This is a genomic window from Sphingobacterium sp. IITKGP-BTPF85 (assembly GCF_001006065.1).
Lineage (GTDB): Bacteria > Bacteroidota > Bacteroidia > Sphingobacteriales > Sphingobacteriaceae > Sphingobacterium > Sphingobacterium anhuiense.
Map to the genome: position 1 here is coordinate 1 of NZ_ASZT02000015.1, position 57,671 is coordinate 57,671.

57 protein-coding genes, 6 pseudogenes and 2 riboswitches are annotated in these 57,671 nt (G+C 33.7%); of the genes and pseudogenes, 17 read left to right on the forward strand and 46 right to left on the reverse strand.

Features of this window, described 5'->3' with window-relative positions:
* Nucleotides 1-15: 15 nt before the first annotated feature.
* From L950_RS27570 to L950_RS04840, 6 genes and pseudogenes are all read right to left on the reverse strand, one after another.
* Nucleotides 16-251, reverse strand: a pseudogene (locus L950_RS27570) (gamma-glutamyltransferase); the annotation flags it as partial.
* Nucleotides 252-297: 46 nt separating this feature from the next.
* On the reverse strand, nucleotides 298-705 hold the full coding sequence (locus L950_RS04820; RefSeq protein ID WP_021192351.1) for a hypothetical protein: 408 nt from the start codon (nucleotides 703-705) through the stop codon (nucleotides 298-300).
* Between the two features lie 218 nt (nucleotides 706-923).
* Nucleotides 924-1,358 (reverse strand): hypothetical protein, encoded by a 435-nt coding sequence (locus L950_RS04825; RefSeq protein ID WP_021192352.1) that lies wholly within the window; start codon nucleotides 1,356-1,358, stop codon nucleotides 924-926.
* Nucleotides 1,359-1,508: 150 nt separating this feature from the next.
* The gene (locus L950_RS04830; RefSeq protein WP_021192353.1) at nucleotides 1,509-1,835 is read right to left on the reverse strand and encodes a nucleotide pyrophosphohydrolase; all 327 of its coding nucleotides are present in this window, start codon (nucleotides 1,833-1,835) and stop codon (nucleotides 1,509-1,511) included.
* A 4-nt stretch (nucleotides 1,836-1,839) separates the two neighbouring features.
* Entirely contained in the window at nucleotides 1,840-2,298 is a 459-nt protein-coding gene (gene dtd / locus L950_RS04835; RefSeq protein ID WP_021192354.1) for a D-aminoacyl-tRNA deacylase, read from the reverse strand.
* A gap of 130 nt (nucleotides 2,299-2,428) precedes the next feature.
* Complete coding sequence (locus L950_RS04840) at nucleotides 2,429-4,849, reverse strand: TonB-dependent receptor (protein ID WP_021192355.1); 2,421 nt, start codon at nucleotides 4,847-4,849, stop codon at nucleotides 2,429-2,431.
* A 60-nt stretch (nucleotides 4,850-4,909) separates the two neighbouring features.
* A riboswitch (TPP riboswitch) is annotated at nucleotides 4,910-5,035 on the reverse strand.
* Between the two features lie 631 nt (nucleotides 5,036-5,666).
* Here L950_RS04840 and L950_RS31930 point away from each other — a divergent pair.
* Genes L950_RS31930 through L950_RS36260 form a run of 5 tightly spaced genes read left to right on the forward strand, consistent with a single transcriptional unit; the run spans nucleotide 5,667 to nucleotide 8,541 of the window.
* On the forward strand, nucleotides 5,667-5,927 hold the full coding sequence (locus L950_RS31930; RefSeq protein ID WP_231576863.1) for a hypothetical protein: 261 nt from the start codon (nucleotides 5,667-5,669) through the stop codon (nucleotides 5,925-5,927).
* A complete protein-coding gene (locus L950_RS04845; RefSeq protein ID WP_231576864.1) occupies nucleotides 5,924-6,835 on the forward strand; it encodes an amidohydrolase family protein in 912 nt (303 codons plus the stop codon). The genes L950_RS31930 and L950_RS04845 overlap by 4 nt, the downstream gene beginning before the upstream one ends.
* Nucleotides 6,836-6,869: 34 nt before the next feature.
* A complete protein-coding gene (locus L950_RS04850) occupies nucleotides 6,870-7,151 on the forward strand; it encodes an acylphosphatase (protein ID WP_021192356.1) in 282 nt (93 codons plus the stop codon).
* Nucleotides 7,152-7,162: 11 nt separating this feature from the next.
* Nucleotides 7,163-7,789, forward strand: coding sequence for a lipopolysaccharide biosynthesis protein (locus tag L950_RS36255; RefSeq protein WP_316930536.1), 627 nt, complete (start codon nucleotides 7,163-7,165; stop codon nucleotides 7,787-7,789).
* Nucleotides 7,768-8,541 carry a lipopolysaccharide biosynthesis protein gene (locus L950_RS36260; protein ID WP_316930537.1) on the forward strand — a complete coding sequence of 258 codons (774 nt, stop codon included), beginning with the start codon at nucleotides 7,768-7,770 and terminating at the stop codon, nucleotides 8,539-8,541. The genes L950_RS36255 and L950_RS36260 overlap by 22 nt, the downstream gene beginning before the upstream one ends.
* Before the next feature lie 143 nt (nucleotides 8,542-8,684).
* On the opposite strand, the gene dusB is transcribed toward L950_RS36260, so the two are convergent.
* From dusB to trmD, 17 genes and pseudogenes are all read right to left on the reverse strand, one after another.
* A complete protein-coding gene (gene dusB / locus L950_RS04860) occupies nucleotides 8,685-9,683 on the reverse strand; it encodes a tRNA dihydrouridine synthase DusB (protein WP_021192357.1) in 999 nt (332 codons plus the stop codon).
* A gap of 307 nt (nucleotides 9,684-9,990) precedes the next feature.
* Nucleotides 9,991-11,468, reverse strand: a pseudogene (locus L950_RS37080) (outer membrane beta-barrel family protein).
* A gap of 119 nt (nucleotides 11,469-11,587) precedes the next feature.
* Nucleotides 11,588-12,181 (reverse strand): hypothetical protein, encoded by a 594-nt coding sequence (locus L950_RS25865; RefSeq protein ID WP_021192360.1) that lies wholly within the window; start codon nucleotides 12,179-12,181, stop codon nucleotides 11,588-11,590.
* The gene (locus L950_RS25870; protein ID WP_021192361.1) at nucleotides 12,178-12,429 is read right to left on the reverse strand and encodes a carboxypeptidase-like regulatory domain-containing protein; all 252 of its coding nucleotides are present in this window, start codon (nucleotides 12,427-12,429) and stop codon (nucleotides 12,178-12,180) included. Before L950_RS25870 ends, L950_RS25865 begins: the two co-directional genes overlap by 4 nt.
* A 10-nt stretch (nucleotides 12,430-12,439) precedes the next feature.
* Complete coding sequence (locus L950_RS04870; protein WP_021192362.1) at nucleotides 12,440-13,573, reverse strand: PepSY-associated TM helix domain-containing protein; 1,134 nt, start codon at nucleotides 13,571-13,573, stop codon at nucleotides 12,440-12,442.
* A gap of 82 nt (nucleotides 13,574-13,655) precedes the next feature.
* Nucleotides 13,656-14,873, reverse strand: coding sequence for a DUF4374 domain-containing protein (locus L950_RS04875; RefSeq protein WP_031289831.1), 1,218 nt, complete (start codon nucleotides 14,871-14,873; stop codon nucleotides 13,656-13,658).
* A gap of 461 nt (nucleotides 14,874-15,334) precedes the next feature.
* Nucleotides 15,335-16,291: a TonB-dependent receptor gene (locus L950_RS25875; protein WP_084825377.1), complete on the reverse strand. Its 957-nt coding sequence runs from the start codon at nucleotides 16,289-16,291 to the stop codon at nucleotides 15,335-15,337.
* A complete protein-coding gene (locus L950_RS25880) occupies nucleotides 16,210-17,325 on the reverse strand; it encodes a carboxypeptidase-like regulatory domain-containing protein (RefSeq protein ID WP_052764312.1) in 1,116 nt (371 codons plus the stop codon). The genes L950_RS25875 and L950_RS25880 overlap by 82 nt, the downstream gene beginning before the upstream one ends.
* Nucleotides 17,326-17,734: 409 nt before the next feature.
* Entirely contained in the window at nucleotides 17,735-18,823 is a 1,089-nt protein-coding gene (locus tag L950_RS04885; protein WP_021192363.1) for a DUF4374 domain-containing protein, read from the reverse strand.
* A gap of 142 nt (nucleotides 18,824-18,965) precedes the next feature.
* Entirely contained in the window at nucleotides 18,966-19,604 is a 639-nt protein-coding gene (locus L950_RS04890) for a hypothetical protein (RefSeq protein ID WP_021192364.1), read from the reverse strand.
* 44 nt (nucleotides 19,605-19,648) lie between these two features.
* Nucleotides 19,649-20,164 carry an RNA polymerase sigma-70 factor gene (locus tag L950_RS04895; RefSeq protein WP_021192365.1) on the reverse strand — a complete coding sequence of 172 codons (516 nt, stop codon included), beginning with the start codon at nucleotides 20,162-20,164 and terminating at the stop codon, nucleotides 19,649-19,651.
* A 74-nt stretch (nucleotides 20,165-20,238) separates the two neighbouring features.
* A complete protein-coding gene (locus L950_RS34960) occupies nucleotides 20,239-20,745 on the reverse strand; it encodes an indole-3-glycerol phosphate synthase TrpC (protein WP_262506992.1) in 507 nt (168 codons plus the stop codon).
* Nucleotides 20,720-21,019: a hypothetical protein gene (locus L950_RS34965; protein ID WP_021192366.1), complete on the reverse strand. Its 300-nt coding sequence runs from the start codon at nucleotides 21,017-21,019 to the stop codon at nucleotides 20,720-20,722. The genes L950_RS34960 and L950_RS34965 overlap by 26 nt, the downstream gene beginning before the upstream one ends.
* Nucleotides 21,020-21,021: 2 nt before the next feature.
* Complete coding sequence (locus L950_RS04905; protein ID WP_021192367.1) at nucleotides 21,022-21,597, reverse strand: anthranilate synthase component II; 576 nt, start codon at nucleotides 21,595-21,597, stop codon at nucleotides 21,022-21,024.
* Nucleotides 21,584-21,883 (reverse strand): chorismate mutase, encoded by a 300-nt coding sequence (locus L950_RS04910; RefSeq protein ID WP_021192368.1) that lies wholly within the window; start codon nucleotides 21,881-21,883, stop codon nucleotides 21,584-21,586. The genes L950_RS04905 and L950_RS04910 overlap by 14 nt, the downstream gene beginning before the upstream one ends.
* Nucleotides 21,880-23,283: an anthranilate synthase component I family protein gene (locus L950_RS04915; protein WP_021192369.1), complete on the reverse strand. Its 1,404-nt coding sequence runs from the start codon at nucleotides 23,281-23,283 to the stop codon at nucleotides 21,880-21,882. Before L950_RS04915 ends, L950_RS04910 begins: the two co-directional genes overlap by 4 nt.
* A gap of 242 nt (nucleotides 23,284-23,525) precedes the next feature.
* Nucleotides 23,526-24,203, reverse strand: coding sequence for a tRNA (guanosine(37)-N1)-methyltransferase TrmD (trmD, locus tag L950_RS04920; protein WP_021192370.1), 678 nt, complete (start codon nucleotides 24,201-24,203; stop codon nucleotides 23,526-23,528).
* Nucleotides 24,204-24,414: 211 nt separating this feature from the next.
* Here trmD and L950_RS04925 point away from each other — a divergent pair.
* From L950_RS04925 to L950_RS04935, 4 genes and pseudogenes are all read left to right on the forward strand, one after another.
* Nucleotides 24,415-26,045: pseudogene (locus L950_RS04925) on the forward strand (ABC-F family ATP-binding cassette domain-containing protein).
* 158 nt (nucleotides 26,046-26,203) lie between these two features.
* Nucleotides 26,204-26,908 (forward strand): TPM domain-containing protein, encoded by a 705-nt coding sequence (locus L950_RS25885; RefSeq protein ID WP_021192372.1) that lies wholly within the window; start codon nucleotides 26,204-26,206, stop codon nucleotides 26,906-26,908.
* Between the two features lie 140 nt (nucleotides 26,909-27,048).
* Nucleotides 27,049-27,684 (forward strand): hypothetical protein, encoded by a 636-nt coding sequence (locus tag L950_RS29450; protein WP_197086249.1) that lies wholly within the window; start codon nucleotides 27,049-27,051, stop codon nucleotides 27,682-27,684.
* Between the two features lie 269 nt (nucleotides 27,685-27,953).
* Nucleotides 27,954-28,361: a hypothetical protein gene (locus tag L950_RS04935; RefSeq protein WP_021192374.1), complete on the forward strand. Its 408-nt coding sequence runs from the start codon at nucleotides 27,954-27,956 to the stop codon at nucleotides 28,359-28,361.
* Nucleotides 28,362-28,460: 99 nt separating this feature from the next.
* On the opposite strand, the gene L950_RS29455 is transcribed toward L950_RS04935, so the two are convergent.
* The 8 genes and pseudogenes from L950_RS29455 to L950_RS04960 form a co-directional block, all read right to left on the reverse strand.
* Nucleotides 28,461-30,224, reverse strand: a complete 1,764-nt coding sequence (locus L950_RS29455) for an AAA family ATPase (RefSeq protein ID WP_197086250.1) — start codon at nucleotides 30,222-30,224, stop codon at nucleotides 28,461-28,463.
* A gap of 77 nt (nucleotides 30,225-30,301) precedes the next feature.
* Nucleotides 30,302-33,291 (reverse strand): annotated as a pseudogene (locus L950_RS29460) (DNA repair ATPase).
* Between the two features lie 238 nt (nucleotides 33,292-33,529).
* On the reverse strand, nucleotides 33,530-35,173 hold the full coding sequence (locus tag L950_RS04945; RefSeq protein WP_231576865.1) for a flotillin family protein: 1,644 nt from the start codon (nucleotides 35,171-35,173) through the stop codon (nucleotides 33,530-33,532).
* A gap of 94 nt (nucleotides 35,174-35,267) precedes the next feature.
* On the reverse strand, nucleotides 35,268-35,711 hold the full coding sequence (locus L950_RS36265) for an SPFH domain-containing protein (protein WP_316930538.1): 444 nt from the start codon (nucleotides 35,709-35,711) through the stop codon (nucleotides 35,268-35,270).
* Between the two features lie 46 nt (nucleotides 35,712-35,757).
* Complete coding sequence (locus L950_RS04950; protein ID WP_021192375.1) at nucleotides 35,758-36,357, reverse strand: OB-fold-containig protein; 600 nt, start codon at nucleotides 36,355-36,357, stop codon at nucleotides 35,758-35,760.
* A 46-nt stretch (nucleotides 36,358-36,403) separates the two neighbouring features.
* On the reverse strand, nucleotides 36,404-36,568 hold the full coding sequence (locus L950_RS27575; RefSeq protein WP_197086253.1) for a DUF4177 domain-containing protein: 165 nt from the start codon (nucleotides 36,566-36,568) through the stop codon (nucleotides 36,404-36,406).
* Entirely contained in the window at nucleotides 36,552-37,259 is a 708-nt protein-coding gene (locus L950_RS04955; protein WP_021192377.1) for a PspA/IM30 family protein, read from the reverse strand. Before L950_RS04955 ends, L950_RS27575 begins: the two co-directional genes overlap by 17 nt.
* Before the next feature lie 5 nt (nucleotides 37,260-37,264).
* Nucleotides 37,265-37,654 (reverse strand): YbjN domain-containing protein, encoded by a 390-nt coding sequence (locus L950_RS04960; protein ID WP_021192378.1) that lies wholly within the window; start codon nucleotides 37,652-37,654, stop codon nucleotides 37,265-37,267.
* Nucleotides 37,655-37,743: 89 nt separating this feature from the next.
* Here L950_RS04960 and L950_RS04965 point away from each other — a divergent pair, with 89 nt between their 5' ends.
* Complete coding sequence (locus tag L950_RS04965) at nucleotides 37,744-38,403, forward strand: helix-turn-helix domain-containing protein (protein WP_021192379.1); 660 nt, start codon at nucleotides 37,744-37,746, stop codon at nucleotides 38,401-38,403.
* A gap of 78 nt (nucleotides 38,404-38,481) precedes the next feature.
* On the opposite strand, the gene L950_RS31940 is transcribed toward L950_RS04965, so the two are convergent.
* Both L950_RS31940 and L950_RS04970 read right to left on the reverse strand, forming a co-directional pair.
* Nucleotides 38,482-38,661: a hypothetical protein gene (locus tag L950_RS31940; protein WP_084825378.1), complete on the reverse strand. Its 180-nt coding sequence runs from the start codon at nucleotides 38,659-38,661 to the stop codon at nucleotides 38,482-38,484.
* Between the two features lie 65 nt (nucleotides 38,662-38,726).
* Nucleotides 38,727-39,125: a single-stranded DNA-binding protein gene (locus L950_RS04970; RefSeq protein ID WP_021192381.1), complete on the reverse strand. Its 399-nt coding sequence runs from the start codon at nucleotides 39,123-39,125 to the stop codon at nucleotides 38,727-38,729.
* A 175-nt stretch (nucleotides 39,126-39,300) separates the two neighbouring features.
* Here L950_RS04970 and L950_RS04975 point away from each other — a divergent pair, with 175 nt between their 5' ends.
* Nucleotides 39,301-39,672 carry a hypothetical protein gene (locus L950_RS04975; protein WP_021192382.1) on the forward strand — a complete coding sequence of 124 codons (372 nt, stop codon included), beginning with the start codon at nucleotides 39,301-39,303 and terminating at the stop codon, nucleotides 39,670-39,672.
* Nucleotides 39,673-40,006: 334 nt separating this feature from the next.
* Nucleotides 40,007-40,495 (forward strand): hypothetical protein, encoded by a 489-nt coding sequence (locus L950_RS04980; RefSeq protein WP_021192383.1) that lies wholly within the window; start codon nucleotides 40,007-40,009, stop codon nucleotides 40,493-40,495.
* Between the two features lie 250 nt (nucleotides 40,496-40,745).
* On the opposite strand, the gene L950_RS04985 is transcribed toward L950_RS04980, so the two are convergent.
* The 6 genes and pseudogenes from L950_RS04985 to L950_RS05005 form a co-directional block, all read right to left on the reverse strand.
* Nucleotides 40,746-41,273 (reverse strand): DUF4833 domain-containing protein, encoded by a 528-nt coding sequence (locus L950_RS04985; RefSeq protein WP_021192384.1) that lies wholly within the window; start codon nucleotides 41,271-41,273, stop codon nucleotides 40,746-40,748.
* A 141-nt stretch (nucleotides 41,274-41,414) separates the two neighbouring features.
* Nucleotides 41,415-43,726, reverse strand: a pseudogene (metE, locus tag L950_RS04990) (5-methyltetrahydropteroyltriglutamate--homocysteine S-methyltransferase).
* A gap of 155 nt (nucleotides 43,727-43,881) precedes the next feature.
* Nucleotides 43,882-43,986, reverse strand: a riboswitch (SAM riboswitch).
* Between the two features lie 137 nt (nucleotides 43,987-44,123).
* Nucleotides 44,124-44,786 (reverse strand): phosphatase PAP2 family protein, encoded by a 663-nt coding sequence (locus tag L950_RS04995; RefSeq protein ID WP_021192385.1) that lies wholly within the window; start codon nucleotides 44,784-44,786, stop codon nucleotides 44,124-44,126.
* Between the two features lie 102 nt (nucleotides 44,787-44,888).
* Nucleotides 44,889-45,578 (reverse strand): response regulator transcription factor, encoded by a 690-nt coding sequence (locus L950_RS05000; protein WP_021192386.1) that lies wholly within the window; start codon nucleotides 45,576-45,578, stop codon nucleotides 44,889-44,891.
* A 59-nt stretch (nucleotides 45,579-45,637) separates the two neighbouring features.
* Nucleotides 45,638-46,261, reverse strand: a complete 624-nt coding sequence (locus L950_RS31945) for a sensor histidine kinase (protein ID WP_231576866.1) — start codon at nucleotides 46,259-46,261, stop codon at nucleotides 45,638-45,640.
* Nucleotides 46,258-47,469 carry a hypothetical protein gene (locus tag L950_RS05005; RefSeq protein ID WP_231576867.1) on the reverse strand — a complete coding sequence of 404 codons (1,212 nt, stop codon included), beginning with the start codon at nucleotides 47,467-47,469 and terminating at the stop codon, nucleotides 46,258-46,260. Before L950_RS05005 ends, L950_RS31945 begins: the two co-directional genes overlap by 4 nt.
* Before the next feature lie 123 nt (nucleotides 47,470-47,592).
* Here L950_RS05005 and L950_RS05010 point away from each other — a divergent pair, with 123 nt between their 5' ends.
* Complete coding sequence (locus L950_RS05010) at nucleotides 47,593-48,084, forward strand: hypothetical protein (RefSeq protein WP_156169527.1); 492 nt, start codon at nucleotides 47,593-47,595, stop codon at nucleotides 48,082-48,084.
* Between the two features lie 426 nt (nucleotides 48,085-48,510).
* Here the strand turns inward: L950_RS05010 and L950_RS31950 are convergent, their stop codons facing one another.
* The 7 genes from L950_RS31950 to L950_RS05030 form a co-directional block, all read right to left on the reverse strand.
* Complete coding sequence (locus L950_RS31950) at nucleotides 48,511-48,810, reverse strand: hypothetical protein (protein ID WP_021192388.1); 300 nt, start codon at nucleotides 48,808-48,810, stop codon at nucleotides 48,511-48,513.
* Between the two features lie 8 nt (nucleotides 48,811-48,818).
* Nucleotides 48,819-49,034 carry a hypothetical protein gene (locus L950_RS37085; RefSeq protein ID WP_410528093.1) on the reverse strand — a complete coding sequence of 72 codons (216 nt, stop codon included), beginning with the start codon at nucleotides 49,032-49,034 and terminating at the stop codon, nucleotides 48,819-48,821.
* Nucleotides 49,004-49,144: a hypothetical protein gene (locus L950_RS31955; protein ID WP_021192389.1), complete on the reverse strand. Its 141-nt coding sequence runs from the start codon at nucleotides 49,142-49,144 to the stop codon at nucleotides 49,004-49,006. Before L950_RS31955 ends, L950_RS37085 begins: the two co-directional genes overlap by 31 nt.
* Nucleotides 49,145-49,242: 98 nt before the next feature.
* A complete protein-coding gene (locus L950_RS34970) occupies nucleotides 49,243-49,680 on the reverse strand; it encodes an aminotransferase class I/II-fold pyridoxal phosphate-dependent enzyme (protein ID WP_262506993.1) in 438 nt (145 codons plus the stop codon).
* 61 nt (nucleotides 49,681-49,741) lie between these two features.
* Nucleotides 49,742-50,521 carry an aminotransferase class I/II-fold pyridoxal phosphate-dependent enzyme gene (locus L950_RS34975; protein WP_262506994.1) on the reverse strand — a complete coding sequence of 260 codons (780 nt, stop codon included), beginning with the start codon at nucleotides 50,519-50,521 and terminating at the stop codon, nucleotides 49,742-49,744.
* 970 nt (nucleotides 50,522-51,491) lie between these two features.
* Complete coding sequence (gene pyk / locus L950_RS05025) at nucleotides 51,492-52,919, reverse strand: pyruvate kinase (protein ID WP_021192390.1); 1,428 nt, start codon at nucleotides 52,917-52,919, stop codon at nucleotides 51,492-51,494.
* 132 nt (nucleotides 52,920-53,051) lie between these two features.
* A complete protein-coding gene (locus L950_RS05030; RefSeq protein WP_021192391.1) occupies nucleotides 53,052-53,546 on the reverse strand; it encodes an IPExxxVDY family protein in 495 nt (164 codons plus the stop codon).
* A 271-nt stretch (nucleotides 53,547-53,817) separates the two neighbouring features.
* On the opposite strand from L950_RS05030, the gene L950_RS05035 reads away from it, so the two are divergent.
* From L950_RS05035 to hisS, 4 genes and pseudogenes are all read left to right on the forward strand, one after another.
* Entirely contained in the window at nucleotides 53,818-54,054 is a 237-nt protein-coding gene (locus tag L950_RS05035) for an acyl carrier protein (protein ID WP_021192392.1), read from the forward strand.
* 27 nt (nucleotides 54,055-54,081) lie between these two features.
* Nucleotides 54,082-55,335 (forward strand): beta-ketoacyl-ACP synthase II, encoded by a 1,254-nt coding sequence (gene fabF / locus L950_RS05040; RefSeq protein WP_021192393.1) that lies wholly within the window; start codon nucleotides 54,082-54,084, stop codon nucleotides 55,333-55,335.
* Between the two features lie 77 nt (nucleotides 55,336-55,412).
* The gene (gene rnc / locus L950_RS05045) at nucleotides 55,413-56,153 is read left to right on the forward strand and encodes a ribonuclease III (protein WP_021192394.1); all 741 of its coding nucleotides are present in this window, start codon (nucleotides 55,413-55,415) and stop codon (nucleotides 56,151-56,153) included.
* Nucleotides 56,154-56,205: 52 nt separating this feature from the next.
* Nucleotides 56,206-57,587 (forward strand): annotated as a pseudogene (gene hisS / locus L950_RS05050) (histidine--tRNA ligase).
* Nucleotides 57,588-57,671 lie beyond the last annotated feature (84 nt).

Sequence of the window (57,671 nt, forward strand, 5' to 3'; positions counted from 1 at the left end):
TAAGCATTGATTTCAGCCTTTACTACTTCTGTAGACCATAAACCCACCACCACCTATGTTTCCAGCATTAGGGTAAACTACTGCTAATGCAAATTGTACTGCGACAGCGGCATCAATGGCGTTGCCCCCCATTTTTAGATATCTACACCAACTTTGTAAGCTAAGGGATGCGCGGTAACAACCGCCGCCTTATTGAAGGTCTTGGCTTTTTTATCAAGTTCTAACGAAACTGTGCACGATTGTACTGACAGCGCCGCCGTAATAATAAACAAATAGAATTTGCTTTTTTTCATAATCTTAATTAGGTAGTCGTTCTATTTTTTCAAAATTTCCATCTAAATGGTCAATTTTTATTTTGTATCGCTTAATGTTTGAAGGTGCTGATCCCACTCCAATTCCAATCATTCCACCTCCATATCCAAAACCTGATCCTATGCCTGCTGATATCGAGAAGCTCGTACTGTTTTCTTCTGCTAAACCATAGAAATAGTATTCGTCATTTTCCATTACAAGTGGATAATATCCAAAACTTGTGGAGACATAGGTTTCGTCATTATCTACCACGGCATATATCTGTGAATCTTTTAATTTTACTTTTTTCCCTTTATCATTGGTGTAATAATAGTATTTGATTTTGCCTTTTTTATCTTTCTCATCAACTAGCGGATAATCTGGTTTTTGGTTTTTTAGAGTTTCATAGCTCATATAAATCCCGTCCACGAGATGTTCTGCGGCATATAATGGTAATTTCTCTTTTTCCTTGTAATCAATGTTTTGGATATCCTGTAAGGTTAATGATTCGGACGATATGTCTTTTACTATTAAATTTTTACGAATGAATGAATCTACAATGAGGCTTCCTTTTTTTAATAATTTGTTGGAGACATCGATTCCTGAAACTTGAAAGCTACTGTCGATATGATTTAATGGGAAATAATTGTTCCCTTTTTTTGATATAGATTTGCTCTGAAATCAAAAAAGCCCTTTTCTTTGATTCCACCACCAATTTCAGAAAATGATAATCTTCGAATTTGCAAAAGCAATGTATCTCTCTGCGTATTTCCATTACTGATTGTTTCTAGATATTTCTGCAATTGATCTTCAAGAGCTGGATTTGCAACTACAGTAGCGGATTTTCCTAAGAAACCTTTTTGTATGATTCCGTAATGAGTTGTATCTTTTCTTGAATCCAGGATCTGGATCTTTTGGTATTGGCTACCATTAACGATTTCCTGAGCGTCATATTGAAAGGTAAATTCTTTATTTCTATCTTGTGCTGAAGCGTGTGTTAATCCTGTAAGTAAGATTGCTAAAAGCACATGGTGTTTTAATGTATGGACGTAATGTGTTAAATTCATTTCCAGAGGGAATTAATGATCTGCATTAAAGATAAAGAAATTAAAAGGCTGTATCAAGTTTCTTGATACAGCCCTTCAGCAGTTTGCATGCAAACTGTATTAAAATTAATTTGATATTTATATAACGAACTAAATTATAGTAATGTTGTATTACTTTAATTTTTCATTGTTTTTATGTCGATCGGCGTCACGGATTGATTTTTTCTCTAAATTTTTTTCTAGCGCATCTGTTAAATCAATACCGGTTTGATTGGCCAGGCACATTAATACAAAGAGAACATCGGCCATTTCATCCGCTAAATTTACTTCTTTATCAGATTTTTTAAATGATTGTTCGCCATACTGTCTTGCCATAATTCTAGCAACTTCTCCAACTTCTTCCATTAGCATTGCTGTGTTTGTTAATTCATTAAAATAGCGAATACCTGTTGTATTGATCCATTTATCAATGGTCTCCTGTGCTTCTTTTATTGTCATAGTATTAGAAATTATCTTTATCCTGTGTATTCATTATGATGGTAACGGGCCCATCATTTAATAAATCAATTTTCATATCTGCACCAAATATTCCCATTTGCACTTCGCTGTTTATTAAAGTGCTAAGATAGTGGGCCATTTGTATGTACATTGGCTGTGCTTTATCTGGTTTGGCTGCACGGATAAAAGAGGGGCGATTTCCTTTTTTTGTTTGTGCGAATAATGTGAATTGGGATATAAGTAATATTTCACCACGTATGTCTAGCACCGATCTATTCATTAAACCGTTTTCATCATTAAATATTCGAAGATTAACGAATTTTTGTGCCATCCATTTCATATCTTCAATTGTATCTTCCTCTTCGATCCCAATAAGGATTAGTAAGCCGTCTTTAATCTGACCTGTTATTTTGCTATCGACCGAACAGCTCGCCTTGGAAACTCGTTGTATTACTGCACGCATAGGACAATATTAAGAAAAAAATGCCAACTATTGAGTTTGATCTGATTAAGTATTGTTGACGTCATGGATCTTGAAAATGCTGTAAAACAACTTGCGCCTTAAATTAATGTTGAAGGCGCAAGTTGTTTTATTAGAATTTTACGTTTAGGCTTAACATAAAATTTGTTGTAGCCTGTGGATAGTAAAAATTAAAATATTTTCGAGATGTACCGTCCATATAACCCCAAGTATATCCGTTGGTTTGATATTTTTCATTTAGGATATTGTTGACAGTAAGTCCAAGGTCTATATTTTTCAAACCTAATATGGAGAAATTATAAATAGCTCTAATATTGTTTACAAATGAAGGGTCTATACTTCTTACTTTGGCTGAACTATTGTCCAGATATTGTCTTGAAATATATTTTGATAATAGTGCAATTTCTACTGAACGAAGAGGGCGATAAGTGAACTCGCTTGATAAAATAGTTGCCGGAGAAAGTGCAATATCTGTTTTTTTAATGAATTCTCCACTCGTTTCATCCGTGTAATTTTTGATTTTGTTCTGACTTAGTCCCGCTGTTGCTTTCCAACCAAAATACGCTGAAATTTTCCATGCGGCATCTACTTCTAAGCCTATTCTATAGCTATTTGGGATATTCATTCTCAATGGAGAACCTACATTATTAAGTGCTCCGGTCGGAATAAGTTGATCTTTATAGAACATACCATAAAAGTTCGTACCGATGTTAAATGTTTCATTATTGAAGCGGTAGCCAGCTTCGATATCTTGCATTTTCTCTGGTTTGGGATTGTTTCCTTTTAGATCAACAAAGTCATTTCTGACAGGTTCTTTACTAGCATAGGCATATGAGGCGTATAAATTTGAATTTTCATTGATGAGGTAAGTAATTCCTAATTTTGGATTTACAAAATTGAATTTTCTTTTAAAATCCATTCCTTTGATTTTATCGTCATCACCTTTTACTTGGTAATTAATATTACGATACTGTATATCCGCAAATAATAACCATTTTTCGAATGTAAAGTCTGCTTTCAGAAATGTACTGATGTCATCTTTTTTAGCATCATTGAGATAGTATTTATCCCCTAAATTGCTGGCGGAAGCATATTTTGCCCAGATTATTTCACCGTAATGATCTCCCTTATATTGATTTGCAGCTCCACCCCATGTCAATTTTATTGTCTGTGAAGGATTATAGTTGAAGGAAAAGGTAGTCCCATAGAAGTAATTATCTAACCATCTTCTCCTTACCAAATCGGTTTGTTTGATGGTATCGGTTCCTGAAATGACTGGTGGTAAATTGTATTTTGAAAAGTCGTCTTCAGGTCGGAATTCTTCGTAATAGCCTGCACCTCTGGTGTAATGTAGTGCCGCATTAAAAATTAGTTTTTCATTGATAAAATTGGTGTAATGTAACTGGTGATGTGTTTGCGTGTAGTTGTCTGTTTGGTTTTTATATAGGTATTTGTTGTAAGTGCGACCAGAATTTAATAGATTTTCTGTTTCTAGCTGTGTATAGCCATCATTGACGGCATAATCTTTCATCCCCTCTATATCATTGTTTAATCTTGGCTCTGGTGTTCCGTACCAAGATTGATATGTTTTTTCCTTGCCAGAGAATACAATGGCCTTTAAAATATGTTTGTCACTATAATAACCTCCATCTACATAAAAAGACTTTAAATCGGAAGATGCTCGGTCGATATAGCCATCGCTCAAAATACGTGAGAGACGAACATTAAAGGCAAATTTATTATTTAGTAGTCCTGAACCTACTTTCAAAGTATTTTTCCAAGAATTATAGGAGCCGAAAGAGTTGTTGAATTCTACGTACGGCTCTTTTTCGAGTGTATTGGATTGTATGTTTAGTGATGCCCCGAATGATCCCGCCCCGTTTGTAGAAGTTCCAATTCCTCTTTGAATCTGGATACTCTCGGTTGAGGATGCAAAATCGGGAAGATTGACGAAGAATGAGCCCATACTTTCCGCGTCATTCAACGGAATTCCATTCAATGTTACATTTATGCGGGCATTATCAGATCCTCTTATTTTCATATTTGTATATCCTATACCTGCTCCTGCGTCCGATCCTATGACGACAGATGGTGTTTGATCTAGTAGATATGGAATATCTTGTCCGAAATTGTTTTTAGCGATATCTTGTTTGCTAATATTTTTATAGGTTGTAGAAGAGTTGTTTTTGGCACGTGTTGCCATGACCAGGACTTCTTCTGTTTTTATAGCACGTGGTTTTAGAAAGATTTCAAGATCAGTATTTTGTACCAGATCAATCTGCTTCTTTTCTGTACTATAGCCTATGTAAGAGATTGTTATGGCGTATTGTCCATCAGGTAATCCTGAAAACTTTGAAGTGCCATTTCGATCAGTTGTTAAATTCTTACTCTGATTTTTTGTCAGAACGATACTTGCGCCCTGTAACGATTTTTTTGTTTCATTGTCTAAGACTTTGATGGATAAAGCGTTTTGAGCTGATACGGATAATGTTATTCCTAGAAATAGCACTGTGCTGATTAAATTTTTAATCATGTTTTTTAATTGAATTTTGAGTTAAACAAACTATTGCTAGGGGTTACAACAGTTTTTCACTTATTTAACTAACCTTTTCCCTCCGCCAGCATTATCTGGATCAGGTGCACAACACATAAATGTATTGTTGGGTATAATCTCAGCCTTTATTCGTGTTCGTAGAACAAGGCACCCCTTATTGATAATGCGAAGGTATTAAATAAAATCTGTACTAAAAATATAATGTAAAAATGGATGTTGAGGAATTGAGTTTTGGAATATCAATTTGTTTTGCTCGTAAAAATAAGTGGAATAGATTTTCGTTTATAGGATTGTATTATGATGAATGTTGTGTTGCTTTATCTTTAGCTTCTTTCGGATTTTAAAGTAGCTGTATTGATCCGGTTTCTTTTTTTTTATAACTAAAAGGATGTCCATTTATAATTCCATGATTTATTGATGCTTCACTGACATAACGTCATTGAATCGCTACAAAAATGAATAAAATTGTGGTTTTTAGATAATATATTGGCTGAATTTAAACTTATTCCCTACCTTCAAAAAATATGCTAAAATTCAAACTTTTAGCTCATGTTAATTGTTTTTAGCAACAAGGGAGTTTTTATTAAGGTTTAAATTTATGTTACATTCTTATAAGTTAATTTATCTAAAAGTCTTTGATTTTTATCACGATTAAATAATTAAACTAATTGTGTAAATTTGTTTTTTTTAATGGTAATATTTTTTTTACTAAATTTTGGCACGAATTTTAACGTTAATAACCACAGTTCCTTTGCGTTGACCTGAATGCTAAGTAACTATTAAAGTTTTTATAATAATGAAATATTTTAGCGCTACCTATATCTTACCAATTACATCTTTACCTATTAAAGATGGAGTGGTAAAAGTTAATGATGATGGTGAAATCCTTGGGATTTATGAAAGTAAAGACGTAGAATTGAGCGGCCAGCATATTGAAAAATTTGAAGGAGTTATTGTTCCTGGATTTATTAATGCGCATTGTCACTTAGAATTGTCCCATATGAAGGGTACGATTCCGCAAAAACTGGATTACCAGCTTTTCTTTCTTCGGTTATGACAAGTCGTGGCACTTCTTTAAAAGTGATTGATAAAGCGATGGCTGCTGCTGATGAAGAAATGTACAATAATGGTATTGTGGCAGTTGGAGATCACGTGAATTCTGATAACACATCTAACATTAAGGAGTCTAGTAAGATTCTTTACCACACTTTTGTTGAAGTCTTCGGAATAGAGCCGGATGAAGCTGATGGTCGATTGCAGGAGGCTAAGGATTTGATTCATGAATTTGATCCAGCACATTCTTCAATTACACCACATGCTCCTTATTCTTGTTCGAAAATACTTCTGAAGAAATTTAAAAAAGCAGTTTCTGATGTTAATATTATCAGTATTCATAATCAAGAGAGTGATGAAGAAAATAGATTGTTTCGTTATAAAACGGGAGGATTTATCGATTTCTTTAAAGTAATAGGGAAAAATCCTGATTTGTTTAAAGCTCAGGCTAGAAATTCAATTCAGTCATATTTACCATATTTACCTCATCCTAATAAGTTGATCTTGGTTCACAATACGTATACGTCATTGAAAGACCTTGATTTTGTGGACCGAATGGGCCGTGATATCGTATGGTGTTTATGTCCGAAGGCGAATCTTTATATTGAAGGTCAATTGCCAAAAGTAATGAACTTTGTAAACGATAATCAAAAAATTGTAATCGGTACAGATAGTTTAGCATCCAATGATAAGCTTTCAATTTTAGATGAATTAAAAGTGTTACATAAACATTTTGATAATTTAGATTTTCAGCAATCTATCCAGTGGGCTACTATTAATGGGGCACAGGCTTTAAATATCGATGATAAATTTGGTTCAATTGAAGTTGGTAAAAAACCAGGTCTTGTTCTATTAAAAAATATGGAACATTTTAGATTATCTGATAAAGTTACGGTGCAAAGATTAGCATAGTAAAATACTCAAAATCTTCTGTACTTTTGTTGATATGAAACATGTTAATATTTCTATCAAAGGAAAAGTACAGGGGGTTTATTTTAGGTTATCTACCAAAGCAGTTGCCGACCAATTGGGTATTAAAGGGTTTGTTAGAAATTTAGCGGATGGTTCTGTTTATATTGAGGCAGAGGGTGATGATTTTGCTCTAGATTGTTTAAAAGAATTCTGTGAAGAGGGACCTGAGCGCGCAGTAGTGGAAGAAGTGATTTGTGAAGAGGGCGTCTGGGAAGATTTTAAGAATTTTGAAGTACTAAAAAAATCGTCTAAATAAATCTTAATATTTTGTCTGTTTTTAAGAAATTTGCTGGTCAAACCTTGATCTACGGTCTCAGTACTATCATCTCTAGATTACTGAATTTTGTTTTAACGCCAATTTTCGTTCGTAAATTTGAAGCTTCCACCTATGGAATATTTACGAATATGTATTCTTGGGCAGCTATGATCAATGCATTCCTAGCTTTTGGGATGGAAACAACCTATTTTAGATATTTACAGAAAGTTGAGGAGAAGGATAAATCTAAAGTATTCAATAATAGCTTTGTTGTCACCATTTTTACTTCTTTAATTTTTCTATTAACTATTCTTATTTTTTCTAATGACATTGCGCATTGGTTTGCAAAAGAAAATATTGACTCTGTAGGTCAATATAAAAGCTATATTTACTTTGTTGGACTTACTTTAGTCGTTGATGCACTTGCTGTTGTTCCTTTTGCCAAAGTTCGTGCTAATGGTCGGCCATTGCGCTACGGCGTATTGAAGTTAGTCAATATCATCACATTTGTTATTTTAAACTTGACATTCATTGTCTTCATACCTTATTTACTTCAACATTTTCCGGATACTGAACCATATTTTTCTAGCTGGTATATAACTCATGGTTGGGTTATGTGTTTATTTCTAATTTTGTAGCGAGTGCAGTGACATTGTTGATGCTGTTGCCCGAGATTAGAACATTTAATTTTAAAATTGATCGGGTGTTATTAGGTGATATGTTTCGATATAGCTTTCCTATTTTGATCGCTAATATTTCATTTATCATAAACGAAAACCTAGATAAGATTTTAATGCCTGAATTATTACCGAAAAGTATTGCTGACCGAGATGTTGGTATATATGGTGCTATTGCAAAGATTGCTGTTTTCTTAAGCATTTTCGTGCAGGCATTTCGTTTAGGAGCCGAACCTTTTTTCTTCTCCTATGCCAAAAATGATAATTCGAAAAAGGTTTATGCAATGATCATGGAATATTTTGTGATTGCTATGATGGTTGTCATGATCGGATTGTCTGTCAATATTGAATGGCTTAAGTATTTTATTCAAGGAGGATCTGCTTCAGAGAGTGCAGAATATTGGTCGGGTCTATTTATTATTCCTGTTATTTTATTCAACTATGTGATGCTTGGGATATATATGAACCTTTCTGTGTGGTATAAACTTTCTGATCAAACACGATACGGTCTCTATATTTCAGGTATTGGGGCTTTAATTACAATTATATTGTGTTATATCCTGATTCCGCGCTACAGCTATGTCGGTGCAATTTATGTGACGACCATAACTTATGGTGTAATGGTATTTTTATCCTATTTTGGGGACAAAAGAATTATCCAATTCCTTATAAGATCTTTAAAATTGGGGCTTATATGTTGGTTGGTACTATGATCGTTTATATCCATTACATAGTATTTGACCGGAATTTTTGGATTGGCAATATGATGTTGATTGCTTACTTATTGGGAACCGTTTTTGTCGAGAGGAAAACGGTAATGAAGATGTTGAAGTCTAAAAGTTAGAAGAAGCTATTTTTAATAAATAGCTTCTTCTGCAAAGTTATGTTGTATTTCGTCTAACACTTCTTGGATCTCTTCGAATGTCTGAAGACTGACTAATCGCATTCTGTATTCTTTAAAGTCTGGTATACCTTTAAAGTAGTTTGAATAATGACGACGCATTTCGAAAATACCTGTTTTAGGACCTTTCCATTCAATTGATTTAATCAAATGTGTTCTGCACACATCTACACGTTCAGCAATTGTTGGACCGGCTAAACGTTCTCCTGTGTTGAAAAAGTGTTTTATTTCTCTAAATATCCAAGGATATCCAATTGAGGCGCGACCAATCATAATACCATCAACTTCATATTCCTGGCGCCATGCAATTGCTTTTTCTAAAGAATCTACATCGCCGTTTCCAAAAATTGGAATTTTAATGCGTGGATTACGCTTAATATCACGAATCATAGACCAATCTGCTTGCCCTTTATACATTTGTGCGCGTGTACGTCCATGTATTGATAAAGCTTTAATACCGATATCCTGTAAACGTTCTGCCACTTCATAAACATTTTTGGTATCATCGTCCCAGCCAAGGCGGGTCTTCACAGTAACTGGTAGATGTGTTCCTTCCACGACTGCTTTTGTCATTGCGACCATACGATCGATATCTTGCAATAAACTAGCACCTGCTCCACGGCAAGCAACGTTTTTAACTGGACAACCGTAATTAATATCGATTAGATCTGGATTTGCTAATGTGCAGATTTCGGATGACTGTCTCATGTGTTCGATTTCGGAACCGAAGATTTGTATACCTATTGGTCTTTCATACTCGAAGATATCTAACTTTTTACGTGATTTTGCTGCGTCTCGAATTAATCCTTCTGAAGAGATAAATTCCGTATACATCATATCTACCCCATTTTGCTTACAAACAAAACGGAATGGCGGATCACTTACATCCTCCATTGGAGCTAGCAATAATGGAAAGTCTCCTAAATCTATATTTTCGCCAATCTTAACAGACATATTTGATTTTTTTACAAAGATAACAATTTTGAGATAGTTCTATTTATGGTGTTTTTGATATGAATGTCATATGATGATTTAGGAAATTCATGTTTTATTGTTTATTAATATGCAGGGCAGGTTTCTTGCTAAAATGTGCTTCTTCGTAAAGAGATTAATTAGTAAGGATATATGTTCTGAAGTTTTCAAAGTTGTTCGTATTTACAACGCTCGAATAAGTATAAATAGAAAACAGCTATCAATTTCTTTTGATAGCTGTTTTCTATTTATACTGGTGTGGAATATCACCTTTGCATCGTGTTGATTTTTATAATCTATTTTTGATATCTTCCGAACCTGTTGAGCGTTCTTTTGCTCTGTGATCTGAACCTCCAAATCGGTAATTGAATGATAAAATTGCTGTTCTGCTATCTGGATTTGATTTTCCTATTAATCTCACTGCATTGGATACTGTTTCATATCGACGGTTATTGGTATGAAATATGTCGTTAACGACCAGCTTAATCGTTGCTTTTTTACTTAAAATGCTCTTTTGTATTCCACTGTAAATAAGTCCGTAACTTTTGATATTCGTTAAACCAATGGTCAGACCAGAGTTATAATTTCCTCCAATCTCTACAGACCAATCTTTGGGTAGTTTGAAAGTATTTTGTGTATTTAATGATAACGTATTGCCTGATCTTTTGATTAGTTCATTTTCTTGTGGAATCTCATATTCGTTTCTGTAATAGTTTGCAAAATGTGTAGCTGTCCACCAGGAAAATAATTGTGTAGGAGCCATGAATGATACGCCAAAATTTTTGAATGAACCGATATTTTCGGGTCTTTCAAAGTGATTTGTTTGTTTGTAGGATCTAATCCTATGATATCATTTACGACATTAGATCTGTCTGCATAATTTAACGTAAATATATATTTGTTAGCTAGTGTATAGTTAGCTTCATAAGCGTGCTCGTAAGCAGGATCTAGTTTTGAATTTCCTTCTGAATAGGAGAAGGGGTCTGTATAGACGCGGAATGGGTTTAGACTCCAGAAGGATGGACGCTCGATGCGATAGCTATAGCTTAGTTGTACTTTATGATTGTTATTGATGCTATAAGATAAAAATGCTGATGGGAAAAACTTTAAATAATCTTTAGAGAACTGTTCATTTAAAGTTATTTGATTACCATCGGTAGATGTGTGCTCTGCTCGTAATCCTACTTGTGTTGAAAATTTGCTCCAAGTTTTTGATAGATTCACATAACCTGCTTGTATCGTTTCTTTATAAATGAAGTGATTACTTGTCGATAGATCTGGAACATAACTCTCATTTAGCAATGTATCATACCGCAAATCGTTTTCTGTCCGGATATGACTTGCTTTCCAACCAGTTTCTAGCTTAAAAGTTTCATTAAAAGGGAGGGTATAATCAATTTTTGCAACATAAACCTTACTGTCTGAGGGAATATCGCCAGTGCGTGATGATAAGGGGCGTATATTATTTTGATTTTCATTACTGTATTTAGTATTTAGTGTTTGATCCATTTTGGAATAATGGTCAATCATATCAAAATCCACTTTTAGTTCATGTCCATTTTCGTTGAACTTCAGGTTATAATTGATGTTATATAACATGTCTTCCCATCTTTCTTTTCCTTCGGTTATGGTTGAAGCCGACCAGATAAGATCTTTTGTCGCATAGTTTCTAAAATGATTGGTGGTTGGTTCATATTTTGGATATTTACCAAAGCCTCCATTTACTAGAAATCCCAAAGTCTGTTTTGAACTTAAATAAAAATCCATACCAACTCTGAAATTATTTGAACGCAGTTTCGGTTGAATTTTGTTTTCCTGTTGGGAGTAGGCTTCTGGTTCTGCTTGCGTATCTTTATAAAAGTAGCGTGTTAATGAATTGTAATACTCTAAATTTTGAAGTATTGATTGTAATTTCCGAAGATATTTATTTTTTCCGTTCTGTAATTTAGGTCTAAACTACCGCCTAGGTGTAATCCGCGACCTGCTCCCATATTTCCGGAAACAGCTCCGTTCAACCCTTGCTTCAATCCTTTTTTTAATACGATATTGATTATCCCTGATGTTCCTGCCGCATCTTGCTTGGAATTAGGATTAGTCATAACTTCAATTTTTGTTATATCGTTTGAGGATGTACTTCTTAACAAATTGGCTAGCTGATCTGCGGAGAGGTAGGTAAGTTTTCCGTTAATCATGATAGAAGCACCAGATTTTCCTTTTAAACTGAAGGTTCCATTATCATCTAGACTTATACCTGGAATTTTGGTCAAAAGTTCTAATCCACTGTTACCATCTGCTAATGCAGAGTTTTCTATGTTGAAAATGGTTTTATCTTGATGTTGTTCTATAAATTGCTTGCGTTTATTGATGACAACCTCACTCAGATAAGCATTGTTTTGAAGCAATACAATTTCCCCAAAATCATATGCATTCACGTGCTCGCTTAATATGAATTGAGATGTTTTAAAATCTTCGTGTGTCATATTTTTATATGCACATAGTAATTTCCATATGGTGCATTAGGGAAAATAAAATTCCCTATGCTATCGGCAGTAATAATTTTTGCGACAGTTCCATCATGAACGCGATGTAAAGTTACTTGTGCATGGGGTACAGGTTCGTTCTGTTCATCTAGGACACGGCCCATGATTTTAGCAGAATTTTGAGCACTGGCAACAAATAAAGTAAAAACTAGAAATAAACTAAGTAAGTAGTTGCAATGATGAAACATGTCTGCAAGATTAAGATGTTATTGGATGAATAGATTTTGATTTTTTTACTTTTTTTTTCTTTTTCCCCCACCAGATATAGAAACCAGTAATCGGTAATGTTGCGCAAATAAGTGATGCTAAAAAATATATTATTTTAGTAGTCATTCCCCCAATGAATCCTGTATGTAAGGCATAATTTGCGCGCATTAGCCATTCTGTGGTATTGGCATCATCAATGGGACCTTGTTTTCTGCCTGTTAATTCTAGCGTATTACGATCAAAATTTAAGTCACGCCATATACCGTTTTCCATATCTGTACATGCATATACGGATTTATCCTCGGCTTCAGGGTAGTGGACGATAACGGCTTCTTTGTTATGGCGAGCATATTCATGGCGCACTTTATACCAGATTTGATCAGCAACAACCAATGCATCATTCAAGGGTTGATCATCAGGTATTTCTTTTTCAACTTGTTCTACTTTAGGTTTATTCGGGTATCCTCCGCTGAGCCAAACTACTGATTTGCGCATCCACGGGAAGCTCATGATTAACCCTGTAAGGCACATAACTAAGGCTATGGTTAGTCCGTAAAATCCTAATACATTGTGCAGGTCATAATTTACTCGTTTGAACCGCGCTTTCCATTTGATGGTAAAACTCTGCTCACGAGATCTTTTGTTCCATTTTTTTGGCCACCATAAAATAAGACCAGTGATTAGTAGTGAAAAGAATATAAAAGTACTCCAGCCGACTACTTGACGGCCGATCTTGTTCGGCATCCATAGATGACGGTGCCCCTCATCCATGAAATGAAAGAAATCTTCATGATTAACAACAGCTAGGATCTCAGCTGTATAAGGATTGACATAGACTAAACTATCGGAGTGGTCTAAACTTACTTTAACTGATTTATCTAAACCATAATACCAGGAACTAGCTATTTCTTTGTCTGGAATGGCTGTCTTTACAGCTTTGTAGATTGCAGATGGAGGAAGCTGATCTTCTGATCTTTGTGCTTCTACGCGAATATAATTTGTAGTGAATTCTTTGATGTCATGTTCGAAGACAAGTACACAGCCGGTTATACTTAGGATAACAACAGGTATGCCTGCCGCTAGTCCTAACCAAAGATGTAGCCATGCATTAATTTTGCTGAGCATAATAATTTAAAGCGCTATTTATAAAGTGATAAAATTTATTCTGTCAAAGTATTTCTTTGACAGAATAAATGGATTTTTATTTTTAGTAATTGATTTTACTCATGGACGAAACACCAGATACACCGACAAATTTTAAACCTCTTTTGGCTGTTGCATTATTGATGTCAATTGTATAGGTATAATATTGTTTGTCTTCTAAACTCTGACATGCATAATAAGCTTTACTGCCATCTTTTTCAACAAATACGACGTCCTTATATCCTTGTTGTTCATGGGCAGGAATTTCTTTGATTTCAGTCATCTTTTTTGTCTGAATATCGACGATGTATAATTTTACTAATCCACCTCCTACACCTTCAGCTTGTTCGCCTTTATTATAAACTGTCATTAAGAATTTATCATCTTTAAGATAACTTCCTCTTGCAATTTTGCCATTTCCTAATGATTCAATATCAAAATAATAGTCTTTATCAAATTCATCCGTTCCTTTCTTAATTCGAAGAAATCCTGATTTGTTTTTAGAAGCTAAAGATGCTTCATTTGCTGAAAACCAAACGTATGCATCACCTTTGTTGTCTACAGCAAGACCTTGTTGTGCCCACCAATTTCCAATATGTGAACCACGTCCATCTCTAATTGTTTTTTCGAATTTTAGCTCAGGATAAGAGAAGATACCGATATAAGTAGTGTCGGTGGTTGTGAAATTACCGCCCCAGTTGTTTGATCCGTCTCCAGATTGAAAAGGAACATATATTTTATTTCCTACTTGAAACACGCCGGTCCAGATGGCCATTCTTTTTCCGCCTAAAACTTTGGATAGATCAACAGTGTTTTTATTTGCTATAGAGAAATTTTGAGCATCGTAATTTCTTAGGGTTGCCACTGGATTAACAATACTTCTATTTGTGGTACCTAATATAATATTTTTGTCTCCAAAATGTCCATAAATACCTGATGTCTCAGCATTTACTTGTTCATCTTTAAGTCTCTGGAACTCACCTTTACTGTCAATGTTGTAAGGGGTTATCGGTCCTTGACCACCATATGTTAGTCCAAAGATATAGTTGTTCTGATTGATAAAGGATTGTTCTGTCGCTGGCATACCGTTACCTACAATACTGAGTGTTCCATCGCTTACATTATCTGTTGACAGGATATAATTACCTGAAGTTCCAGCTTCTCCACTACCTTGTCCATTTACGATAAAAACAAATTTTTCTCTTTTTCCGGAATTTCCGGTATCACTTCCTCCATCAGAAGGATTGTCTTTTGAACATGCAGTGATGCTAAAACGCCACATGCTAGGGTCAGCATTTTTAAAGTGTTTAACTTTTTCATTGTATTTATTTATTGAATTGTGATTGTTATTTTGTACGTATAAAGTATCTGAACTTAATATTGAAAGATCTACTTGGCTTTTGCATTTCGAAATTGTCGAAACGTGTTGCATCGGTTAGATTATTACATTCTAAAGCGATATTATATTTTCCAGATGCTAAAGAATAGATGATGTTTACATCATGTGATACTTGTGTTGGGATTCTATATCTTTGAGATGGGGTCGCTAAACTTGGCCAATCTAAAAAGAACTCATGTATATATTGAAGATTATATCCTACCGTTAAAGTATTATTCTGTTTACCGACGTTGTGAAAATAGTAAGTGCGTCAGCATTACCATATAAATAGGGCATATTTGGCATTCTATCTTTGTAGATACTACTTTGTATAATTTGCGAAGGTTCAACTTTAGTTGTGTTGATCAGGTTTGGTAAGTCATATTTCCTCCGACTGAAAACAGGTTCTTGAAATAATATTTTAAGTTGATATCAACACTATTGTTTCGTACACTTCTTAGATTAGCACTTTTAAGTTCTCTTTTATTATTGCTGCTTAATGGTCCTACATACTGGCGTATAAAATCTTTAGCATTGCGGAATATGTAATTGGCATCTATGATAATTTGTTGGTTTTTTTGTAATTTTAAAGCATATGATAAACCTAAGTTGATATTATCACTACTCTCGGGTCTTAGACCAGGATTACCACTAATATTGATGGCATCACCAAATAATTCGGTATTATCGGGAAGTCGGTATGCTTTCTCATAGGAAGCTTTTAGTTGAATGTCTGGATTTAGGAAATAGGAAGTTGCTAAGCCATATCCGATTTTATTGATTGATATTTCCACATTCTCATAAGTTTCCTTCTCAAGTTCATTGAAGTATTTTCCATTTTGATTGTAGTTTTTTAGAAAAATATTAGCATCCCAACGATCAAGTATGGAGGTTCTATAGCCGATTCCTGTAATGTTTTTTATTGTTTTGCGTGGGAGCTTATTAACTTCTAAATCTGGATAGTAATGATCTTTTCCTTTTCTGTCAAATGTTGTCAACAAATGATTGATCATAATGCTATTATTCTTGTTAATTGCATAAGAGATATTGGCCGTAAGATTACCATTGTTGTTTTTGTAGCGGTAATCTGTTAAGTCATTTTCTCCTCCTGGAGCATTCGGATCTTTTGGATTTTTAGGTATACTTTCTCCTGTCCAAGTGAATCTTCTTGGGACGGTATCCAAACTTCTTTCCGTACCGAAATTGTATCGAGCGTTTATCGTTACATCTAAACCTGCTGTCAATAAATTTCTCTTGATGTATTTAAAAGTCGGCTGTACAATGTTTCCTTGGCTTTCTCGACCTCCATATACATCTTCCATATGATTACCCGTTTGGATTTCTTTCTTATTCTGGCCGAGGGTAATACCAAAAGGAGCTGATCAGCGTATTTTTTATTAGAAACGCCCATATTATATACTAATGTTTCATTTCTGTATGCATCGTGGAAACGTTTTCTTCTTTCGGCGGGGTAAAATTTTCCAGTGTCAAAATTGTATGATCTTACATTTACTAAGTAATTGTTGTCCGAATAATTTTGAAAAGCAGAAAGCATCATTGTAAAACCGTTGTTAGCAATGTATCCGGCATTAACTGAAGTTTTGTGGGTGTTAAATGAGCCATATGAATATGAAGCATCTAAATATTTTCCCGGCTGGTTTTTGGTTACAATGTTGACTGCTCCACCTAATGCATCGCCGCCTAGCCATACGGGAACGACTCCTTTGTAGACTTCAACTCGTTCTGCAAAATTGATCGGTATGTTGTTTAACTGAAAGGACGATCCGAAATTATCCATGGGAATTCCATCAACGAATAATTTAACCTGATTGTCCGAAAAACCATTTAAGCTAAAATTCATGTTTGATCCTACACCACCCGACTCTCGCAGTCTAACACCCGAAACACGATTTAATGCCTGACCAATATCCATTGTTGTATTGTACAATTTCTTCGCATCGATTGCTGTAACATTAAATGGTTGCTTTTGTATTTCTTTTGCTTCGGATCTTGCAACGATTTCGACTTCATCCATTGTTGTCTGTTTTGAAGCCAATTTTATAGATAGCACTTCAGTGTTTTTCTGGCTAATAAGAAAAGTTCTGTCCTTGGCTTTGAATCCAACAGCAGATACTCGTATAGTATAGTTGGCAAAAGCGATATTTTTTATTGAAAATAAACCGCTTTTATCAGCTTGGGTCACTTGATTTGTTTCAAGAATTGTAATAGTTGCACCCTCAATAGGTGTATTTGAGGTGGTACTTATTCTTCCTTTTATTTCTCCTCTCTGTTGTGCGTAAGCAGTAAACGATATGATTAAATATAGACTTAACCATATTATTTTTAAATTCGACATCCCTTTATTTAGATTAATTATACATAGAGATGTTGCGTAACTCCAAATATACCGAAGGTCAGAGTGAGAAAAAGATTATAAAATGTGCTATTTGCTTAATTTTTAGGCTAATAAATTTTATACATCTAAATTTATTTAGTTTTTAGGCTACTCAGTTTTGGAATAAATTTATGAAGATAATGTTGTCAAATTGAAATATCATCATTGATTAGCGGCATAAAAAGATAGATAGCGAATTAGGGAGTTAGCAAGAAGAAGAGAAAGGTTTAATACTGTTGTATGGAGACAATATTTCTTGGTCGAAGAGGTTTCAAAGCAAAAATCAAGTTGATTTTAAATTGATTTATTTAACAATATTCAAATGACAAGTGGTAAGATATTCGGAGCGAATTATTTTCAGTTATAAAAACTAATTTAGTTTGTCTATACGGACAATGAAATCTGTCTCTTTGTCTAATTTTAGTCCGGTACTTATCTTTTTAGTTTGAATATTGTATATCCAAACTTGATGATTATCATCTTTATCGTCAATGGTAATATATGCCTTACCATTCTCCACAAGAACAGATTCTTTGCGAGTTCCTTTATCGTAGGGTAGGGTTAGCTTTGTTGCTGTTTGTTTTAATAAATCTACAACATAATATTCAAATTGATAAGTTGAATGATGATCGCTGAAATCGTTATAAAGGTCTTTTCTTTCACTACGAATGATTGCTTCATTATTCCCTAAGTACCACATGCCATAGGCATGATTTTGATTTGTAGCGGTAAGATTAAAGAAATAGCTTGAATCTACTGTTGTTGTATTATTTGGTATTCTAAATATTGCGGTAGGTTTACTGAGATTGTTTCCTAAAGCAATTCCTGGGCAACTCATAAAATAGAAATTTCCTCTCTCATCATGAAAACTGTAAGACTGTACTGTATTGACTCCTCCTGGGTAGGTGGATCGGTTATCTTTTTGTATGCTTTTTATCTTTAGCGTTTGTGGGTCTAATGTTGCAAAATACATGGTGTCAATAGTCGTAAAATCTGTTTCGTTGATTACTTTATTGTATGTATATCCCAGTATGAGATTATTCTGATGTAATGTGCTGAATCCTATTGAAACTATCGGAAATTTACTTGGAGCAACTGGTAAATGTATTTCTTCTTTTTGTAGGATCTCGAACTTCTTTACATCTATTTTATAGTAGTGCAGTTTACTATATGTTTTATTGTCAAGCGTAAAAAGTAATAACGTATCTTTTCCTTGCCAATTCATATTTTCTATATGTTGATTGGACATCGGAATCGCAGCTATTTCTGTTAATGCATTTTCCTGCATTTCGAATTTTATGAATTTTCCACTTTTTATATGATAGAAAAAGTCATTATGTACGATGATGCTTCGATCAAAATATCGTGTTGGTAAGTCGATACCATCTTTCAGAATATTTATTGTCCCCGAATCTATAGAATTAGTTGTTACAATGGTATTTCCCAAATTCTTATTCATAATATACAAGCTGTAGTTGTTGGAACTACTGTTACTTTGGTCTCTACTCGAACAACCAATAAAGAAAACTATTAATAAAAGTAGAAGAGTTTTAGAAATAGGTTTTAATTGCATGGGAATTGAAGTTATTAATAGAGGCTTGTTATATAATGTTAAACTGTAATTTAAGCTGATTCTGTATTGTTGGTGCTAAAAAAGTGAGTTCCGATTGGGAGAGAATAATTTGCTTGCCTGTATTTTTGGAGTTTAGAATGAAATAAGTTTCTCCATTTTTTAATTCCTTTTTTTCTCTAGTTCCAATAAAACTAAATTCGAAATCTTTCTTTGGAATAATAACCATTGTACCCATTGAAAAAAATTCTCCAGTTTCTACATTAATTTTTGCTGTAGCATGCTTTCCTAAAATTAGTTCATAACTATTTTTTTCAAAATACTTTGAATTTGCACTTGTGCTATTATCAAAAATGGCATAACTAATTTCTTTATCTATATTGTTTTTATAGATAAAGAGGCCGAATAAAATTACGATTGAAGCAGCGATACTTATGTAACGTATTAGTCTTTTTCTATTATTATCAACTTTAATCGGGGCTGGTTCAATTATATTAGCGGCAATGTTTTCCCAGATCTGTGATTGGATATGGGACTTGTCAAATTGAGGAAGTGATAGTGGAGAAAAGTCCAAATTATCATCTACAAGCCATTCCTCCACAAGAATTCTTTCTTCTGGAGTGCATTGGTTTAAATGATATTTCTCTATCAACTTTTGATCAACTTTCATCGGCTTATATCCTTAATAGCAAAAATACAGGATTTCTTTTTTATTTAATTAATATATTCGGTTAATTCGGTTTTTAGCGTTTTTAAAGCTTTGGAAATGTGATATTCTACAGCTCGCTCTGATATATATAATTTATGGGCTATTTCTTTATTTGTTAAACCTTGATCTCTGCTCATTTGAAAAACATTTTTACATTGAGCGGGTAATTTATTGACTAATGATGAAATCTTCTCCGATAGTTCTTGAGCAATTAAGGGATGCTCTACATAGTGGTTTTCCGCTGTATTAATTATGTTTTCTAAATGATGTTGGCGCGTAACTTTATTACGTATATATTCAAAGGTTTTGAGTTTAACAGCTCTGATTAAGTATCGCTCAACTTCTAGAAGACGAAGATCATCACGCCGTTCCCATAATGATTTAAAAACTTCTTGAACGATTTCTTTTGCAACTTCTTCATCTTGGATATTTTTGATACAAAATGCAAACATACCTTCCCAATATTGAAGGTATATTTGCTCAAAGCTATCTTTATTTATGATAAAAATTTTTGTGTCCAAAATAAGAAGCGGCTACTTAATCTGTGATTTTAAGAAGCAAATATACTCTTATTTAGATTGGATTTAAATAGTTTTTATATTTCTTTTACAAATTCCAATAATGCTTTCCCCGGGTCAGTTGTTTTCATAAAATTTTCGCCAATAAGAAATGAATTATAACCAATGCTTTTTAATTCACGGATTGTTTGAGGGTCTGAAATTCCACTTTCTGAAACTTTAATATAAGTATCTGGAATTTTATTGACTAAGTCGTAAGAGTGCGCTAATGATACGGAGAAGTCTTTCAGATTACGGTTGTTTACGCCAATGGCATCAACTGTATCAAATAGGTTTCCTTTTAATTCTTCTTCGTTATGAACCTCCAAAAGTACATTCAGACCCAAAGTTTTAGCGTAATTGGAGAGTTCGCTTACCTCTTCATTGGTCAAACATGCCGCTATTAGTAAAATAATATCAGCACCATAGGCTTTTGCTTCAGCGATCTGATATTTATCGATTATAAATTCTTTACGAAGTAAGGTATGGTTAATACTGATCGGGCTTCTTCCAGATCCTTTAAACTTCCTTGAAAAAATCAGCATCTGTTAATACTGATATGGCAGAAGCGCCTGCATTTTGATATCCTTTGACAACTTCTGATACCGTGTTAATGTTGTTGATGACGCCTTTGGAAGGGGAGGCGCGTTTGTATTCTGAGATTATCCCCGTACGTTGTGGATCAAGAACGGATTCTTTTAGCGAATAACAAGTTCTACTAAAGAGCGGATATTCACTAAGTTCTTCGATAGAAACTTTTGCTTGAGCTTCTGAGACTTCTACTCGTTTTCGTTCAACTATTTTATCTAAAATTGTCATTTCTATTTTTTTAACCAGTTTTCAATTAGTTTTTTCCCATTCTCTGTCAAAACAGATTCTGGATGAAATTGTAATCCTTTTACGTCAAGGGTCCTATGGGACAGTGCCATGATAACACCATCTTCATCTGTTGCGGTTACTTTTAAGGTTTGAGGAAGAGATGAAGTTTCGACAGCCCAGGAATGATAACGTGCAATCTTACTGTGACTAGCGTAATCTTCAAATAGTTTTTCTGAATGATCTATAATAATTAGATCTGTTGCCACTCCATGTAGCGGTCTCGGCATATTATAAAGTTTACCTCCAAAAACTTCGGCAATGGCTTGTTGGCCAAGGCAAATGCCTAATATACTTTTTGTATCCGCATATGTGCGGATGACATCTAATAACAGACCGGCTTCTTCGGGAATACCTGGGCCTGGCGACAATAAAATTTTATCAAAAGCAGCTACCTCTTCTAATTTGAATTTATCATTTCTCCATACTGTATATTCTTGATCACATTCTTGTAATAGATGAACCAAATTGTAGGTGAACGAATCGTAATTGTCGATTACTAATATTTTATGATTGCTCATGGAAAATTTCTGTTTCTTTATTAATGAAGTGATTGATGATTGATTGGAATACACTTTCTACGAGTTTTCCTTCAATTTTAAAATTAGTTGCCCAATCATTTCTTTGCTCGAACATGTTAATTACTCTTTGTTCCGCTTTAACTTCTTCTAATGAAGATTTATATTGAGCGGCTTGTTGTACATATTGCGCCCGTTGTGCAATAAGTTCAATGATTCTATAGTCGATACAGTCAATTGAACTGCGAATGTGTGATAGATTGTCACAATATTCTAAAGGTCTAATCATAACGTTTCTGCTAATTCTAATGCTTTTCTCAAAGCTGCTATTTTATTATTTACTTCTTGTAATTCCATCTCTGGATCTGAATCTAATACAATTCCTCCTCCTGCTTGGTAATTCAATAGATTTTGTTTACTTAAAAATGAACGAATCATAATAGCATGATTAAAATCGCCATTAAAACCCATATATCCAATTGCACCGCTATAGAATGATCTTTGTTGGCCTTCATAACGATCTATTAAAGTAAGCGCCATATGTTTAGGGGCACCACTCAGTGTTCCTGCCGGATAAGTATCACCCACAACATCAAAAGGATTGACTCCTGGTTTTAATTTGCCTGAAACTTTTGAAACTAAGTGGATTACATGGGAATAGTATTGTGCTTCCTTATAAGATTTTACCTCAACTTGGTTACAATGTCTGCTTAAATCGTTTCTTGCAAGATCTACGAGCATGACATGTTCAGCGGATTCTTTAGGGTCATTTTTAAGTTCTTCGGCTATTTTAATATCCTCCTCCATATTACCGGTCCGTTTAAAAGTACCTGCAATTGGATAAATTGTTGCTTCTCCATTTTTAATGGTCAATTGTGCTTCTGGAGAAGACCCAAATAGTTTGAAATTTCCGTAGTCAAAGTAGAATAAGTAGGGGGAGGGGTTGATGGAACGTAAAGCACGATATACATTGAACTCATCGCCTAGAAAAGGCGTTGAAAATGCGCGTGATGGAACAATTTGAAAAACATCACCTCTTTGAATATGTTCTTTTACTTTTTTGACCAATTCGCGATGTTCTTCATCTGATCTATTGGACGCCTCTTCTCCAGTTCTACGAAATGTATATTCGGGAAAGTTCTTATTTTGTATTAAATACTGTAGTTTATCTAATTCGGATTCTTCATCATTTAATAAATGTTCAAATACAAATAGTTCATTTCTAAAATGGTCTATTGCTATCACGTATTTATAAACATGATACTGTAAATGTGGAATATCCAGTTTTGGACTTGGAGCCGTAGTTAACTTGATATCTTCGAAATGTTCGATGGCATCAAATGTGAAATAACCAAAAAGACCATTTGAAATAATGTTACGTTCTGTTGAAATGGGTTCGCCAAATGCTTTTCTGAATGTAGCAACCTCCTCTTTTAAATTAATTTCTTCCTTATTTTTAAGGATGACTTTTTCGTTCGGATATGCAATTTCTAATTGCGTATTATCAAGTTTGATATGCGCAATGGACTGGCAACAGATGTAACTTATATTGTTGTCTCTGCTGTGGTAATCCGAACTTTCTAGTAAAATGCTATTTGGAAAGACGTCACGTAATCTGAGATAGATGCTAACCGGAGTTGTCGTATCAGCGAGCAATTTTTTGAGATTGGTTTTAAACGTGTATTTCATTTTATTCTTAATTTTTTAAACATAAAAAACCCGATACTGAGTCGCATCGGGTTTGAACTTCCATAAATGGTTTTGGTTGATTATGAAATATTTTGACAATACCAATTAGTCCCCGATGCTTATTGCTTCAGGCCACCACCAATTTGTATATGTTCTAACTGTCGTCATTGTATCACAAATTTATAAAAAAAAATGATTAAGCAAACTTTTTATGATAAATAATCAATAAAATCTGAAATTTATTAGTCATTTAATAAATCTGGTCTTCTTTCTCGGGTGCGGATAAGCTGCTGTTCGTCTCTCCATTGCAATATTTTAGCTTCATGTCCACTAAGTAATACATCCGGAACTTTATGTCCTTTCCAGTCTGCAGGACGCGTATAAATGGGCGCATCAAGTAATCCGTCTTGAAAAGAATCGGATAAAGCGGAAGTTTCATCTGATAAAACTCCAGGTATTAATCTTATAATGGCATCTGTTAAAATTGCCGCTGGTAATTCTCCTCCAGATAAAACATAATCACCCACAGAAATTTCTTTTGTAACATAGATATCTCTAATTCGTTGATCAATACCTTTGTAGTGGCCACAAAGAATCATCATGTTACCTTTTGTAGATAAATTATTCGCGATTTCTTGATTGAGTGTTTCGCCATCAGGAGACATGAAGATAATTTCATCATACGTGCGTTCTGCTTGTAGTTTTTCTATACAAGCCGCAAAGGGCTCGATCTGCATAACCATACCAGAACCTCCTCCATAGGGATAATCATCAACACTTTTCTGCTTATTTGTCGCGTAATCACGTAGATTGTGTACAACAATTTCTGCTAAACCTTTTTTTTGTGCCCGTTGCAAAATAGAATGTGCAAAAGGACTATCTAATAGACTGGGAAGTACGGTAATTATATCAAATCGCATGAGGCAAAGATACACAAAATTGAAAATTACTATTATTATTTCTTTTATAGGAAATGATATTCAATTATCAATAAAGATATATGCTGAAAATTATTGACCATAATTCTTGTTTTTTCTTGTAGTTGTTAGGTATAATCATCCATAAAAATGGTGGGTACTATATTTATAAGATTGATTCGCTTATCTTTGCGGAAAATATAAGCGAATAAAAGTGATTAATGTAAATAATATTTCAGTTTCCTTCGGAGGAACAACTCTTTTTAGTGATGTGTCATTTTCAATCAATGAAAATGATAAAATTGCTTTAATGGGAAAAAATGGTGCAGGTAAATCAACATTATTGAAGATTATTGCTGGTGGAGGTAAACCTACAACAGGTAATGTTTCGGGACCTAAAGATGCAGTTATTGCATACTTACCCCAACATTTATTAACAGAAGATAATGTTACTGTTTTTGAAGAGACATCTAAAGCATTTGGAGAAGTTTATCAGATGCGGGATGAATTAGAGGAACTAAATGAACAACTTAATGTAAGAACAGACTACGAAACTGATGATTACATGAAGCTGATTGAAAGAGTGTCTGAACTAAGTGAAAAGTTTTATTCAATCGAAGAGGTTAATTACGATGCTGAAGTCGAGAAGGTACTAAAAGGATTGGGATTTGAACGCACAGATTTTACTCGTCAAACTTCTGAATTTTCTGGAGGATGGCGCATGCGAATTGAACTGGCGAAGATTCTCTTGAAAAAACCAGATTTAATTTTATTGGATGAGCCGACCAATCATATGGATATTGAGAGTATTCAATGGCTAGAGGATTTCTTGATGAATTCTGCAAAAGCTGTCATTGTTATTTCTCACGATAGAGCTTTTGTCGATAACATTACAAATCGAACAATTGAAGTAACGATGGGTCGTATCTATGATTATAAGGCTAAGTACAGTCATTATCTTGAGTTACGTAAGATCGTCGTCTACACCAATTAAAGGCTTATGAAGAGCAACAAAGATTTATTGCTGATAATCAAGAATTCATAGACCGTTTTAGAGGAACTTATTCAAAGACCCTCCAAGTACAATCACATGTTAAAATGTTAGAGAAATTGGAAGTAATTGAGATCGATGAGGTTGATACATCTGCTTTGAGATTAAAATTTCCACCTTCACCTCGTTCAGGACAATATCCCGTTATGGTTGAGGAGCTTACAAAAAAATATGATGAACATGTTGTTTTTCAAAAAGCAGATATGGTTATTGAACGTGGCGAAAAAGTTGCTTTTGTGGGTAAAAATGGAGAAGGAAAATCAACTATGATTAAAGCAATTATGGGAGAGATTGATTATGAAGGAAGTTTGAAAATTGGTCACAATGCTAAGATTGGCTATTTTGCACAAAATCAGGCCGCGTTATTGGATGGAGAACTTACTGTTTTCGACACGATTGATCAGATTGCAGTAGGTGATGTCCGCGTGAAAATTAAAGATTTGCTCGGCGCTTTCATGTTTAGTGGAGATGATACTACAAAAAAAGTAAAAGTCTTGTCAGGAGGTGAAAAAACTCGTTTGGCCATGATTAAATTGCTATTGGAACCTGTAAATGTTCTTATACTAGATGAGCCTACCAATCACTTGGATATGAAGACTAAAGATATTATTAAAGATGCTCTTCAAGATTTTGATGGAACATTGATCTTGGTGTCTCACGATCGAGATTTCTTAGATGGATTAGCTCATAAAGTCTTTGAATTTGGAAATAAACGTGTTCGTGAACACTTTACAGATATTAAAGGTTTCCTAGAATATAAAAAGATGAATAGCTTAAAAGATATCGAAAAATAATTTTTCTAATCTTTTAATCGCTAATTGAGAGGTAAGTATCCAAAATACTTACCTCTTTTTTTTGAATGTATTGATATCGAGTAGCCTTCGTTGCGATATTTTATTTATGAAGAATATTAAATGTTTTTTGGTTCAAATTAAAATACTAAATTTAGTTTATGTCAAGAATTTTTAAAAAAATTATTTTCACAGTTCTTACCCTTGTATTAATTCATGGGCCCTCATTTTCTTTTGCTCAATATGGCATTGAAGATCTTCCTAATCCTAAAATTAAGGGACAAAATTATTTTGTTTCAAATCCGGATCAAATTATTTCTAATCATGTAGTAGAAGAACTAGATGCTATTTCTTGGCAGGTCGATTCGATCACAAAATGTGAATTTGCGATTGTAATAGTTAATGACTATGTCGGAGATAGTGATTTTGATTTTGCATTAAATTTATTTAATGCTTGGGGAATTGGTAAAAAAGAGAGTAATAATGGATTACTTCTTTTTATTGCTAAAAACAGACATGAGTATCGATTTATATCTGGATATGGTATGGAGGGTATATTGCCGGATGCCTATCTTAAGCGGATAGGTGAAAAGTTTTTAGTTCCCAATTTTAAAGCGGAGGATTATGATCGTGGCGTTTTAGAATGTTCACGATTTATCGAGACTATCCTGACTGCTCCAGATGCACGAACAGAATTGGATCGCTTAATGCCAGAAACAATACCTTTCTGGAATTTTAAAAATCCACATTTAAAAAATTCATTACTAGTTCTTTTTGCTTTTGTAATCTTATATGTTTGGATATCAGTTGTGACTAAAATGACAAAGGGAAAGATTACAAAAAAAGTAGTTATTTTCCTCCGTTAGTAAGCGGTTGTGGGTGTATGGGTATGCTGATGTTTTTTACGTCTTTTATTTTTGCATTTGTTTTTGAAAATTTTGAACAAGTTTATCAAGTTAGGAATTTACCTTATTTCATTCTCGTGTTCGGTATCATAACTCTTGCTATGAAGTATAATGCGGGCGTAACGACTGTTATGAATTCTTATAAGGATGAGGAAAATATTCAGCAAGCAATTCGTAAATTTTTGAGATGGAACTTTCTTCCAATATTAGTAAGTCCTTTGGCTTGGATAGATTTTGGCAAGTCAAATAAAAGATTATATAAATATGAAGGACGGTTATTACCCCCAGATAATTCTGGTAATTGGTTGCGTATAAATAGAGATAATGCGGATTCAAAAATGAGAAATTACCTGGATGCAGGTCAATTAATGGAAGAGAAAATTAATAGCCGTGATTATGAAGTCTGGGTTAATAGTAAAACTAATGAGACTAAATTGATTCCCTGGGATGAAAATAAAACTATCGAACTATGTCCACAATGCCATTATAAAACATTTGAAAAAGATTTACGTAAAACTATTACAAAGGCGACCTATAGTTCTGGTGGATTGGAAGAAAAGTATGATCTATGTAAATATTGTGGTTATACAATCTCTCATGGAACTCAGAGTACGCCGAGATTGGTGAGGTCATCATCAAGCAGTTCAAGTGGTGGATCGGGCAGATCTAGTGGTTCGGGTGGTGGTAGTTTTGGTGGAGGATCTTCTGGAGGTGGAGGCGCGGGAGGGCGATGGTAAAGCATTGTCCATTAATGTGATAGATGAATTTAGTATTTTATTAAATAAAAGGGATTTCCTAAAATATAGATCTATAAGTCTATATTATTGTTACAATTATCCAATTTTGCAAATTAAATTTCAAAGCTCTTTATTGTGCCTAAGAGTATAAAAGATCATTTCTTTCTGATTTTTTATTTTATGCTTTAGCATTTGTTTAATTTTAAAATATATTGTCTGATCTTTATTTTAAATTAACGTAATTTTATTTATTTTAAACTTATAATTTTATGAAGAAATTGATTTTATCTGCTGTGGCTGCAGTGATTATTTTTGCGTCATGTAATAATACGGATAGCAAAAAAGTAGAAGTAAAAGATACAACTACTCAAGTTAACACTGATAATGGTGTTGCGACAACAACTACTACAGAGACTACTTCGACAACTACAGTACCTAAATTTAGTTCTCCGGAAGTACAGCAATTGGCTGATGATTATACAAAATTTGTGAATGAGTATGTTGCTGCCGCTAAAGGTGGTGATGCGACTAAGCTTCAAGAATTAGCAACTAAACAACAAGAGTGGGCTACTAAAACAGCTACCGCTGCTAGTAAGTTTACAGCTGATGATGCTAAATTGTGGGCTGAGTATACTCAAAAATTGGCTACTGAAATTACTGGAGCAGCGACTAAGTAAATCTTACCGCAATAAAATAGAAGAGGCATTCATTTTTAATGATTGCCTCTTTTATCTTAAGAAGATAGAATAATCTTAATCTTTATTATGTTACCGATTTTATTTCTTACTGATAGCATTGATTATGCCCTGTAAGTTTTCATTAAATTCCAATAATTGAGCAAACATTTTATCATCTTTACCTAGAGCACCATGCTTATTGTCTTTTTGAAAAACCTTTTTGATTGCTTCCCAGCGCTCTTTTTCCTCTTTTGTTAAGATATCTGCTAACTCTTTAAGCTTTAATAAATTTGATTCTGTATCTGCAGTAAGCGTTTGTGATTCACTTTCATAATGTGTTAAAATAAGCTGATTAATTTCTTGATCGTTCATCATAGGAACGACTTGGGCGACCAGTTTGCTCATATTTCGATAAGAACCCTGTAATTTAAAGGGAGGCTCTGTTCGATAATTATCTTGCATAGCAGCACTGTTGATGTAGCTTTGATTTACTTTTATGACGATATTACGAATCTTAAGAAGATGCTGCAAGACTGCAAGGAAGTCATCAACGTCTTGCTTCAAATAGTTTCCTTCTAACTCTGGTAATTGTTCTTCTCTATTTTCTATATACCGTATGAGCGCGTAAAAATCGTTGAAACTTTTACCTGCAATTTTGTCAATTGCAGGATTTTCAACAGCAGCATTTTCAATTAAGCTTAAATTGAATAAGTAATCTGTATCTCCTATAACATCTCCTAAGTTGTATACATCAGCGCGATTGGCTAGCATATCAGGGATTCTAAATTTTGAGCCACTCTCTGTATAAGGATTTCCCGCCATTACGATACAAAATCGATTTCCGCGAAGATCGTAAGTCTTGCTTTCTCCTTCAAAAATACCGTCAATCTTTCTTTGTCCATCGGCTAGTGATATGAATTTTTGAAGAAACTCAGGATTGAGATGTTGGATGTCATCCAGGTACAGCATCACATTGTCTGCCATTTCAAAGGCTAGATTAATTTTTTTAAGCTCCTCTCGTTCACCAGATGTTTTAGCTTCAGAAGGATCGATCGATGTAATGGTGTGACCGATTGTGGGACCATTGATTTTCACAAAGTGTAGCCCCATTGTTTTTGCTAAATACTCCATCAATGTTGTTTTTCCATACCCGGGAGGAGAAATGAGAAGAAGCATTCCCATTTTTGCTGTACGTTTATTTTCTCCAGCCACACCTAATTGCTTCGCAAAATTTGTTCCTATTAAAGGAAAGTAAACATCATTAATCAATTTATTTCGAACAAACGAACTCAATACTTTTGGTTCGAATTCGTTTATTTTTAGTTCTTTTTTATAGGCTGTGCTTAATTTTTCTTTTAATATGTTAAATGACTCGAAACGAGGTATATCTATCTCGTGAAATTTTTCTAATTTTTGAATGAAAGAGTGAAAATCTATTTGATAACTTTCATTTGTGATCACTGGATGACTTCCTTTCAAATTCGCTACTGAAAGTTGATCTTGGGCTATAATAAGTTCGTAATCAATCTGATCAAACAAGATTAATGCTGCGGTTTCATTAATATATTTTTCAAATTTAATTAAATGATCATTGCTCTCAATAAAAGCATATAGCCAGTTTTGAATTAAATAATAACGATCTATAAGACTGAAACCTTCATTGTTTATATCTCCTTCAAAATCTTTTAGGGTCTTTCTATCATGTAGGTAACGCGTAAACTCTTGTTTTAAATGATCGGCAAAGTCGGACAATGATAATTTATTGAATTTGCTAAATGTTTTAAAAAGGTATTTTGCAATGTTCTCTTTGTTTATTTGCGATAGATCCAGGTGTGTTTCCCAACGATTGACCTCATCATTCATTTCCTTTAGTATACTTTCGTATCGATTTGAATTTGGAAAATTCTTAAGGATTTGATTAGATGATCGGATAAGAGCTATTAATTTAGAACGAACGGATTGGTCCAATTGCTGCCAAAAAAATGGGCTAATGTTCTTGTTTCAGGATCAAACTTTAATACATCTAATTTTTCCCCTAGGGTGTGAAGTTGTTCGTAGATCTGAAGGGCATCAAAATTGTGAACACCTTTGATATAAGATTCTACATAGTTTTGTTCTACAGCTTGATTAATGAATTTTTCTGCATTAAAATTGCTTTTAGATTGTGATGCTAGGAAAGTTTTATAAGCTAAATATTCGGCACGATACACAAGTTTATTCTCAGAAATAATTTCTTGTTCCCAAATATCTTTATAAATATTGATCTCTTGGGCGGTCACTTTTTGATAGAAACTAGTTCCTGTCAAATGATAATATAGTTCGTCTTGACGCCGTATTAATGTTAGACCTAAGCGTTGGTTATTAACTGTGAATTTGTTTTTGCCAAGTTTAATTATATTTTCACCTTCAACATATAGTTCGGACTTATCTCTTAAAACTCTTAACGCATCTTCTTGTGATTTCTTAAGTAAATTCTCAAGGCTTTCGGCTTTAGATACATCTTGTATTGTTTTCAGTTCTGAAATAATATGACGAATCTTGTCGATCATTAAGTCGGTCGAGTAAAAACTTAAAATCTCTTCTTTCGTGAGTAAAGATTTTGCCTTATTTTCGATGTTTTTAAGGACACGCAGTGCTATCTGTTCAAGAGAAGAGGCGCGTTTATTGATTTGTTCAATAATATATTCGCGTTTCCCATTGAAAGCTTTAATGATTTCATCGCGCTTATCAGCGATTTTTAAAGCAAATTCGTCAAATTCAGAAAACTTGCTTTCGAGTTCTTCTAAGTTTACAACAATCTTAGTATAATACTCGTCAACTTTTTCTGCCGAAGTTGATAATTCCAAGTAGTTAACAATTGATTGCTCTAACAAAGTGAGTTGAGCCGAAAATTCTGCAATGGCTTCAGAACTTTTTAGTGTATTTAATTTACGTGTTAATTGGGCTCGAACCTCATTTAATGAAGCAAAAATAACTGATATTTTTTCAATTATCTTTGTTGTATGTGTTGTGTCATCAATCTTTAAGCTATGAAGTATATCAATTAATAATTCCAAATCACTAGAAATAGCTTTACATCCATTCTCTATGGCTTTGGCATCGATAGCTTTTGTTACTTTGTCGACTTCATTCTTTTGGATGACGACCTTCTGTTCATATGATGTAAGTGCAGCTTCCTGTAATAAGAACTGTATTGTTTTCTCAGAAAGATTAGTCGCTATGTGGTGAAGCTGTTCCTCTAGTTCATTTATCCGATTGTTTTCAATATACTTCACATTGCGCAAGTCAATGACCTCACCTTGTAATTTACGTGTATGTGATAAATTATGTACCAGTTGATCTAACTGTTCATAAATCGAACTATTGACTTTAAAAACAAGATCTTCTATTTTTTTTTCTATTGCTGTTAGAATCTCTTCCGCATGTTTACGCTGAATCTGTACCTTAACGAACTCGTCGATCGCTGTGTTCGCGATTTCTTTTATATGTTGTAATGGTGTACCAAGATTTTGAAGAGCCTCATCATGGACCCAGAAGTACGAATCTATGATGGAATTTGATTTTTTTAGAATATCCTCATATAGGCCTTCATAGGAATCTTCTTTGTTAATCAGTTGAATGACTTCTTGAACTTCAGACATCGCTTGGACAATATCTTTATTGCCAATTTTGTACAAGGGATCATCTCTGCGCGATGCATTTTCTTTCAGAACAGCCATGTATGGAGTCTCCCATATTTGTACTTGATGGTGGCGCGTCGCTTCATTTTCTGTACGAAAATAGATTAAGCTTCCATCTTTAAATATGGTAAATCCATTGCAAACGATTGGGGTTTCTACAGATTGTTGAATAATATTGTAAGACATTAAAATGTATGTATTCGACTGCTCATGAGTGAAAACATATAGGTAGTCTTCTCCGTTAGGAGAGATTACTTTTTTTAGAAACTGAACATTTTCAAGGTTATTCTCAAAGGTTTTATGTGTGCCATTTTGAAGATAATATCCATTTGAGAAAATAATACCTTGATTATCTGGTAGCAAAATAGCAGATTCATTGAGCGTTTTTAGGTTGACGACCTCTTTGGTTCTGATGTTGAAAATGTAAGCGCGAAATTCTTCTTGAAAGGGTTTGATCCTAAGAGCAATCATATTACCTAAGTCAGCATAATGGTATTCTGCATCATCTAGCTGTTGATCAAGATTACTAACCTTTTCAGAATAAATTCCTTTACCTGACTCTGTATTATTTTCAATTTTAAATGTTATATCACCATGAATTGCTTCAATAAATACCTTATCTAAGATAGAAATATGGGGAAACCGACCCAATCTTCGATCTTCAAGGGTAGTTTTTGTCCAATCAAATTCATGTTGATTTGCTTTTTTAACTTCATGTATACTTCGATCATCTAAATAAGTTAATTTTCCATCTTTAATCAACCATTTAAATGCTTTTAGATCTTGTTCATTCTTGGTGGTTTGAAAGATCATATATAAATAGTTCTCTGTTTTCTAAATTTGGAAAAAATTGAATCTCTATAATATTTGTATAGATTTTGGTAATCATTAACAAAATTTATATCATTTATGAAATCAAGATCTTGGGGAATAAATTGATTATCTTCAAATAAATAGATGCTAAATACGTCTTGTAACTGAATTTCGGTTCGTAATCCAAAATGTACATTATATCCGAATATGCAGATATTACCAATTGCTAAAATACCTCTTGATACGCAGTTATTATCTGTTGATATACGTTGATTTGCCTTTAATATAAAGTTGGTCGAATTAAATATTTCTTTTCTGGCGGTATTTAATAATTGTAATTTATCGGAAAGCGTTTCTTTTTGATGTTGAAGACGTTTTCTGATAATTTCGTAAGATCCAGAGTCTAAAGTATCGTTGTTCGCTTGTGTTTCTTGCATAATTCGAAAATAATCGTGGACTATTTAATCCGTGTTGAATTCTACTTTCTACCTGTGTTAGTATATAGTTAATGTATTGACTTTATGATTTTCATTTGGTGAAGTCAATCTTACATTTACAATGGTGAAAATCTAAATCATCTTTGGAAAATACTATATTATGAACAGTGTAATAAAGCTAATTATATCGTTGTCAACTTGAAAAGAATCCGTTATCAAGTTGACATATGTGTAAAAATTAGATCAATTTTTTGTTTGATATTCCTAAGTTTTTGGCTAAACCGAATAACGAGTTGATGAAATTAGTATCTTCATTATCATCCGCATTTTTGGCTGCTTGTTGTAATTGAACCAAGGCAGCGGAGACAGTTAGATTTTTGATATCATTAGATGAAATACCATATTTATCGGCTAAGCCACGTACTTTTTCTGCCAGATCACCTTTTCCGTCTGGACCCAACAATGAATTTTTGATGTCTGTTGCATGTTTTGAATTATTGATTAAATGATCAAATCCTTTGGAATTAGAAACTTGGCGTACAATGTTTTCGAAGAACATAGTCTCACCTCCAACGATATCAATTTTTGCAGTTTTTAACGCTTCTGCCAATACAGATGCTTGTGAAGCTGCGATATCTTTTTGAATGCCTATTTGAGCCAATTCAATATCTTTTTCTTTTTGTAGTTGAAGCTTGAATTCTTCGTGATCTCTTCCAACACCATCTAACTTTTTCATTGCTTCAGCTTTTTCTTGAATACCCGTGGCTTCAGCAATTGCTTTCTCTCGCGTTACCTCTGCCTCCATTATTCCCTGCTTACGGCTTGCTTCAGCTTTTTTCTCGATGATAGATGCCTCTGCAGTACCCTGTATTTGAATTGCTTCTGCTTTCGCTATCATAACTTCTGCCTCAGATAGACCTAAAGCAGCATCCTCTTTCGCTTGTGCTTCGGCAATTATTTTACGACCTTCTGCTTCTTTTACTGATGCTTCTTTTTTCGCATCAGCATCGATTAATAACTCTTGCGCTTTTTTCTCGGCAACTTTTCTGCGGGACTCTGCAAAAATAACATCTTGCTCAGCTTTTTGTTCAGAAGCTATTTTATCTGCTTCAGCTGCTTTGACAGTTGATATTAGACGCTCTTCGGCTTCTTGTGATGCCGCAATAACACCTGCTTGTTTTTTTCGTTCAACTTCACGGAATACCTCTATATCTTTGACACCTTGTTGTTCTTCTACAACACCTTTTTCGAGTTGAACACGCTCTTTGATTACATTTTGAATATTTTTCTTTTCGATTTCAATTGAACGTTCCTTATCAATTTGTGCTAATGTGACAATTCTTATTCGCTCTGTCTCTTCCAGTGCACGATCTTTTTCCACACGTTCAGTTTCAACCGCACTAGTACGTAATTTGTTTTTCTCTGCAATGATAATCTGACGAAGCTTATTTTCTTCTTGAATAGCTAACTGTTCTTCTGTAGAGATGCGGACAGTTTCGGATTTTAGACGCTCTTCTTCTCTAACTTTCGCTATTTCAGCATCTTCACGAGCTTTAATATTGTCGATTTCGCGACGTTGTTTCTCTTCTTTTTCAGCTAATTGTCGATCTAACTCAAGTATTGCCTCACGCGTTTCTACATTCTGTTTTTTAATTACTTTTTCTTCATCACGACGTATTAAATTGGCATGAATATTCTGAGCTGCAGTTAGTTCAGTGATTTTACGGATACCCTGTGAATCTAAAATATTATCTGGACTTAAAAATTTCAATTCTGTTTGTTCTAAATAATCGATTGCACAGTCGTCTAATATATAGCCATTCAAATCTGTCCCAATAATATTTAGAATTTCATTTCTAAATTCCCGTCGAGCTTCGTACAATTCAATAAAGTCGAATTTTTTTCCTACAGTTTTTAGTGCTTCTGAAAATTTGGATTCAAAAATACTTTTTAACGTATCTGGATCACTCGCGCGCTCACATCCTAAATTGTGCTACACTGATTACATCATCAACAGACTTATTAACACGCACAAAAAATGCGACCTTAATATCAGCACGAATATTGTCCTTACATATTAATCCATCGTGCTGCATTCTGGATATTTCAATCTTTTTTACTGAAATATCCATTATCTCCATTTTGTGAAAAACTGGAATGACATACATCCCTTTGTTGAAAGCAACATTTGTCCCGCCAATCCCAGTTCTTACTATTGCTTTTCCTTGTGGAATTTTTTGTAGAAAGCACTTAATACAATGAAAAATGCAAAAATTAGTAAAACTATAATTCCTACAATCAAGAGGATGAGACCTGTTATCCCATCTATAAATAAAAGAGTTTGTAACTGCATGGTTAATAATTAAATATTGTGAATGGTTATTTCTTTGGTTACGTAATATATTTTTTTGTCTTTTGATTCATCAACAATAATGACTTCATCTCCATATTCTATTTTTTCTCCATTTAGACTTCTACATAAAGCCGTATAGGATCTCTTTCGATCAAAAATTCTGCTGATCCCAGTTTTTTTCCTTCTATAGTTGCTTTCATTTTTCCTATTCTCCCAAGGAAATCAATCGGTTCTTCCCCATGATATCCAATGTTTTTAAAAAGTTTTGCAAGAGGTTTAGTGAAAAAATGCATTAATATAAAAGTGATGAAAAATATAGGAATTAAAATAAAAAGGGATTTCAGTCCCCAGGTGGCGGTATTTAAAAGTAATGAAGAAATGATCGTGATGATCCATCCAATAAATTTGAAAAGTGTAACGATGATCATAATAGGAACTTTGCCAACATTAATGAAATCCATTGCTTTTGCGAAAAAAGATGGCTCTATATGTGTATCGGCGTCCGAATGGTGATGTAAATCTTGTGAACTGTCTACGTCTGTTACATCAGCAGTAGAGTGGAGGTGACCATCCAGGTCCACATCGCCATCAAATAGATGTAATCCATCCCCCGCAAAGGACATAATTATCCAATATAACAGCGAAATTCCTGTCAGTACAGTCATGATACCGTTGGATACTGGATTGAAAAGGAGGTTGAATAATTCGCTCATAATGGCTTCGGTTTTGTTATAATTCTCTTTTGAATGTATAGTGAAATTACCAAGAACTTCCGCCGATCTCTAAATCTTGCATCGATACAAGTTCCCAGCCCTGAGCACCTAATTCGTTAAGTATTTCATCTATGCGATCTTCATCAAGTTTTGTCCCCCAAAAACCTTTAGGTTCGATTTTAATTGTTTTGTATTCAAATTTTCTCATCATTATTAAGTTTTAATTTTAAAGCTTCTAGTTCGGCATTGATGGAGTCCTTATTTGAAATTGTTTCATTGATTTCATCAATGATCGATTTATTCCCATGTGCAATTTCGCCATATGCTTTTGCTAACGCTTCATCTTCCTCTACTTTAACTTTCATTCGTTCCAGCATAGATATGGTACTATTTGAATCAATATTCGCCAATTGCTTATTGACCATCTTAGCGGCGTTAGACACTTTTACACGAGCTTTTAATGTGGTTAATTCGCTTTCCCATTTCGTAATGTTGAATTTGAGAACATCTACATTCTTATGTAATTCGTCTGCTGACTGAAGATGAATTATACTTTGTTTTTCTAATTCTATCGCCTCTGCTATAAATTGCTTTTTTAATAAGAGAGCCTCTTTTGCTAAGTTTTCAGCTTTATCAACTTGAAGTTCTCCATTCTGTGCTTTCTTTAATAAGAGAATAGCTTTTCCTTCAAACAGGTTTGCTTCTTCTTGTTTTTTCTCAAAATTGCTTTTGGTACGAATTGCTAATGCTTTTACTTTAGCATATGCCTCAAGGGCTTGTTCTAAATCTTCTTTCATTTCCCGGATACCTTGTTCCGTCATTTTGATTGGATCTTCCATTTTTTCAACGACAGCGTGTATTTCCGCTTGACCAATCCTGAAAATTCTTTTAAAAATATTCATAATTACTATAATTTAGAGAAGTTAATTAATTGATTGTAATACTCACTGATTAATAAGCTTAAAGAATTGATGGCTGCATCAAATTCATTTTGGTCAATATTGCTGATTTGTAGTGTGTATCTAAAAATTACTTTTTTACCGTCTTCTGTTAAGGCGAAACCACCGTGGATCATGTCCCTATTTTTAATGAGTAGTGATTTAAACAATTCCATACTTTCATTGGAAATTGTAAATAAGTATTGTTCAAAAATTAAAATTGGATTAGCTATACCTACAATCAAATTGTGAATGCCATCTAATTCATTTTGAATGATGAAAACGCCTTCTTTCTCATCTTTATAAAAGATATCGTATCCGATATTGCTAATAAAATTTTCAATTTTTGAGAAGTACATAATTTAGTTTTTTATATATTGCATATATTCTTTGCATAAAGATAATATTTGCAAAAATATTTTGCAAAAAATTTTAATTTTTTTTAAAAATGACAAATATTGGTAATAATATAAAGAAATTAAGAAAGGTGAGAGGGTTAAGCCAACAAGCATTTGCTGATTTATTTAATCTAAGCAGAGGTAATATTTCGTCTTATGAAGAATTAAGAGCTGAGCCTAAAATAGAAACAGTAATGATAATTGCTAATTATTTTGGCATTCCTTTGCAGAGTTTAATTCAAGAAAATCTTTCTGTTAATCAAATTTTAAATTTCAGTGATTATTTTGAACCAGCTATTGTAACAAATAGCACAAAAAATTTAGCAGGTATTCCCTTATTGACCCGAGAAGTTATGATGAACAATACTGATTTGTTAAAGCAAATAGAGGGCGCACCACAACTTCAGCTTCCTATTCAAAGTAAGCATAAGTTTTTAGCCATTGAGTTTTCAGAATTGATTGCCGCTCCATTGGAATTGGAAGTTAAAGAGCAAAGTATACTAATTTTTGAAGGTATTGAAATGGAATATCTGCATCTTCTTCACAATAACTTGGGTTTGTTTTTGTCTGAAGAGGAAGTTTTTGTTGGGAAGTATGAGCAAAATGGGGAACAGATATCGCTGATTCTTAGCTCTTGGAAAAAAAGTTTATTTTCCTTGTCTGATATTCGATATTATTGGAAATTGTATGGAAAGTTTGAAAAGGTTTAGTAGTTCAATAGTAATGAAACATAGATATAATTAAAAAAATATGCCTAAAATATTTTTAGGCATATCTTGTAAGTTATGTTAGTTTTTACTACCTCCACCAAAAAGTTTAGCTAGTAGCCATATTACTAAAGCAACAACGACCACAACGATGATTATACCTGACCAAACTCCTGCTTTGAAAATACCTTCAATGACCGAACAGCTCGATAAAGAAAGGCAAGTTAACACGATTAATGATATTGGAAATATTCTTTTCATATGATATTGAGTTTAAATAAGAAACAATCATCTGGATTGAAATGTTTGTTTTTACTACTATTTATTTAAAATGGTAAGTCTTCTTCTGTAATTTCTTGACTAGAAATTTCTTCATTTCGTTTCTTTAATTTAGATTTATTCATAACAATTAAACTGTCAACTTTGATTTCTGTAATTGTCTTGTTATTTCCATTATTATCTTCGTATTCGCGGTAGGTAAGTTTTCCCTCTACTAGTAACTCTGAACCTCTTAGACAATATTTTTCTACAGTAGTATTAAGGTTGCCCCAGATCACTAAAGTATGCCACTGGGTTTCATCAACCCATTCACCAGCTTTGTTTTTAAATAGATCTTTGGTAGCTAAACGTAAGGTTGATACTTTAGTTCCGCTTGTGCTAATTTTTACCACGGGATCAGAACCTAAGTGTCCAATCAATTGAATTCTGTTTTTTAATCTGCTCATAACTTTGCTTTTAAATGTTTGTAAAATTGTTTAACTTCAATAAATGCATCCTTTCGAATTATGCTTAGGAAACAGAAACAAAAGTGAAAAGTAATTGAGATTTTAATCGGTTAATAAACGTTTGTAATCGACTATAACCGTTTGTAAACGTTTGTTGTCGTTTATTTTATGATTTATGGAAGAAGAAATTAATTTAAAAAAATGTCTAGATTGTAAAAAGTCAATAAGGGGACGCTCTGATAAAAGATTTTGTGATGATGCCTGTCGCAATAGTTATAACTATAAACAGAATAGTGATCAAACGAACTTGATCAGAAAGATCAATCATACATTGCGTAAGAACAGGCGTATTCTACAAGAAGTTCTGGGAGATGAAGGGATACTCAAGATAAGTAAGGAAAAGATGTTGCTGCAAGGCTTTGATTTAAAATATCATACTCATAATTTCATCAATGCTAAAGGACAGACCTACTATTTTATTTATGAGTATGGCTATTTGGTTCTGGAAAATAATTTGCTGTTGATCGTGAAACGTATACCTAAATAGTTTTTGATAAATTTATTTTGAAATTTCAATTTTGTTTTAAATATTTGCAAAATCAATTAGGTATTCACAATTAATAATAGAAGAATATGTTTGCTATATTAAATAACCCTACTTCAATCCAAAAGAAGGATCTTGGGTATATTCTTCAGAATACTTTTTTCTCGTAGTTACTCCTCTTTTGACTTTATTTTGGTCTCGACAATGTTCGAGCAATTAATGATTTCTTTGGTATTTCGTGAGTCGAGGTATTTAAGATAATCTTTTATTTAATTATTGATCCTTAAATAGACATCGCTTATTTAAGGATCTTTTGAGAATTGATGCAATATATTTTATGAATAAATATGTGTTACAGGCATTGGATAGTTATCCATATTACCTAGAAAATACGTTAGAATCTTTGTCATACGCCTTGTCTTATGATGATTCAAATACGATGGCACTATGTCTGATGGGGAGACTTCATGCGGAACAGTTGTTTGATTTTGAACAAGCAAAGAAATATTTTCAAGAAGCGTTAGTACATAATTTATATGCTTTGGAAATTTATCAACCTTATATACAAACCTTGATTGATACCAATGCATATGAAGAGGCAGAAAAAACAATTGAGTTTGCTTTAACAATACCCGGAGTTTCATCTTCTTTATTTCTATTAAAAAGGGTACTTATATTGGAAAAACTTAAAAAATTTAAAAAAGCCTTAAAAGTATTAAATTTGGTTAGATTGGAAAATTTAGATAGTGAGATGTTGTCCACGATCAAAGACGTTGAAGATCGAATAAAAGGAAAACGGAAAATAGGACGTAAAAGCAAAAAATAACTAATTGACAGTTTATTCTTTCTAATTGAGGATAAACTCAATAGATTGTTTCTGAGATGAAATGAATAACACGTATATCCTTCCCCTGAATTAAAGAAGGGTATACGTTTAAATATTATGATGCAACAACGTCAAGTAAACGCCTCATTTTCTTTTTCAATCAAATGATGTAGACTAATTAAATAAAAAAATCTAATGCATTAAAGAGTTGAATATGACAGTAGGCAACGGGATTGGCGCCTAATGTCAACTACGGTATCAATTTCTCTCGTACTTTGGTACCCCTGTGGTCTGTGCCGTAAAATATGAGATATTCAACTTGCGTCCCTAAGCCTGAAGTTCCCTCTTTTTGTTTAATGAAAATACGATGGAGATTAAATTTGTGACCATTTAATGTGGTTTCCACATAAGGCTTTCCTGCTTTATCCATCTTGAGATATAAGGGTTGATTTTTGTAAGACACAATCTCAAACTCAAATGTATTATTGCCTAGTTCTTTTGTTATAATACCGTAGGCAAATTTTTGTTGGATACCAGTTAAAGGTTTAATTTCTCCTCCTTTATCATATAAAATCCGATAGTTATTGATAGGATTCTTGTTATTGAAATGCTGTTTATCACTCATATTTGCTTCATAAACATAGGTGTTATGACCTTCGCTATGTTGTATATAAAAAAGAGTGTTTGATTTGAATGGTGGAGTGGGATAGCCCTCTTGTGCAAAGGTATAGATTGATACAAAAAACAGAAAGTATAAAAGACAAGTGAAAGTTTTCATGATATACACTTTTTTGATTAGGGTAAATTTAAACTTTCTATATTAAAGTATTAAATAGAAACTATTATTTTTTTACAAAAAAAGATCCTGAAGTGATTTAACTTCAGGATCTTTTATATTTATAATTCTAAAAATCTAAACTTATTCAGCTCGCAAGATTTTAGCAGCTTCAACCATAGCTTCTAAGGCAGCTTTAGTCTCTGGCCAAGCACGTGTTTTTAAACCACAGTCAGGATTTACCCAAAGTTGCTCAGCTGGAACTACAGCTTTTGCTTTACGTAATAATTCAACCATCTCTTCTGTACTCGGTACACGAGGAGAGTGAATGTCATATACACCTGGTCCAATATCGTTTGGATATTTAAAATCTGCAGCAAATGCATCTAATAATTCCATTTGCGAACGTGAAGTCTCGATAGTAATTACATCAGCATCCATTGCAGCAATATCTTCAATGATATCGTTGAACTCAGAGTAACACATATGGGTGTGAATCTGTGTATCGTCATCTACATTCGAAGATGAAACTCGGAATGAACGTACAGCCCAATCTAAATATTGTTGGTGATCAGCTTTACGTAATGGCAGACCTTCACGAATTGCAGGTTCATCGATTTGGATAATTTTAATACCTGCTTTTTCTAAAGCTTGTACTTCATCTAAAATCGCTAATGCAATTTGGTAAGTTGTTGTAGAGCGTGGTTGATCGTTACGTACGAATGACCATTGTAAAATCGTAACCGGACCCGTTAACATTCCTTTTACTGGACGGTTTGTCAGGGTTTGAGCATATGAAGACCAACGTACGGTCATATCAGCAGGACGGTAAACATCACCATAAATAACTGGAGGTTTTACACAACGTGAACCATATGACTGAACCCATCCGTTTTTAGTGAAGGCATAACCTGCTAATTGCTCTCCGAAGTACTCAACCATGTCATTACGTTCGAATTCACCATGAACTAATACATCGATATCCAATTGCTCCTGAAGACGGATTGTTCTTTCTGTCTCTTCTGCGATTTCTTTATCGTATTGTTCTTGAGAAATTGCGCCTTTTTTCAAATCAGCTCTCCATTTACGAACATCTTTAGTTTGTGGGAATGAACCAATTGTCGTTGTTGGAAATGCTGGAAGATTAAATTTCGCTTGTTGTGCTTCTTTACGAGCTAAGAAAGTAGATGTACGTTTAGCATCATCATCAGTGATATTTGCTGTACGTTCTTTAACTTCAGGCTTGTGGATTAAAGAAGATGTACGACGGTCTTCCGCAGCAGCCTTATTGGCTTCGAAACGCTCAGCGGTTTTTGCATCTACTTCGCCTTCAGCTAAGATCGCTAAATCTTTTACCTCTGCTAATTTTTGCTTAGCAAATGCCAACCAATTTTTAACTTCTTTAGGCAATGACTCTTCATTATCTTCATTGTCTAAATCGAAAGGTACGTGTAATAATGAACTCGAAGGTCCTACTAATACACGGTCTTTGCCTAAAGCATCAACAGCTTTTTTGATTTGTGCTAAAGATTTTACGTAATCATTTTTCCAAATGTTGCGACCTTCAACTACACCCAAAGAAAGTGTTAATGAAGCCGGAACTTTGGCTAATATAGTGTCGAGTTGGTTTTCACCTCTTACTAAATCAACATGAACTGCGTAACTGGTAAGTTTAGAGCTGTTTCTTCGTTGTCACGTAAAGCCTCGAAATAAGTCGTTACAATAATTTTGATGTCTTGAGCAGCAGCAGCTAATTTAGTAAATACACGAGTGTATAGAGCACGTGTTGCATCATCAATATCTAAAGCTAAAAATGGCTCATCAATTTGTACATATTTTGCACCAGCGGTAGCCAATTTAGTTAAGATTTCTTCATATACAGGAACCAACTTATCGATTAAATCGATACGGTTGAAACCAGATTCTTTTTCTTTACCTAATAATAAGTATGAGATCGGGCCAATTAACACAGGCTTCGTTTCAATACCTAAAGATTTTGCTTCATTATATTCATTTAAGAATTTCTCTGAAGTCAATTTGAATTCTTGATTTTTCACGAATTCAGGTACGATGTAATGGTAGTTGGTATCAAACCATTTTGTCATTTCCATTGCCGTTACGTCAACGCCATCTTGCTGGAAACCACGCGCCATTGCAAAGTAAAGGTCCAAATTGTATCCTTTATCTTCGTTATTTAAAAGTGATTGATATTGTGCAGGGATTGCACCTACAGTTAATGTCAAGTCTAAAACTTGGTCATAAAATGAAAAATCATTGGAAGGAATCAAATCGATGCCAGCATCTTTTTGAGTTTTCCAGTTGCCTTCACGGATTTTCAGTCCAGCCTGCAATAATTCTTGCGCGCTGATTTTTTTAGCCCAATATGCTTCATTGGCCTTTTTCAACTCGCGGAAGGCACCTACACGTGGGTAACCTAAGTTGTTCGTTAGTAACATAAATATAAAATTATTTTATTTGTTCAACCTTAACGAAGCAAGAAATTAGAAGGATTTTTTTATTCGAAATAAAAAACGATCAAAAATTCTTGAATCTATTTACTAAATTTTTTGATTGCTTTTAGAGAGGAGGGCACAAGATATATTTTGTGTCTAGCTTATCATTCCCACTTTTTGATGGGGTAGAATGTAGCACCTTGTCAATTGACAGGTTGCTAAGGCTTCATTGGGTCTATTCCCTCTGCCTTTCTCTATAAGCGCTGTAAATATCGGAATTAGTTTTATAAAAACAAATATTTTGTAACTTTTATATAAAAATGATAATAAACCAAGGTTTAAAATTGGAAATTAGCAGACAAACCAATTTGTTTTCCATTGTAAAACGGTGTTGCCATCGTTAGGTAACTTGTTTTTTTGATTGCAAGTGTTTATCAAATAATGGTAATAGCCAGTATGCAATTTTTGTTCCCATAATACCAATACCAGCTCCCATGGCGACGTCAGAAAACCAATGTTTATGATTATACATTCTCAGGTAACCTGTTCCCGCCGCAATTGTATAGCCTGCAATACCATACCAAATGGATTGATCTTTATATTCTTGCCATAGAATTTCTGCACCGGTAAAAGGTACAGCAGTATGTCCTGAAGGAAAAGATTCTTGATCTGCGCGATCAGGTCTCCAAGTAGGTGTCGTTTTTTTTATGGTATAAACTGCTGATAAGGTGATTGCATGGGCAATCGAACTTACCACTAAGCGTTGTTTTAAATTGTGCTTACTTGGTATTCCGAGTAAGTCAAGCCCAAAGACAGCGGCAGAAGGAATGAAAACGCTAACATTATCAAGTTTAAAAGTTTTGGACGGATCATTATTAATTGAATTGTTTATTTGTTGATCCTTATGTTTGAGGTATGGGCTATTTAATGAGATTACTCCGTAAGTCATTAAAGCCACAGGAACTATTAATTGCTTATAATTTATTGGCTTAGCATTGGTTTCAAAATCTTGATTATCATTTTGTAAGTATCTTTTTGCGCATAAAGCGATGTAGAAGAGCAAAAGATTGAAAGGATTAAAAAAATGGAATTGATAGTTTCATTGTTGCAAGATAAACAAAAAGAGATGTTTTTAACATCTCTTTATTATTCTAGTAATTGTGTATTAGCTAACCAATAATTTATAGCCTTTTCCATGTACATTGACAATTTCAACTTTGGGATCATCTCGTAGGTATTTTCTCAATTTGCTTAAGAAAACGTCCATACTCCGGCCTGTAAAGTAATTGTCATCATGCCAAATTTTTAAAAGGGCTTCTTCTCGAGTCAGTACATCATTCTTTTTTAGACAAAGTAGACGTAATAATTCCGCTTCTTTCGTTGATAGTTTTTGTTGCACACCTTTATGCGCAATTTGTTGACTTGTATAATCGAAGAAGTACTCTCCAATCTCAAATTTATCGCTTACAACCTGATCATCTTTCTCTCTTACAACACGCTTAAGCAATGCATTTATGCGAAGGAGCAATTCTTCCACTCGAAATGGTTTTGTGATATAATCATCGCCACCAAGTTCAAATGCTTCTGTTTTATCTTCCATCATACCTTTTGCAGTAGCAAATATGATGGGGGTTGTTGTATTTATTTTCCTGATTTCTCGGCCTACTGTAAAGCCATCTTTCTTGGGCATCATGACGTCTAAAATGCAAAGATCATAACTGCTCTTACGAAATTGATTGACAGCTTCTTCACCATCTGTACATAAGGTGACATCAAATTTCCCTTTAAGCTCTAAATAATCTTTTAATAAATCTCCTAAGTTTGGATCGTCTTCTGCTAATAATATCTTCTGCATATTCTTATGGTTTTGTTCGAATATTGATGATAATATACGAAATTAATATCGTTTTAAATTTAATTTTTTATGGGTAATAGGATGTCAAACTGCGTTCCCTTATCTTTATCGCTTTTTACTTGAATTTTACCATTCATTCTTTTAATAATATCATAAACATATGATAGTCCCAATCCAAAACCTTTTACGTTGTGGACATTTCCTGTAGGAATGCGATAAAATTGATCAAATATTTTTAATAAATGATCTTTTGCCATTCCAATCCCATTATCAATAATTGTAATTTGAATACTTTCTTTTGTATTTTTGGTTTTCACAATTATGTGTGGATTATCTTTACTGTATTTTATAGCATTATCTACCAAGTTGAAAAATACATTTGACAAATGAAGTTCATCTCCTACTACAATATCATTTTGTGCATCAAAGTGATGTTCAAATTTGCCACCTACTTTTTGTATTTGAAGTTGCATGCTGTCTAATACTGCTGAAAGCAGATCATTAATGTGAATAGGTGTTTTTTCTAACTTTAATGTTTCTTTTTCCAGACGGGCAATATCTAATACTCGTTCGATATGGTTACCTAATCTCACATTTTCATCATATATAATATTTGCAAGACGCTTTACTCTACGCTCATCAGATATGATCTCTGGATCTCGCAAGGATTCACTAGCTATCATAATTGTAGCAACAGGTGTTTTAATTCGTGCGTCATATTGTTGATAAAATCAGTTTTCATCTCTGAAACTTTTTTCTGTTTGAATATGATTAATAGGGTATATGCAAAACAGCCAATTAATAGGAAAAGCAAAGCTATTGTAGGGAGCAATAGATAACTCATATTATCAACAATGATAGTACTTTTTCTAGGAAAATAAACGCTTAATCTTCCTGGAGGAGAACCAATATCTCCTTTAAATAGAGCTGTTGAATAACGAGTTATTTTATTTGGTTTAATAATATTATCGATGGTTTGTACACTGAAAACGATATTACTGCTATCGCGAACTTCAATATTAAAAGGATAATTGATATCTCTTTCTGCAAGTTCCTCTTTTAATAAGTTTTGAATGAGATTAATATTTAAGCGCTCTCTAAATGGGCGTTTGGATAGCTCCATTCCAATAGCAACATCTTCAATAAGACCGCTTCTTTTCCCGCCAATAGCTGCGATAGTATCAAATACATTTTTACCAGTTCCAATCAAATTCTGACCGCTCATATTTTCCAACTTATTTTCAAGATCTACTATTTTCTTAGCAATCTGTTTATTGAATCTTGGAGGTAAAGTCGCAATTTTATACTCAATTGCTTGCTTTAAGATAGGATCTATTGTTGGTATAACGAATCTTGCACTATCATCTTTTGCATTTTCTTTTGGTAGAAATTTGGTTGCTCCAATTTCTACATATTCTTTTATGACATGATCAGGACTGTTGTATTTGATGACGTCAATGCTTAATACATTTTCTTTACTTTTTCTATTGATGTAAGTCTCATAAAATGAATTTTCAATAGATACAACACTAGGAAATGTTTCTTTTAGTTGATCTTCAGCTTCTTTAAATTTTTCTTTTATGGCATATTGATCAGCTCTTAAGTTTTCCAGATCTCTTTGCATTTTCAATTGTTCAGCAAGATGCCTTTGCTTCTCCTGCTCAAATTGATATTTTTTGATATTGGTTTGCTGTTGCACTTTTGCAAAATCAATTACCTCCCGACGTTCTATTTTACCTGCGACTGCCGTTAAGGAAGCATTGACCGATTCGTCAAACAATTGTGATTTTTGACGATAGGATTCTCTGATAAAATAAAATTGCATAGCTGCCACTCCCAGTAATGCTAGGGTCATCAAGCTAATAATTAAAACTATGCTACTTTTCTTCATTTGTTACAAATATAGGGATGCTTTATTTGATTTAATTGCTTTTAACAATGTTTAACAAGCTTAATGTTTCATTATGAAGGATTAAGCTTTATTTTAGATAAATATTTTATAAAAATACTCGATATGAAAAAGATATTAAGTTTAGTTTGTTTCTGTATTTCATTTTTTGCAACACATGCATATAGTGTATCCAGAAATACATCAAGTGCTAAGTTTGGTACAGAGGGTAATAAATACGGATCGAAAAATTTTGATTTAAAATTGGAGCCCAATTCGGATGAACGTTTTAATGTAGTAAAATCGAATAGTCTGCCAATAGATAGGGAGGGTGCAGATTTGAATATGAGAGGAAGTCGCTACAAGTCTAATACTCCGGTGTTAAAGATTCCGACAGATCCAAATGTTCATTATCATATGCAACACAAAAAAACTGACATTGACGATGCAGCTCCGATACCAAATTCTTTTAAGAATGCTATCCCTTTAGGGGACAGTGGCAATTCTAAACTTGAGAATAAGCCTGTTCAACCTTTATATAAATTAGAGTTTTTACCCGATAGCCTGATGCATCGTCATGACTCTCCACTCAAACGTAATGGATATAAAGCTAAATGAAGATAATTAAACCATATTTTATTGTTGCTTAAATTTTGACGGAGCTTTATTTTACTTGGTTTTTAGTTAAAAATATAGGTTCATATAAGGCAATGGGCAAACAACAACAATTAATTAGTCGCTAATTGCTATATATTGGCTATTCCTTAGATTTTGAAGTAAAGGAATTTCAGTAAATCTTGAGAATCAGCATCTAAAATTTAATTATGCTCAGTAATTGTACTTATCATATTTTGCTGTACAAGAGGTTTATTTATTATACAACCTTTTAAATGCTATTGTTCTTTGCAAGCCATAATATTTATCATCGTTATGGTGGCAAAGGGAATACTAAGTTTTACGATATTCCTTATTAGATGTAAAAAACTGTGTTTTAATTAACATTTAGAAAATAAAAATAGGTCAATAACAACTAAGCTATTGACGTTACTTTACCCCGTAAGTCTGTTTTAAAATGAATTTAACAGCATCTTTAATTCGATTTATTCCTTCTTCTGTTGTTAAGTTTATCTCACAAAAGGTACTATCTGTTGTTTTTGTATGCAATACAAGATAATATATACCAGCTACTAGTAAACTAGAGACGGCTCTAAGATCAACATCTTTTCCAGCGAGTTCTTTATCAGAATATGGGAAAAACAGGGCACTCATCTTCTCTCTAGTCTGCGTTACATGGGACATAATATCAGATTTTTCACTGATCTGCCAAAGTACTACTTTTTGCATTTCTTCATTCAATGTGAATTGATCAATTTGCTCCAGTAATAAGTTTCAAGGAAAAGGCGAGAGCTAGTACCTGAAGCTTTTGCAAGTGTTTCCTCAGCAGCAATGGTTGCTTCTACCCAGTAGTCCTTACCTTTTATATATGTTTCGATAAGATTGTCAACACTTCCAAAGTATACTGAGATTAATTTTCTGTCTACTCCAGCAGTACTGGCAATATTCGCGATTGAAAGTCCTGTATATCCTTTTTTTCCAAAACTGCACCCACTGCTTGGATAAGTTTGGTCATCGTTCTACTTTTATCGTTCTTTTCTCCTTGATACGTTTTTCTGGCCATTGAAGTAATATATTTAGTTAGACACTGCCGTAATATATTTAGTTAAACTTTAGGATCAAAGTTAATTAAATATATTGCTTTCTTTCAATTAGATGCTTTTATCTTGTCTTAGTAAGATCAATTTTTTTGCCAATATGTTCAAAAGCATTTAAAACATGGTCTAAATGCTCCTTGCTATGTGTAGCCATTAAGCTGGTTCTGATGCGTGCATCTTTTTTAGAAACACCAGGATAAACAATGCAATTTGCATATACACCGGCCTCTAGTAGCATTCGTGCTACTTGCGCAGTTTTGTGTGGATCCCCAATCTTCACAGGAATTATTGGAGACTGTGTTGTGCCTATATTTAAGTTCAGTGAAAGAAGTCCGTTTTTAAAATAAGCAATATTTTCTGCTAATTTGGTTCTCCATTGTGGTTCTTCATCAATGAGTGCGATCGCTTTAATTAAGCCATTGGCGGCGGGTGATGATGTTGAAGAAAATACTTGTTGCCTAGCTTGATAGCGTAAATAATTTATAATTTCTGGAGTTGACACAATAAAACCGCCAATATGTCCAAATGCTTTGCTTAAAGTGCCAGAAATGATGTGAACTTATTTAATAAATTATAACTTCAATGCATCCTCGTCCTTTTTCACCTATTACACCGATGCCATGTGCATCATCTACCATTAAATAAGCACCATATTTTTCACAGAGATCATATATTTCATCCATTTTCGCAAGATCTCCATTTTGTGAGTAAACACCATCAATGATGACCAGTTTTGTCCTGAATTTGTTTTGAGCATCAACCAAAGCTCTTTCCAAATGAATCATACTATTGTGAGGAAAACGTTTTGTGTTTGTGCTATTTAAACCTTCGTAAACACTAGCGTGTACTTCCATATCAACAATAGCACAATCTTCTTCTTTTAGTAATGATTGTAGCGTTGCTGTGTTTGCTGTATATCCTGTTGTATAGACAATTGAGGAGCCTGTTGGTCTAATTGAAAAATCAGATAGTTTATCTTCAAGTTGAACATGATATTCATGATGGCCTCCAATAAGAGGAGATGCACCTGCCCCTGTTCCATATTTCATTATACCTTCAATTGCTGCTTGCTTCACTTTCGGATGCTGGGTGAAATTTAGGTAGTCATTTGAGACTAAACTGATACATTCCTTTGAATTTTTCATGAAGGATGTTTTCACTTGAACGACTGGTCCACACCCTTTGGTAACGAACCGAAAATTCATATGATCATTTTCGCTCATGTAATCAGTAAATTCCTGAAAAGCAGTAGCTGATTGGACCATGTCATAGTTTGGAATATTTTCAAATTCCTTAAAGCTAGCCTTTGTAAAATCAATGTTGTGGTTAAGAGTTGGTAGCATTTTTTTCTATATTATTTAATTGGCTGTAAATATTATGAAATATAATGATTTATTTTTTAAAATTCCTTGCCTTGGTATTTTTTATTATAAATTTTATCTAATGATTTTGAGCATTTATTTTGTACTTGTTTTGACATTCTAATTTATATCTAACTGTAGGTTGGGTATAAATTAGAAAATGGTGGATTTATAGATAATTTAGATTTTCTTTTGGCTCACTCTAGAGTTAAATAATACTTAGTGGACAATCCGGAATGAAGAAGGTTGTTTAATTGCCTAAATTATCAATAAGTGTCTAGTTCAAGTAGGTGTCCATCATTCCCGATATCAACCCTATTTTCATTAATTTCGATTTGCTGGGTAAGAACATAGCTACCTTGATAGGCATCATTTAAGGTTAAAAAAACCTACTGGAATAATAGTATTGTTAAAAAGGTACCTCTAAATCTTTACCGATTTTCATAGCTTAAAGCTGAACTTTACTTTATTTTTAAAATCCTTGACAGTAATCTCACTTTGTTGTTGTAGTCCATCAATAAGCACCTTTTCAGCGGTAGTTGAAAAGGTTGCTTAGTAGGTGTCGCCATCTTTTAATGGTTTTAGATCTTTAATCAATGACGGATTGTTTGAGACGCGAAAGTAAAATGCGCTAATTTCTATATTCTCTTCAGGGGTATGTTCTTTGTCCTGCTGTGTAACATCTTTACTACTCTAATAAAAAATAATATGTACAAGAATAAACGATTGAGAATGTACATATTTACTAATTTAGGAATATGGTTGAGACAATTTAGCTAATTGATTCTGTAGTAAATATCGGCTTAAATCAGGTTACTTTTTTTTATTAAATGCTTTGTATATGGGAACTATGTCATTTTTAACAATAACTTCTAAATATATTGCAACAAAAAAAGCGCTCTCCAATTTATTCATGGAAAAGCGCTTTTCTATTTTTTTAATATTATGCTGATTACAATTGGGAAACACGAATTGTGTTCGTTTTTCCTTTTTCGATTAACGGTGTCGATGCAGTGTTAATCACAATCGAACCCGGAGCGATATAGTTATTCTTAACAATAAATTTATTAACATCATGAATAGAACCGTCTGTACTGTCAAATTTGTCATAAATAAAGGTTTTAACACCCCATAATAAACTTAATTGACGTAACAATTTTTTAGTTCCTGTAAAAACCATGATATCAGCGTTCGGTCTGTAACTTGCGATTTCAAATGCAGTAGCACCAGAAGATGTTAAAACAGCAATTGCGGCAGCATCTGTTTTCTTTGCTAAATATACCGAAGACGCACAAATTGCATCTGGAATTTTAGTTCCATCGCTAATCTCACTAACTTTCTCATTATAATATGGATATGATGTTTGTTCCACGTGGATAATGATTTTACTCATTGTTTCGATAACGATTTCAGGAAATTCACCTACAGATGTTTCTCCGCTTAACATCACTGCATCAGCTCCATCAATAACCGAGTTAGCAACATCATTAACTTCAGCACGTGTAGCACGTGGAGTTGTGATCATACTTTCTAACATCTGAGTTGCAATGATAACCGGTTTTGATAAATCACGACATTTTTGAACGATGATTTTTTGTAAACCTGGTACTTCTTCCATTGGCATTTCAACACCTAGATCACCACGTGCAACCATAATTGCATCAGTTGCTTCGATGATAGCATCAATATTTTCGATAGCCTCGGGTTTTTCGATTTTTGCGATTACTTGTGCGTGGCTTCCTTTTTCAGCAATGATTTTTTTACATTGGTAAATATCTTCTGCTGAACGTACAAATGACATTGCAATCCAATCTGCACCATGGTCAAGTGCAAAATTTAAATTATCTAGATCTTCTTCTGTTAAAGAAGGAATTGAAACTTTTGTGTTTGGTAAATTAACCCCTTTACGAGAAGTTAATACACCTCCATGTACAACCTCACAAGTAACAGTATCTTTATAGTTGGTGTTTAAAACACGCAATTGCAATTTGCCATCATCTAATAAGATGATTTCATTAGCAGCAACATCATTTGGGAAATTTTCATAAGTGATGTAAATTTTCTCTTCATCACCGATTAATTCATGTGTAGTGATTTCAACTTGTGAGCCATTTACTAATATAGCGCCACCTTCTTTCATTTTTCCGATACGGATCTTAGGACCTTGTAGATCGGCTAAAATAGCGACATTAAAATTAGTTTCTTCATTGATCGCATTGATGGTTTCAATTACTTTCAAATGATCTTCTTGACTACCGTGTGAAAAGTTTAAACGACATACGTCTACACCTTTAGCAATCATATTTGTTAGCACTTGTTTATCAGCAGATGCAGGACCTAGTGTTGCAACAATTTTAGTCCTTTTTTGAACTTTTTCCATTCTAATTTTTTTATTACTATGTATTTTTATTTTTATATAACTTCATTTTTTTTGTGAAATTATAAAACTCGTTTTACTAACGAGGATAATTTAGATTTAAGGGGTGTATCTTGTACACTATTAAATAGTTTGCTAAAATATCAGATTTTCTTTGGATTTCAATATTTTTGGTGATATTTCTTTTACAAACACGACTTCGGGTATTTTGTTTATATTTTTTACTATACGATCCAGGTCATCATCATCAATATAATTTTTGATAATTATAAAATAATCGAAATTAGGATGCTCCGGTATTAATAAATTACCTTCGATACTTTTATTGTTGATTAAATAATATTCTGTTTGAAATTTGGTATTTATATACCAGAAGGTAGTAAAGTGCTGCTCCGATTTTTTAGCATTGTCAAAAACAATATGATACTCTAATTCTTCAGAAGTTTTTTGCTTTAACTTTTGATTATGGTCAAATTTATCTTCTTTTCCTCTGACAAAATTTAGGAGCGTTAGCTTATTAATAAAATGGCAGAGACGGTAATCTTTTAAAGGAGATGAAATGGCAATAAGGACGAAGTCTAATTCGGCATCAAATTCTAGGTCCCATTTTAGTATCGTTTTGTTATTCAAAGTGAAAATTTAAGCTTGTGTTCTTGACGAAAATACAAAAAAATGATGCAAATGCTGTGAATTTAATGTAAAATTTCAATTAATTGCCTCTATGTTTGTACATATTAGGAATTATTGTTATACTTGAATACGGTTAGTTTATAGCGAGTTAAGGGTGTAGCTGTACCGGGTTGGGAAATAATTTGACAATCTAAAAATCAAATGGATTTTTATATTTGATGAAATTTATTTTTCTTTGCACAGATTTATTAAACAATTAAACTATAAAATCATGTCAGATATCGCTTCAAGAGTAAAGGCAATTATCGTTGAAAAATTAGGTGTAGACGAAAACGAGGTAACACCAGAAGCTTCTTTCACTAATGATTTAGGTGCAGATTCACTTGATACTGTAGAGTTAATCATGGAATTTGAGAAAGAATTCAACGTTGCAATACCTGATGACCAAGCTGAAACTATTGGTACAGTGGGACAAGCAATCACTTATTTAGAAAAAAACGTTAACTAACTAATTTAATTGGGCCAAATCGTATAAATGGAGCTTAAAAGAGTAGTAGTAACAGGATTAGGCGCACTTACACCAATTGGTAATACCGTTTCAGAATATTGGAATAGTTTACTAGATGGTGTAAGCGGTGCTGCTCCCATTACGCATTTTGATGCGTCAAAATTTAAAACCCAATTCGCTTGTGAAGTGAAGGGGTTTGATCCACATGAATTTATGGATCGCAAGGAAGCTCGCAAAGTAGATCCTTTTGTACAGTATGCTATTGCATCATCTGATGAAGCAATTAAGGATGCTGGTTTAATTTTTGAAAATTTAGATACAAATCGTATCGGAGTTATTTGGGGATCAGGAATTGGGGGATTGACAACTTTCACAGATGAAGTTGTCAATTTCGCAAAAGGGGATGGAACACCACGTTTCAATCCTTTCTTCATTCCAAAAATGCTTGTCGATATTGCTCCGGGACATATTTCTATGCGTCACGGACTTCGTGGACCTAACTTTTCGGCTGTCTCCGCATGTGCTTCGGCAACCAATGCGATGATTGATGCTTTTAACTATATCCGTATGGGTAAAGCTGATGTAATCGTAACTGGTGGATCTGAGGCAACTATTAATGAAGCTGGAATCGGTGGATTTAATGCAATGCATGCATTGTCAACTAGAAATGATGATCCTAAAACAGCTTCACGTCCTTTTGATAAGGATCGTGATGGTTTTGTTTCTGGTGAAGGGTCTGGTGCGATCATATTAGAAAGTTTAGAACACGCATTAGCGCGTGGTGCTAAAATTTATGCTGAAATTGGGGGTGGGGGTATGAGTGCTGATGCACATCACATCACAGCTTCTCATCCAGAGGGCTTAGGTGCTAAACTTGCGATGACAATGGCGGTTAATGATGCGGAACTAGATTTCACAGATATTGACTATATCAATGTGCATGGCACTTCTACTCCGGTAGGGGATATTAGTGAAACTAAAGCTATTGTAGATTTATTTGGTGAGCACGCTTATAAATTGAACATTAGTTCGACAAAATCAATGACAGGACACCTTTTAGGTGCTGCTGGTGCGATTGAAACTATTGCTTCTATTTTAGCTGTTCAAAATGATATAGTACCACCTACTATTAATCATTTTACAGATGATCCGGAATTGGATAACAGATTAAATTTCACATTTAATAAAGCTCAAAAGCGTATTGTAAATGCTGCAATGAGTAATACTTTTGGTTTTGGTGGTCATAACGCAACTATTGTTGTGAAGAAATACAAAGCTTAATATTACTTTATTTAAGTTATTAAAATAATTGGGATACAACAGGTGCTTTATACCTGTTGTCCCTTTTTTAGACTAAGATGCCTTTTTCAAGGATTTATAAATTATATTTTTCTGCTGACAAAGTTTATGTTAGAAAGCTCAAGAACCTGTTAGGTTTTGTCCCTGAAAACATACGACTTTATCAAATGGCTTTTAGGCATAAGTCTGTAGCTGTTGTGATCAAGGAAGGTTCCAAAAATAGCAACGAAAGATTGGAATTTTTGGGAGATGCTATTTTAGGTTCAGTGGTTGCTGAACTACTATTTAAAAAATACCCTTATAAAGACGAAGGCTTTTTGACTGAAATGAGATCTAAAATTGTCAGTCGTGTACATCTTAATCAACTTTCTCGGAAGCTCGGATTAAATGAGCTTATTCAGTTTGACGCGAGAATGATTAGCTTTCCCAATAAACAAGGCTCTCTGCTAGGTGATGCTTTTGAAGCACTTATCGGTGCCGTATATTTGGACAAAGGGTATGTGTTTACTAAAAATTTTCTGTTAAACCGTATTATTAAACCACATGTAGATATTCACTTATTGGAACAAACGGAAACTAATTTTAAAAGTCGTTTGATCGAATGGTGCCAGCATAATGGTAAAGAGGTTGTATTCAATCAAATTGATAATCCTCCTGGTGAATCGAATAAAATGTTTTCTATTGAAGCAGTTGTACAAGGTGAAGTTTGTGGCCTAGGACAAGATTTCAATAAAAAAAGCGCTGAAAAAACAGCTGCAGAAAAAGCTTGTGAGTATTTGAAAATTTTAGAGCTTGACTAAGCTTTTTTCTTCGAAGTTCCAATAAATCCTTCTTAAATATTAACTTTGCCAAATGGCAACAGTAAAACCTTCTTTAGCAAAAGGCACACGTGATTTTTCACCTGCCGAAATGCTTAAACGTAATTATATTTTCAATACACTTAAGCGTGTTTTTAAAAAGTATGGTTACAGTGAAATTCAAACTCCTTCTTTTGAAAATTTGCAGACACTTACGGGAAAGTATGGTGATGAAGGGGATCAGTTAATTTTCAAGATTTTGAATTCTGGAGATTATTTGAGTAAAGCTCCCAATGATTTAGTTGAATCCAAGTCTTCAACTAAATTAATCTCATATATTTCTGAAAAAGCACTTCGTTATGATCTCACTGTACCGTTTGCTCGTTACGTTGTCATGCATCAAAATGATATTTCTTTACCTTTTAAACGTTTTCAAATTCAACCTGTATGGCGCGCTGATCGTCCTCAAAGAGGTCGTTATCGCGAATTCTATCAGTGTGATGTAGATGTAGTGGGTTCTGAAAGCCTATTGAATGAAGCTGAGTTTATTTTGATCTATCATGAAGCATTGAAAAATTTGGGACTGCAAGATTTTACGATTAAAATTAACAACCGTAAGATTCTTTCAGGTATAGCTGAGATTATTGGCAAGCCGGAACTTATTGTCGATATGACAGTTGCGATCGATAAATTGGATAAGATCGGTTTAGAAGGTGTAAATAAAGAACTATTAGAACGAGGTTTTACAGCAGCGGATTTAGAAATTTTACGTCCAATTATTTTATTAGAGGGATCAAATCTAAAGAAATTGTCTGCCTTAAAGCACGTATTATCAAATTCGGAAATAGGATTAAAGGGAATAGCAGAAATAGAAGAATCGTTTGATTATATTTCTAAGTTGGATTCTTCAAATGAAGTTTTAAACCAATTTGTAGAGGTTGATATTACCTAGCGCGTGGGTTGAATTATTATACGGGCTGCATTTTCGAGGTAAAGACGAATGAGGTCGCTATGGGGAGCATCGGTGGTGGTGGACGCTACGATGATTTGACAGGTATGTTTGGTTTGAAAGGATTGACCGGTGTAGGTGTGTCTTTCGGTGCCGATCGTATCTATGACGTTCTAGAAGAATTAAATCTTTATCCTGAGGCTAAGGGAGATTACACTAAGCTTTTGATTGTGAACTTTGATAAAGAAACCGAGTCCTTTACATTACCTCTTCTAAATCGCCTACGTAAGGCGAACATTGCAGTCGAGCTTTATCCAACAGCCGCGAAATTGAAAAAACAGATGAGTTATGCCGACAGTAAAGGCATTCCATTTGTTCTATTAATTGGTGAAGAGGAAGTTTCTTCAGGCCAGCTTTCATTGAAAGATATGCAAACAGGTGATCAAAGAAAAATAGATGAATCAAGTTTGATTGTTGAATTGAGCTAAAATCATATTTGTTACAAAACAAAAAAGCCAAAAGAATAATATGTCTTTTGGCTTTTTTGTTTGTTCTTTTTTTAATTTACTAAA

What these genes read in the sequence shown, in the direction of transcription:
- L950_RS04890 (WP_021192364.1), bottom strand. Translation starts at nt 19,604, where the DNA reads ATGAAAGTTGATCAAAAGTTGATAGAGAAATATCATTTAAACCAATGC.
- L950_RS04850 (WP_021192356.1), top strand. Translation starts at nt 6,870, where the DNA reads ATGAAACATGTTAATATTTCTATCAAAGGAAAAGTACAGGGGGTTTAT.
- trmD (WP_021192370.1), bottom strand. Translation starts at nt 24,203, where the DNA reads ATGCGATTTGATATAATTACCGTACTTCCCAGTCTATTAGATAGTCCT.
- L950_RS31955 (WP_021192389.1), bottom strand. Translation starts at nt 49,144, where the DNA reads ATGGCCAGAAAAACGTATCAAGGAGAAAAGAACGATAAAAGTAGAACG.
- L950_RS34975 (WP_262506994.1), bottom strand. Translation starts at nt 50,521, where the DNA reads ATGCTACCAACTCTTAACCACAACATTGATTTTACAAAGGCTAGCTTT.
- dusB (WP_021192357.1), bottom strand. Translation starts at nt 9,683, where the DNA reads ATGTCTGTTAAGATTGGCGAAAATATAGATTTAGGAGACTTTCCATTA.
- L950_RS31940 (WP_084825378.1), bottom strand. Translation starts at nt 38,661, where the DNA reads ATGAAAAGAATATTTCCAATATCATTAATCGTGTTAACTTGCCTTTCT.
- L950_RS05035 (WP_021192392.1), top strand. Translation starts at nt 53,818, where the DNA reads ATGTCAGATATCGCTTCAAGAGTAAAGGCAATTATCGTTGAAAAATTA.
- L950_RS04980 (WP_021192383.1), top strand. Translation starts at nt 40,007, where the DNA reads ATGAATAAATATGTGTTACAGGCATTGGATAGTTATCCATATTACCTA.
- L950_RS04825 (WP_021192352.1), bottom strand. Translation starts at nt 1,358, where the DNA reads ATGAATTTAACACATTACGTCCATACATTAAAACACCATGTGCTTTTA.
- L950_RS04905 (WP_021192367.1), bottom strand. Translation starts at nt 21,597, where the DNA reads ATGAGCAATCATAAAATATTAGTAATCGACAATTACGATTCGTTCACC.
- L950_RS04965 (WP_021192379.1), top strand. Translation starts at nt 37,744, where the DNA reads ATGACAAATATTGGTAATAATATAAAGAAATTAAGAAAGGTGAGAGGG.
- L950_RS04910 (WP_021192368.1), bottom strand. Translation starts at nt 21,883, where the DNA reads ATGATTAGACCTTTAGAATATTGTGACAATCTATCACACATTCGCAGT.
- rnc (WP_021192394.1), top strand. Translation starts at nt 55,413, where the DNA reads ATGCCTTTTTCAAGGATTTATAAATTATATTTTTCTGCTGACAAAGTT.
- L950_RS04830 (WP_021192353.1), bottom strand. Translation starts at nt 1,835, where the DNA reads ATGACAATAAAAGAAGCACAGGAGACCATTGATAAATGGATCAATACA.
- L950_RS04960 (WP_021192378.1), bottom strand. Translation starts at nt 37,654, where the DNA reads ATGTACTTCTCAAAAATTGAAAATTTTATTAGCAATATCGGATACGAT.
- L950_RS04975 (WP_021192382.1), top strand. Translation starts at nt 39,301, where the DNA reads ATGGAAGAAGAAATTAATTTAAAAAAATGTCTAGATTGTAAAAAGTCA.
- L950_RS31945 (WP_231576866.1), bottom strand. Translation starts at nt 46,261, where the DNA reads ATGATAGCTAGTGAATCCTTGCGAGATCCAGAGATCATATCTGATGAG.
- L950_RS25885 (WP_021192372.1), top strand. Translation starts at nt 26,204, where the DNA reads ATGTCAAGAATTTTTAAAAAAATTATTTTCACAGTTCTTACCCTTGTA.
- L950_RS05010 (WP_156169527.1), top strand. Translation starts at nt 47,593, where the DNA reads ATGAAAAAGATATTAAGTTTAGTTTGTTTCTGTATTTCATTTTTTGCA.
- L950_RS04885 (WP_021192363.1), bottom strand. Translation starts at nt 18,823, where the DNA reads ATGAATAAGAATTTGGGAAATACCATTGTAACAACTAATTCTATAGAT.
- L950_RS25870 (WP_021192361.1), bottom strand. Translation starts at nt 12,429, where the DNA reads ATGTTTCATCATTGCAACTACTTACTTAGTTTATTTCTAGTTTTTACT.
- L950_RS04845 (WP_231576864.1), top strand. Translation starts at nt 5,924, where the DNA reads ATGACAAGTCGTGGCACTTCTTTAAAAGTGATTGATAAAGCGATGGCT.
- pyk (WP_021192390.1), bottom strand. Translation starts at nt 52,919, where the DNA reads ATGGAAAAAGTTCAAAAAAGGACTAAAATTGTTGCAACACTAGGTCCT.
- L950_RS04875 (WP_031289831.1), bottom strand. Translation starts at nt 14,873, where the DNA reads ATGTGGCGTTTTAGCATCACTGCATGTTCAAAAGACAATCCTTCTGAT.
- L950_RS04820 (WP_021192351.1), bottom strand. Translation starts at nt 705, where the DNA reads ATGAGCTATGAAACTCTAAAAAACCAAAAACCAGATTATCCGCTAGTT.
- L950_RS25880 (WP_052764312.1), bottom strand. Translation starts at nt 17,325, where the DNA reads ATGTCGAATTTAAAAATAATATGGTTAAGTCTATATTTAATCATATCG.
- L950_RS04985 (WP_021192384.1), bottom strand. Translation starts at nt 41,273, where the DNA reads ATGAAAACTTTCACTTGTCTTTTATACTTTCTGTTTTTTGTATCAATC.
- L950_RS04970 (WP_021192381.1), bottom strand. Translation starts at nt 39,125, where the DNA reads ATGAGCAGATTAAAAAACAGAATTCAATTGATTGGACACTTAGGTTCT.
- L950_RS34965 (WP_021192366.1), bottom strand. Translation starts at nt 21,019, where the DNA reads ATGACAATTTTAGATAAAATAGTTGAACGAAAACGAGTAGAAGTCTCA.
- L950_RS29455 (WP_197086250.1), bottom strand. Translation starts at nt 30,224, where the DNA reads ATGAATGATGAGGTCAATCGTTGGGAAACACACCTGGATCTATCGCAA.
- L950_RS25875 (WP_084825377.1), bottom strand. Translation starts at nt 16,291, where the DNA reads ATGGAAGATGTATATGGAGGTCGAGAAAGCCAAGGAAACATTGTACAG.
- L950_RS31950 (WP_021192388.1), bottom strand. Translation starts at nt 48,810, where the DNA reads ATGCAAAAAGTAGTACTTTGGCAGATCAGTGAAAAATCTGATATTATG.
- L950_RS04950 (WP_021192375.1), bottom strand. Translation starts at nt 36,357, where the DNA reads ATGAGCGAATTATTCAACCTCCTTTTCAATCCAGTATCCAACGGTATC.
- dtd (WP_021192354.1), bottom strand. Translation starts at nt 2,298, where the DNA reads ATGCGTGCAGTAATACAACGAGTTTCCAAGGCGAGCTGTTCGGTCGAT.
- L950_RS04935 (WP_021192374.1), top strand. Translation starts at nt 27,954, where the DNA reads ATGAAGAAATTGATTTTATCTGCTGTGGCTGCAGTGATTATTTTTGCG.
- fabF (WP_021192393.1), top strand. Translation starts at nt 54,082, where the DNA reads ATGGAGCTTAAAAGAGTAGTAGTAACAGGATTAGGCGCACTTACACCA.
- L950_RS25865 (WP_021192360.1), bottom strand. Translation starts at nt 12,181, where the DNA reads ATGACACACGAAGATTTTAAAACATCTCAATTCATATTAAGCGAGCAC.
- L950_RS34960 (WP_262506992.1), bottom strand. Translation starts at nt 20,745, where the DNA reads ATGCTGATTTTTTCAAGGAAGTTTAAAGGATCTGGAAGAAGCCCGATC.
- L950_RS04840 (WP_021192355.1), bottom strand. Translation starts at nt 4,849, where the DNA reads ATGATTAAAAATTTAATCAGCACAGTGCTATTTCTAGGAATAACATTA.
- L950_RS27575 (WP_197086253.1), bottom strand. Translation starts at nt 36,568, where the DNA reads ATGATGAGAAAATTTGAATACAAAACAATTAAAATCGAACCTAAAGGT.
- L950_RS05005 (WP_231576867.1), bottom strand. Translation starts at nt 47,469, where the DNA reads ATGAAGAAAAGTAGCATAGTTTTAATTATTAGCTTGATGACCCTAGCA.
- L950_RS04870 (WP_021192362.1), bottom strand. Translation starts at nt 13,573, where the DNA reads ATGCTCAGCAAAATTAATGCATGGCTACATCTTTGGTTAGGACTAGCG.
- L950_RS29450 (WP_197086249.1), top strand. Translation starts at nt 27,049, where the DNA reads ATGAAGTATAATGCGGGCGTAACGACTGTTATGAATTCTTATAAGGAT.
- L950_RS04955 (WP_021192377.1), bottom strand. Translation starts at nt 37,259, where the DNA reads ATGAATATTTTTAAAAGAATTTTCAGGATTGGTCAAGCGGAAATACAC.
- L950_RS31930 (WP_231576863.1), top strand. Translation starts at nt 5,667, where the DNA reads ATGAAATATTTTAGCGCTACCTATATCTTACCAATTACATCTTTACCT.
- L950_RS04915 (WP_021192369.1), bottom strand. Translation starts at nt 23,283, where the DNA reads ATGAAATACACGTTTAAAACCAATCTCAAAAAATTGCTCGCTGATACG.
- L950_RS05000 (WP_021192386.1), bottom strand. Translation starts at nt 45,578, where the DNA reads ATGCAGAAGATATTATTAGCAGAAGACGATCCAAACTTAGGAGATTTA.